The sequence below is a fragment of the Pseudomonas sp. PDM20 genome (assembly GCF_014852575.3).
Classification (GTDB): Bacteria; Pseudomonadota; Gammaproteobacteria; order Pseudomonadales; family Pseudomonadaceae; genus Pseudomonas.
The window spans coordinates 4,796,524-4,852,641 of record NZ_CM181224.1 but is presented as its reverse complement, the minus strand read 5'-3'; the positions used below and the strand labels follow the sequence as shown (position 1 = coordinate 4,852,641).

The window sequence follows — 56,118 nt, the reverse complement described above, 5'->3', positions numbered from 1 at the left end:
CGATGAAGCCATGCGCTGGGAGTGCAGCACGCGCTCGCAACTGGGCTGGGCGATTCATTTCGGCGTGTTCGGCAAGCTGGCGCTGGGGCTTTCGCTGCTGGCCTTCTTCGTGCCGCGCCAGGCGGGCTGGTGGCTGGCGGTGCTGGCCATGCTGGTCACACTGCCGGCGCTGGTGCTCTACAACGCCGGGCTCGCCGTCTTCGCCGTGGTGCTGGCCGGGCTGCGCCTGGTGCGGGTGCGTTCGTGATCGGGCGCCGCGCACTGCTGTTGCTGGCGTTGCCGGCGCTGGCCTTGGCGCGTGATTTCCCCGCGGAGGGTGAGGACTGCATTGCAGCGAACTCTGGTGCGGACTCGGTGCAATGCCTCACGCAACTCTACTATCAGAGCAATCTCGAGCTGCATCACCTGGAAGAGCGTCTCGTCGAGCGTTCGGCCCAGCGCCTGCGGGACGATCAGATTACTCGCACCCACCACGAACAGGCCGTCTCCTCGTTGCGTGATGCCGCCCGGCGTTACGCGAAGTTCAGCGAGCGCCAGTGCGATTTCGCGGTCGGCTATGCCGGCGCCGCCGCTTCCGGTGCGCAACAGGTTTTCTACAGTTGCCTGCTGCGGCTCAATCAGCAGCGGCGCGATTACCTTCTTGCGGCTCTGAAAAGCTGAGGCTCTCCGCCAGGCGCATACCGCGCCACAGCGCGCCCAGCAGGATCAGGCTTACCGCCGCCCAGCCCAGTGCCTGAAGATTGCCCGGGCCTTCCATGGCCAGCTGTGCAGGAATCCCGACGGCGATGATCAGTGCCAGCAGCAGCGCTTCGCGGCGCGGGGCGGCAACCGGCCGGCACAGGTAGACCAGCGCCGGGAACAGCAGGGCCGCGCTGGGGAAGCTGCGGTAGCGCGCGTCGAAGACCATCCCGAGCATCAGCACCGCGCCGGCGAAACCGGCGGTCGCCAGCCACAGTCCGGCGCGGCGCTGCAGGACGTCGAACGCCTGCGAGCGCCAACCCGCGCGGGCCGACAGCGCAAGGCTGATGTGCAGAAGTACCAGCAGGTTGAGGCCGGCCAGCGCCGCCGCCCAGAGCCATTCTCCCCAGAAGCGGCTGGTGATCACCGACAGCTCCAGCCACAGGCCGATGCAGCCGGCAGCCAGCGCGCCGGCCAGCGGCAGCAGGAAAGCACTGCGGGCACAGGCCGGGCGGCCGCCAACCAGCAGGGCGCCGAGCAGGATCACGGCGGAAAGCCCCAGCCATTGCGGCCAGCCCGGTAGGTTGCTGACCGGCCCGGCGAGCACGCCTTTTTCCTCGCGGTCGGCGCTGAACAGCCCCCAGTAGCCTCCCACCGCGCCTTCGCTCTGGCGCTTCCAGGGTTGGTCGAAGGCTTCGATCAGGTTGTAGTGCCAGCCGTTCTCTTCGGCCATGTGCACGAAGCCACGGATGAACCGTGCCTCGTTGACCCGGCTGGGCAGGGCGGTCTCGCGCTGGCGGCCTTCGCTGGGCCAGCCGGTCTCGCCGATGAGGATGTCCTTGGGAGCGAACTCGCGGCCGAAGTCCTCGCGGATCTTCGCCACATGGGCGAGGGCATCGTCGATGCCGCTGGGGTTGTCTTCCCAGTAGGGCAGCAGGTGGATGGTGACGAAGTCCACCGCCGGGGCGATTTCCGGGTGCTGGTGCCAGAATTCCCAGACATCGGCGTAGGTCACCGGCTGGCGCACCTGGGCCTTCACCTTGTGGATAAGTCCGGCCAGGTAGCGCCCGGTGACTTCCTTGCGCAGCAGGGTCTCGTTGCCGACGATCACCGCCTGTACCACGTCCGGGTACTGGTTGGCGGCCTTGATCAGCGCCTCGACTTCACGCTCGGTGTCCACCGGGTTGGCGTTGACCCAGGCGCCGAGCATCAGCTTCAGGCCGTGCTTGCGGGCCAGCGCCGGGATGCCTTCCAGGCCGGTCATGGAATAGGTGCGCACGCAGTCGAAGCGCGTCGCCAGCAGGGCCAGGTCGGCGTCCATCTGCTCCGGGCGCAGCACGAAAGGCTGGTCGAAGGGCGACTGGTCCTTGGCGAACGGACTGTAGGACGCGCACTGCAGCTTGTGCGTGGGCGTGGCCGCGTCGGGCAGGACCACCGGTTTGCCCAGGCCGTACCAGAGCCCGCAGAGGGCGATCAGGGCAAGCAGCAGGGCGAGGCAATAGGGGAGGAGCGGAAAGCGCGAGGACTGTGGCATGGGAGCACGCGAACCGTGGCGAGGCGCGCATCTTAGCAACGCCGTCGGCCGCCGTCAGTGCCTGCGCGGGGCACTCACGCGTGGCGGTGAATCCAGTGGTGCGTCGGTGCCGAATCGCCTGCGGCGCTGCCCTCGATGCGCTTCCAGAACTTCTCGTGGAAGTGGAAGCCCACCGCGTTGCACAGCGGCTCGACCACCGCGACCAGCCCGCCCACGGTGATGCTGCCGGTCAGCGCGTAGGCGACGCTGAAGGCGATCACGAAGTGCATCAGGGTGAAGGTGACGGTCTTGAGCATGGTGGCGATCCTCCAGTCGAGAATGATTCTCCGTTGCTGAAAGACTACTGCGGGGGAACCCCGCCGGGTAATCGAGCCTCTGTATGGAGGCGATAGGCCGGCAGCGGGGTCGTGGTTGGAATGGCGCGGTCGTGGATGGACGGGTTCTGTCGCGGATCGGACCGTTTGGCGTCGCTCTCAGAGCAGTTCGCCATCAGGGTGCGCCGATCATGAAGGGGCGGCCAAGACCGCGAAATGTGCCGGGTTCGCCCAGGCGCGCCGATAAAATCACGGGGAGAAAACCATGCGAATGATGCGACGCCTGTTGGGCCTGGGCGCAGGGCTGGTGCTGTCGGCGGCTGCCGGGCTGGCCGGTGCGGCGGCCAAGCCGGAAATCACCATCGGTTACGTGGACGGCTGGTCGGACAGCGTGGCGACCACGCACGTCGCCGCCGAGATCATGCGCGAGAAGCTCGGCTACCAGGTCAAGCTGATGCCGGTCGCCGCCGGGATCATGTGGCAGGGCGTGGCGCGCGGCAAGCTCGACGCCATGCTCTCGGCCTGGCTGCCGGTCACCCACGGCGCCTACTACGAGAAGATGAAGGACAAGGTGGTCAACCTGGGCGTGAACTACCCGGGCGCGAAGATCGGCCTGATCGTGCCGGAGTACGTGAAAGCCAACAGCATCGAAGACCTCAATGCACAGAAGGAAGATTTCGGCGGCCGCATTGTCGGCATCGACGCCGGCGCCGGGGTGATGCTCAAGACCGACCAGGCGATCAAGGACTACGGCCTGGACTACAAGCTGGTGGCCAGTTCCGGCAGCGGCATGATCTCCGAGCTGACTCGCGCGGAGAACGACAAGAAGGCCGTGGCGGTGACCGGTTGGATTCCGCACTGGATGTTCGCCAAGTGGAAACTGAAGTTCCTCGAAGACCCGAAAAAGGTCTACGGCGACGAGGAGCACGTGGATAGCGTGGCGAACCCGGCGCTGGAGAAAAAGGCACCGGAAGTGTGGGCCTTCCTGAAGAAATTCCAGTGGAAGGACGGCCAGGAAATCGGCGAAGTCATGCTCGCCGTGCAGAACGGCGAGAAGCCGGACGTGGCCGCCAAGAAGTGGGTCGAGGCGCACCCCGATCGCGTGAAGGAATGGCTGTGATCGCCTAGGTCGCATCCTCGCGCTATACAGGACAATCCCCCGCAGCCATTGCGACTGCGGGGGATTTTCTTTGTGCGCGTCCTTCGCGGTGGCCATGCAGGGGCGGGTGACGCCCGGTTTCCACGGCTGTGGTTCCTGGGGGATAATCGACCTCTTTCATTGACTGGCTCGCGTCGAGCCTCGATCGCTGGTGCAAGTGGTCGGCATCCCGTTGGGCTGTCGGTTCGATGTTGCCCTGCGTCGCTTTCCACGGGTATTGCAGTGCGTGTGTTCTGATCGAGTGAAAATCTTCTTCCTGGGCTGGAAGGCCGAGTACGAGCGGGCGATGATCGAGTCGCTGAAGGACAACTTCGACGTCCGTATCGTCCAGGTGCCCGGCTACGTTCGGCGCATCTATCGGTTGTTCCGATCACTGGGCAAGCGCCTGCCGGTGCCGATGCCGCTGGAATGGCTGGGCCGGAGAGTCAATGCTCGGCATGGTGAACGCCCCGGAGACATCCTGGTCTGCAACGAGGGAGAGCTGCTGCACGGTATCAACGCCGGCATCGCAAGCACCTTCAATGGCCACAAGGTGTTGCTGGTTCGCGACCTGGTGGACCGCCAGTTCATCGATTCGGTGCGCGGCCTCTTCGACCGCGTCTACAGCTTCGATCCCGAGCAGTGTTCTCTGCTGGACGTCGAACGGCTTGACCAGTTCTTCCCCTTCAGTGAGGCGGCGGCGAGGCAGCTGGCAAGCAGTTCGAGCAGCACTGGCACCGGCCGTACCTGCACGTTCCTCGGCCGCGACAAGGGGCGTTCGGCCACCGTGCTGGCCATCGCCGAGGCTCTGCGCAAGCAGGGCTGCGAGCTTGATTTCCACATCGTGCGCGACAAGTCCACCCAGGTGGCTTCGCCGTATCACGTCAGCGCCATCTACCCCTACCGCGAAAGCCTGCGGATGACCCTGGGCGCCGACGTGCTGGTGGAGGTCAACCAGACCGGCCAGGCTGGCTACACCCTGCGGGTGCTGGAGACCCTGTTCTTCGGCAAGAAGCTGTTGACCACCAACGCGCGGGTGAAGCAGGAGTCGTTCTACGACCCGGGCCGTTTCTTCATCTGGGGCGTCGATTCGCCGGACGACCTGCCGCGCTTCCTTGAGGCCCGTCCCGCACCGGTGAGCGCCGAAACCCTGTACCGCTACACCCCTGCCGCGATGATGGAGCGCCTGGTGGCCGAGCGCTGACGCCAGCCCCGAATCGCCTGTTCCGATGTAGAAAAATCCCCCGCGAACCTCCGGGTTCGCGGGGGATTTTTTTATTTCACAGCGTCTATTCCGGGCTTGTCCGCGAAGTCTGGCTAAACGCTACGACTAAAGTCGTCTGGAGCCCTTGCAGCGCTCAAATAAATTAGGGATCGACGACATCCGCGTCATCCCCGCTGTGAGGACAAGAACAAAATGAACGACAGCATCTACCAGCGGATTGATACCAATCCGCGCTTCAAAGAGCTGGTGGCCAAGCGCGAGCGCTTCGCCTGGCTGCTCTCCCTGATCATGTTGAGCCTGTACGTGCTCTTCATCCTGCTCATCGCCTTCCAGCCGCAGTTGCTCGGCGCGAAGATCAGTGCCGATTCGTCCGTCACCTGGGGCATCCCCATGGGCGTCGGGCTGATCCTCTCGGCCTTCGTGCTCACCGGCATCTACGTGCGCCGCGCGAACGGCGAATTCGACCGCATGAATCAGGAAATCCTCAAGGAGGCCCAGCAATGAAAGGCCGAATTTCTGCGGCCCTCGCTCTGGCCGCGTTCGCACCTGCACTCTGGGCTGACGCCCTCACCGGCGAGGTACAGCGCCAGCCGCTGAACGTCTCCGCCATCGTCATGTTCGTCGCCTTCGTTGGCCTGACCCTGTGCATCACCTACTGGGCCTCCAAGCGCAGCAAATCCGCCGCCGACTTCTACACCGCCGGCGGCAGCATCACCGGCTTCCAGAACGGTTTGGCAATCGCCGGCGACTACATGTCCGCCGCGTCCTTCCTCGGCATTTCCGCGCTGGTGTTCACCTCCGGCTACGACGGCCTGATCTACTCCATCGGGTTCCTCGTCGGCTGGCCGATCATCCTCTTCCTGATCGCCGAGCGCCTGCGCAACCTGGGCAAGTACACCTTCGCCGACGTTGCGTCCTACCGCCTCAAGCAGAAGGACATCCGCACCCTGTCCGCCTGCGGTTCGCTGGTGGTCGTGGCCTTCTACCTGATCGCGCAGATGGTCGGCGCCGGCAAGCTGATCGAACTGCTGTTCGGCCTGAACTACCACGTCGCGGTGGTGCTGGTCGGCATCCTGATGGTGCTCTACGTGCTGTTCGGCGGCATGCTCGCCACCACCTGGGTACAGATCATCAAGGCCGTGCTGCTGCTTTCGGGCGCCACCTTCATGGCGATCATGGTGCTCAAGCACGTCAACTTCGACATCAGCACCCTGTTCTCCGAAGCCATCAAGGTCCATCCCAAAGGCGAGTCCATCATGAGCCCCGGCGGCCTGGTGAAGGACCCGATCTCCGCGTTCTCCCTGGGCTTCGCGCTGATGTTCGGCACCGCTGGCCTGCCGCACATCCTGATGCGCTTCTTCACCGTCAGTGACGCCAAGGAAGCCCGCAAGTCGGTGTTCTTCGCCACTGGCTTCATCGGCTACTTCTACATCCTGACCTTCATCATCGGCTTCGGCGCGATCCTGCTGGTCAGCACCAACCCGGACTTCAAGGACGCCACCGGTGCCCTGCTGGGTGGCAACAACATGGCGGCCGTGCACCTGGCCGATGCCGTCGGCGGCAGCCTGTTCCTGGGCTTCATCTCCGCCGTGGCCTTCGCCACCATCCTCGCTGTGGTTGCCGGCCTGACCCTGGCCGGCGCTTCGGCCGTGTCCCACGACCTGTACGCCAGCGTGCTGAAGGGCGGCAAGGCCAACGAGAAGGATGAACTGCGCGTCTCGAAGATCACCACCGTGTGCCTGGGTGTCGTCGCGATCGTGCTCGGCATCCTGTTCGAGAAGCAGAACATTGCCTTCATGGTCGGCCTGGCCTTCTCCATCGCCGCCAGCTGCAACTTCCCGGTGCTGCTGCTCTCCATGTACTGGAAGAAGCTGACCACCCGCGGTGCGAAGATCGGCGGCTGGATGGGCCTGATCACCGCGGTGGTACTGATGATCCTCGGCCCGACCATCTGGGTGCAGATCCTCGGCCACGAGAAACCCATCTACCCGTTCGAGTACCCGGCGCTGTTCTCCATGGCCGTGGCCTTCATCGGTATCTGGTTCTTCTCCATCACCGACAAGTCGACCGCTGCCGACGAAGAGCGCGCGCGCTTCTTCCCGCAGTTCATCCGTTCGCAGACCGGTCTGGGTGCCAGTGGCGCAGCCGCCCACTGATAGCCTGAGCTAACCTGCCGGGGCCGGGGGTGGAAACACCCCCGGCCCCGCTTTTTTGACAGGGATGGATGACGGATGTCCGACGATTTCAACTTCGCCTCGCCACCCTTCGACCAGCTTCGCCCGCTGGAGCGCGAGCAACTGCGCGACGCGCTGAGCGTGGGCTACTACACGGTCGACGAAGTGCTGCTCGAAGCCGGTGCGCCGGTGCCTTGCCTGTTCGTGCTGATGAAGGGCGTGATCGAGGAGCGCGGCGAAGACGGCAAGCTGTTCGCCCAGTATGGCGCCGAGGACCTGTTCGACGTGCGCGGGCTGTTCTCCGGCAGCAGCAAGCACCGCTACCAGGCGGTGGAAGAGAGCATCGTCTACGAACTGCCGGCGGCGGTGTTCCACCAGTTGTGCACGGACAACCCGCAATTCGCCCGCTTCTTCCGCGCGGACCTGGCCAGCAAGCGCCAGCTGGAGCGTCGCGACGGGCAGAACCTTGCCGAATTCATCCTGACCCGCATCGCCCCCGAACACCTGCTACCGGCCATCGAAGTCGAGCCCGGCCTGCCGTTGGGCGACGCGGCGCGCCTGCAACTCAGCCGTGGCGCGGACGCGCTGCTGGTGCGCGAGGATGGCGCGCTGGGCATCGTCACCCGCACCGACCTGATGACCGCGCACTTTCGCGACGGTTTCAGCGAGGCGCAACCCATCGGCCCACTGGCGCACCGTCCGCTGAGCCATGTCGAGCTGGGCGATTTCCTCTTCGACGCGATGATCCTCATGACTCGCCAGCGCATCGAACGCGTGGCGGTGTGCGAGGAGGGCAGGGTGGTCGGCCTGCTGCACCTGACCCAGGTGCTCAGCCTGTTCTCCACCCATTCCCACGTGCTGGCGCTGCGCATCGCCCGCGCTGAAAGCGAGGCCGAGCTGCGCGCCGCCGCCGAGACCCTGCACACCCTGATTGCGACCCTGGCGGGCAATGGCATCCGCCTGCGCTTCATCATGCAACTGGTCAGCGCGCTCAACGAACAGCTGCTTGAGCGCCTGTTCGAACTGCAGGTGCCGCCGGTGCTGCGCGGCCGTTGCTGCCTGCTGGTGATGGGCAGCGAAGGACGCGCGGAACAGCTGCTCAAGACCGACCAGGACAACGCGCTGATTCTCGATGACGGCCTGCCGGTGGAGCAGGGCCTGCTGCTGATGCAGCGCTTCTCCGCCGCGTTGCTGGCGTTCGGTTATCCACCGTGCCCCGGTGGTGTGATGGCCAGTCGGCCGGAGTGGTGCAAGCCGCTGTCGGAGTGGCAGCGCGAGTTGCGCGAGCTGCCGTTGCAAGGTCGCCCCGAACAACTGATGCGCCTGTCGATTCTCGCCGATGCCTGGCCGGTGGCAGGCAACCGGAGGCTGTTCGACAGCCTGCGCGACTGCCTGTACGAGCTGGCCGGCGACAGCAGCCGCTGGATGAGCGACCTGGCCCTCCCCGCGCTGCAATTCGATACGCCGCTGACTTTCCTCGGCCAGCTCAAGACCCAGGATGCTCACCTGGACGTCAAGCGTGGCGGCATCTTCCCCATTGTCCACGGCGCACGCGTGCTCGCCGTGCGCGAAGGGCTGGACGAGCGCGGCACCCTCGGCCGCCTCGCCGCGCTGAAGGCGCTCGGCGTGCTGGATGAGTCGCTGGTCGACAACCTGAGCGAAGCCTTCGAGCTGTTCCTCCAGCTGCGCCTGCGCCAGCAACTGGAGGGCCAGCGCGATGGCCGCGAACAAGGGCTCGATGTTTCCCGTCTCAGCCGCCACGAGCGCGACCTGCTGCGTTTCGGGCTGCACACGGTGAAGAAGTTCAAGCAGAGCCTGACCCGCCAATTTCACCTGGAGACCCGATGAACGCCTGCGTCGCTGCCCCCGATCCGCACTGGTCCGCCTGGCGCCGCCGCCTCTACTGGTGGCGGCACGATCCGGCGGAGGCGGAAGAGCTGGTATCGCTGGATCTGGAGACCACCAGTCTCGACCCGCGCAAGGCTGACATCCTCAGCATCGGCGCGGTGGTGATCCGGCGTGGCAAGCTGATCCTCGGCGAGCGCCTGGAGTTGCTGGTGGAGCCGCCGCCGTCGCTGGACGGCGAGTCGATTCGCATCCACAAACTGCGTCGTGCCGATCTCGAAGGCCAGATGCCGCTGGTGGAGGCGTTGCGCCGGGTGCAGGCCTTCATCGGCGAACGGCCGCTGCTGGGCTACTACCTGTCGTTCGACGTCGCGGTGCTGCGCCGGCACCTGCATGAACAGTTCGGCGCGCGGCTGGACAACCCCCGCGTGGAGGTCTCGGAGATCTACCATCGCAAGATGAGCCGGCGCTTTCCCGACCTGCACCTGGACCTGCGCTTCGATACCCTGGCGCGCAATCTGGATATCCCCATCGAAGGCCGCCATACCGCCATCGGCGATGCGCGCACCGCCGCGCTGATGTTCCTGCGCCTGCGCAAGGGCTCGCTGCCCCGCGACTTGAGCTGAGCTGACCTGAGCTGAGCCTGGCGCGCGCAGATTCTTTGAATCTTCCGCGCACCCTCCCGGTCGGACATTACAAGCGCTGGCCAATCGCAAACCCGCGAGCCATCGCCCCTCGTCGACTGAAAGAGGAGAGACGATATGGGACTCGGGACCATCCTGTTGATCATCCTGATCTTGATGCTGATCGGCGGCCTGCCGGTCTTCCCCCACTCGCGCAACTGGGGCTACGGTCCGTCCGGTGTGATCGGCGTGGTGCTGATCGTGCTGCTGGTGTTGTTGTTGCTCGGGCGGATCTGAGCCAGTTGCAACCCCTCACCCTGACCCTCTCCGCAAGGGAGAGGGCTGGGGCGAGGTGGGAAACCCTGGCGCCGAGGCGTGGAGAAAAACTGATTCCCTCGGCTTTCGTCACAGCGCCGATACGCCACAGGGTGATTCGTCGCACAGCCCTCGGGGGGCACCTGTACTAACATACTGGGCCTTTGCCATCAGGGAGTCGTAGGGATGCTGGGCGTTGTACTGGTTGTGCTCGGCGTGGTGTGGTTGCTCGTTCAATGCGGACTGGGCCTGCCGCCGCTGGCCGAAGCCATGACCCTGGACCCGGTGGTCAATCCGGATCGTTATTGGCAGTTCGCCTTCCTCGGCCCGGCCCTTCCCGTGGCGCTGGGTGTCTTCATGTTGCGCTACCGCATCAGCGGCTTCGCCCAGTTCAAGCGCGAGCGCATCAACTGCGCCGCCCACCTTCTTGTCTCCGCCGGCATCGCCCTGGTGCTGGGCAAGCTCTGCGTGCTCCTCCAGGCCTGATCGCGCAACCCGCGAAGCGCTAGTGCGCCGGCGGTTTGCCAGGGGCATTCAGCGCCCTGATTTCGCCGCTGATAGCCGAAAGCCTTGGTTACACTTCGGGCCACAGTCGTCGACAGAGCCTGTCGATCACCCGTCCCGAACAAGACAAGAAAAGGCAGACCTCCCCTATGCAAAATCGCATCATGATCACCGGCGCCGGTTCCGGCCTCGGACGCGAAATCGCCCTGCGCTGGGCCCGCGAGGGCTGGAAGCTGGCGCTGGCCGACGTCAACGAAGCAGGCCTGCAGGAAACCCTGAAGCTGGTGCGCGAGGCCGGCGGTGACGGCTTCACCCAGCGCTGCGACGTGCGTGACTACAGCCAGCTGACCCAGTTGGCGCAGTCCTGCGAAGAGAAATTCGGCGGCATCGACATCATCGTCAACAACGCCGGCGTCGCTTCCGGCGGCTTCTTCAGCGAACTGTCGCTGGAAGACTGGGACTGGCAGATCTCGATCAACCTGATGGGCGTGGTCAAGGGCTGCAAGGCCTTCCTGCCGCTGCTGGAGAAGAGCAAGGGGCGCATCGTCAACATCGCCTCCATGGCCGCCCTGATGCAGGGCCCGGCGATGAGCAACTACAACGTGGCCAAGGCCGGCGTGGTGGCGCTTTCGGAAAGCCTGCTGGCCGACCTCAGCCTGGTGGACGTGAAGGTCCACGTGGTCTGCCCGTCGTTCTTCCAGACCAACCTGCTGGACTCCTTCCGCGGCCCGAGCCCGGAGATGAAGACCCAGGTCGGCAAGCTGCTGGAAAGCTCGCCCATCAGCGCCGCCGACATCGCCGACTACATCCACCAGGAAGTGGCCCGCGACGTCTTCATGATCCTGCCCCACGAGCAGGGCCGCATGGCCTGGCAGATCAAGCAGCAGAACCCCCAGGCGATCTACGACGAGATGGCGAAAATGGCCGAGAAGATGCAGGCCAAGCGTCGCAGCCTGTCCTGATTTTCATCCCCGAATTGCCCCCTTTCGGTGCAATGAAAGAGAGGGCTTGCCCAGGCCGGTGCAAAGGGTTAGTTTTAGTCACCGGCCTGCCTGGCTGATGTACGTTGGACCCCGGTGAAAGCCCCGCTCATTTCGCGGGGCTTTTGCTTTTTCGGGCTACTGCGCAGCTGCGGGGATTCGCGCTTTGCGCGATGCCAGGCCTGTGTTAGAAGGCTTGCGTGTCATTGAAGGAAGAACCCGCTTGCACTGTGAATCCATCGTCTATGGCTGCATTCGCGACTGGCCCGGCGACTCGATGGAGCGCCGCCTGCGCCGCGCCGCCAACCGCAAGGTGCTCGACAGCCTGCCCATGGGCGAGGCCTGGCCGTTCCTTGGCCGCGAGATGTTCAGCCGCTGCGAGACCGAAGGCGCGGGCCTGTACCAGTCCCAGGTGATCCATTTCGGCGCCAGCTACCAGACCATCGAGTACGAGTGGAAACTCTGGGTCGAACAGTTCGAAGCCCTGCTGCGCCGCCTCTACTGGGCCAGCGCGGTGGTGCACCTGGAAACCGAAGTCAACGGCAGCCACACCTTCCGCTGGGAATCCGAGAACGGCTTCCACAGCCCGCGCGAAGGCGAGTTGAAAGTGCGCTGCGCCTGGGAACGCGAGGGCGGCCTGCGCGGCTGACCGGCGCACTTCCCGTCACGGAAAGAACCCCATGATCAACTACCTCTGGTTCGTCCTCGCCGCGTTCTGCGAGATCGCCGGCTGCTACGCCTTCTACCTCTGGCTGCGCCTGGACAAGAGCGCCCTGTGGATAATTCCCGGCCTGCTCAGCCTGACGGTCTTCGCCCTGCTGCTCACCCGCGTCGAGGCGAACTACGCCGGGCGCGCCTATGCCGCGTACGGTGGCATCTATGTCGCCGCGTCGCTGTTCTGGCTGGCCTTCGTCGAGAAGAGTCGCCCGCTGTGGAGCGACTGGGTGGGCGTGGCGCTGTGCGTGATCGGCGCCAGCGTGGTGCTGCTCGGGCCGCGTCTGGCCCCCTGAGCCGTTAAGCATCCGGCGGATAACGCCCTTGGCGTCATGCGCCCTACGTCGTGCTCCCATCTTGCCGCTGAGCTTCTTCGTAGGATGGGTGGACGTGAGGTGTTCCTGGGCGCGTGCTTCAGTCCTCCAGCCACTCCTTTGGCACTTCGCTTTTCAGCATCAGCTGGCACTGCTGGCTTTCCGGATCGAAGACGATCACCGCCTCGCCGCGTTTGAGCGCATGCCGCGCACGCTCCACGCGTACGTCCAGCGGCGTGTCGTCGCCGTTGTCGGTGCCTTCGCGGGTAACGAAGTCTTCCAGCAGGTTGTTCAGGGTGTCGGCTTCGATCAGCTCGAAGGGAATCAGCATGGCGGGCTACTCGGGAATCGTGCTCGTGAATCGCAGCGCGGGATTGTAGTCCCGCGCTGCGCTCAGCGCAGCTTCACTTCCTGCTCTTGTCCGACTCCTTGCCCTTGTCGGACGACCCATCGCCGCTGTCGATCAGGTCATCCACCGGCGGCACGTGGGTGGTGCTTTCCATGTGCACCGGATGCTCCAGCTGCTTGCTGAAGCGCTCCAGCGTGCCTTCGCTGGGTTCCGCATCGCTGTCGAACACCGGTGGGCTGAGCATGTACGCCGTCAGCAGTTTCGCCAGGGCGGCAAGGCTGTCGATGTGGGTGCGCTCGTAGCCGTGGGTGGCGTCGCAACCGAAGGCCAGCAGGGCGGTGCGGATGTCATGGCCGGCGGTGATCGCCGACTGCGCATCGCTGTGGTAGTAGCGGAACAGGTCCCGCCGTACGGCGACCTCATGGCGTTCGCCGAGGCGCAGCAGGTGGCGGGAAAGATGGAAGTCGTAGGGCCCGCCGGAGTCCTGCAGGGCCACGCTCACCGCGTGCTCGCTGGAGTTCTGTCCCTCGGCCACCGGGGCGATGTCGATGCCGACGAACTCGCTCACGTCCCAGGGCAGCGCGCCGGCCGCGCCGGAGCCGATTTCCTCGGTGATGGTGAACAGCGGGTGGCAGTCGATGGGCGGCACCTGGCCGCTTTCCACGATGGCCTTGAGCGAAGCCAGCAGCGCGGCGACGCCGGCCTTGTCGTCGAGGTGGCGGGCGCTGATGTGGCCGCTTTCGGTGAATTCCGGCAACGGGTCGAAGGCGACGAAATCACCGATGGCCACGCCCAGCGATTCGCTGTCGGCACGGCTGGCGGTGTAGGTATCCAGGCGCAGCTCGACGTGGTCCCAGCTGATCGGCAGGGTGTCCACGGCGGTATTGAAGGCGTGCCCGGAGGCCATCAGCGGCAGCACGCTGCCACGGAATACGCCGTTCTCGCAGAACACCGTGACGCGGCTGCCCTCGGCGAAGCGGCTCGACCAGCAACCCACTGGCGCCAGTGCCAGGCGGCCGTTGGGCTTGATCTCGCGGACGATCGCGCCAATGGTGTCCAGGTGCGCCGAAACCGCGCGGTCCGGGCTCTTGCGCCGGCCCAGCAGGGTGGCGCGGATGGTCCCGCGGCGGGTCATCTCGAAGGGTACGCCGATCTCCTCCAGCCGCTCGGCGACGTAGCGCACGATGGTGTCGGTGAAACCGGTAGGGCTGGGGATGGCGAGCATTTCCAGCAGCACGCGCTGCAGGTAGTTCAGGTCCGGTTGTGGCAGTTGGGTCATGCCGGGGCCTCCACGTTGGGGTGTGGCTGGTCACGGTTGTCGCGGTGCAGCAGTTCGCGGCTCAGCGGGAAGAGCAGGTCGACGAAGCGCTCGGCGACGGGTTGTGGCTCATGGTTGGCCAGGCCGGGGCGTTCGTTGGCTTCGATGATCACGTACTCCGCCTGGTCGGCCTCGGTGACCAGCAGGTCGAGGCCGGTGACCGGAATCTCCAGCGCCCGCGCCGCGCGGATGGCGGCGTCGGCGAGCGCCGGGTGCAGGCGCTCGGTGACGTCTTCCAGGGTGCCGCCGGTGTGCAGGTTGGCGGTGCGCCGCACAGCCAGGCGCTGGCCGCTGGGCAGCACGTCGTCGTAGGTGAAGCCGGCCGCGCCCAGCGTGCGCTCGGTTTCGCCGTCCAGCGGGATGCGGCTTTCACCGCCCGTGGCGGCCTGGCGACGGCGGCTCTGCGCCTCGATCAGCTTGCGGATGCTGTGCCGGCCATCGCCGATCACCTCGGCGGGACGTCGGATGGCGGCGGCCACCACTTCGTAGCCGATCACCACGATGCGCAGGTCCTGGCCGGGGTGGTAGCTCTCGAGGATGACGCGGGTGTCGAACTGCTTGGCGTGGGCGATGGCTTCCTCGACCTCTTCCGGCGTGCGCAGGTCCACGGCGACGCCCTGGCCCTGTTCGCCGTCCACCGGCTTGACCACCAGCGCGCCGTGCTCCTCGAGGAACGCGGCATTCTCCTGCACGCTGCCCGCCAGCCGCTGCTGCGGCTGGCGCAGGCCGGCGCGGTCGAGGACGCGGTGGGTGAGGGTCTTGTCCTGGCACAGGCTCATGCTCACGGCGCTGGTGAGGTCGCACAGCGACTCGCGGCAGCGAATGCGCCGGCCGCCCTGGGTGAGGGTGAAGAGGCCGGCGTCGGCGTCCTGCACCTGTACTTCGATGCCGCGCCGATGGGATTCGTCGACGATGATCCTGGCGTAGGGGTTGAGCCCTTCCTCAGGGCCGGGGCCAAGGAAAAGCGACTGGTTGATGCCGTTCTTGCACTTCACCGCGAAGGTCGGCAGCTCGCGGAAGCGCAGCTTGCGGTACAGCGACTTGGCCTGCTGGTTGCCGTGCAGCACCGACAGGTCCAGGTATGCAAGCCCCCGGCTCATGAAGTGCTCGATCAGGTGGCGCACCAGCGCTTCGCCGACGCCAGGCCGGCTGGACTGCGGGTCCACCGCCAGGCACCAGAGGCTGGAGCCGCCTTCGGGATCGCGGAAGGCCTTGGCGTGGTTGATGCCCATGACCGTGCCGATCACCGTGCCGGTCTCGGCGTCCTCCGCCAGCCAGTAGGCCGGGCCACCCTGGTGGCGCGGGGTGACGTTGGACGGATCGACCGGCAGCATGCCGCGCGACAGGTACAGGCGGTTGATCGCCGCCCAGTCGTCATCGCTGTGTACGCGGCGGATGCGGAAGCCGCGGAAGGGGCGGCGCGCCGGGCGGTAGTCGGTGAACCACAGGCGCAGCGCATCGGAAGGGTCGAGGAAGAGTTGCTGCGGGGCATGGGCCAGCACCTGCTGCGGCGCGGCCACGTAAAGGGCGATATCGCGTTCGCCGGGTTGTTCGTTGAGCAGCTCGGCGGCGAGCTTGTCGGGGCTGGAGAAGGTGTGGCCGATCAGCAGGCGACCCCAGCCGCACTGCAGGATCAGCGGGCCGTGGCTTTCCGCGTGATCACCGGCGAAACGCGCCTGCAGCCGCTCGTAGGTCGGTGTCTGGCCGCGCAGCAACCTCTGGTTGTGAGGATGGGGCAGGTTGGAATGGGGTTTCATCTTGCGCTCCCTGATAAGGCTTCTGTCCTGGGCTGAAAGAAAAGGCAACGCCGCAGGAGGCGGCGTTGCCGAGCCGAGGGACTGTTGTCGCTTTGCTGCGAGCCGCGTTGCTGCGCCAAATTGCGCCAGGCTAGACGCGGGACGCCGGCAATGGTCATTCCCTTGCCTAGTCCCGCAACGACGCATGGCGCGATTTGCCGCGCAACCCGAAGGGCCAGCCCGTCTATTGCGCAGCAAGACGTGATGCGTTGGCTGCTGGAACCACCGCACTTCCGCTTCGTGCCGGGCGCTGCGTAATGGGCGGCGCTGGCGTGGCCGCAGCGAAGCATCAACAGTCCCTCATAGGCCTTGTTCCGTCAGCCAGAGGTTGAGGGCCGCCAACTGCCACAACTTGGAACCACGCAGCGGGGTGAGGTCGCTTGCCGGGTCGCTGAGCAGGCGGTCGAACATCGCCGTCTCGAACAGCCCACGGTCCTGGCTCGGGTCCAGCAGCAACTCGCTGACCCAGGCGCGGGTATTGCCTTGCAGGTGCTTGAGGCCCGGCACCGGGAAGTACCCCTTGGGCCGGTCGATCACTTCGCTGGGGATGACCTTGCGCGCGGCCGCCTTGAGCACCTGCTTGCCGCCGTCGCCGAGCTTGAAGCGGGACGGAATGCGCGCCGACAGCTCGGCCACGCGGTAGTCGAGGAACGGCACGCGCGCCTCCAGGCCCCAGGCCATGGTCATGTTGTCCACGCGCTTGACCGGGTCGTCGACCAGCATGATGGTGCTGTCCAGGCGCAGGGCCTTGTCCACCGGATCATCCGCGCCGGCCTGGGCGAAGTGCTCGCGGACGAACTCGCTGGCCACGTCCTCCACCCGCAGGGCTTCGCGCACGGTGTCCAGGTACTCGCCGTGAGTGCGGTCGAAGAAGGCGGCGCGGTAGGCCTGCAGCGGGTCCTTGGCGCCGGCCACCTTCGGGTACCAGTGGTAGCCGGCGAACAGCTCGTCGGCGCCCTGGCCGCTCTGAACTACCTTGCAGTGCCTGGAAACTTCCCGCGAGAGCAGATAGAAGGCGATGCAGTCGTGGCTGACCATCGGCTCGCTCATGGCGCGGAAGGCTGCCGGCAATTGCGAAATCACTTCGTTCTCGTCGATGCGCAACTGGTGGTGGCGCGTGCCGTAGCGCCTGGCGATCAGGTCGGAGTACTGGAATTCGTCGCCGCGCTCGCCGCCGGCATCCTCGAAACCGATGGAGAAGGTCAGCAGGTCCTCGACGCCGGCCTCGTGCAGCAGGCCGACCAGCAGGCTGGAATCCACCCCGCCGGAGAGCAGCACGCCGACTTCGCGGGCGGCACGCTGACGCACGCTCACGGCATCGCGCAGGCTGCTCAGCAGGCGGTCTTCCCAGTCGTCCAGAGTCAGCTCGCGCTCGTCCGGCAGCGGGCCGTAGTCCAGGGTCCACCAGCGCTGGCGCTCGGTGTGGCCTTCGGCGTCGATGGTCATCCAGGTGGCCGGCGGCAGTTTCTGCACCTCGGCCAGCAGGGTACGCGGCGCGGGGACCACGGCGTGGAAGTTGAGGTAGTGGTTGAGCGCCACCGGGTCCAGCGCCGGGTCGATGTCGCCGCCCTTGAGCAGCGCCGGCAGGCTGGAGGCGAAGCGCAGGCGCTTGCCGGTCTGCGACAGGTACAGCGGCTTGATGCCGAGGCGGTCGCGGGCGATGAACAGGCGCCGTTTGTCGCGTTCCCAGATGGCGAAGGCGAACATGCCATTGAGGCGTGGCAATAGTTGTTCACCCCAGGCGTGGTATCCCTTGAGGAGTACTTCGGTGTCGCCTCCGGAAAAGAAGCGGTACCCAAGGGCTTCCAGCTCGCCGCGCAGTTCGGGGTAGTTGTAGATTGCCCCGTTGAACACCAGCGACAGGCCCAGCGAGGTGTCGATCATCGGCTGACCGGATGCTTCGGCCAGGTCCATGATCTTCAGCCGCCGGTGCCCCAGGGCCACCGGCCCTTCGCTGTGGAAGCCCCAGGCATCGGGGCCTCGCGGGGCGAGGTGATGGGTGATGCGTTCGACCGCGGCAAGGTCCGCAGCCTGTTTGTCGAAACGTAACTCTCCTGCTAGTCCGCACATTTCCTTACCGGTTCTCCGTTGGGGATCAAGTGGGTGGCGCCTCATGGACGCCTTAGGGGATGACCCGTCGATCTGGCGAGAGTTCTATCTGATTTCATTGAGAAAAAATGACGGAGCAGCAGGTGGACTGAGATGGCCGAGAGCAAGACTGCGATGCGTAACGCCCACGCACTCTCCATGTTGCAGGCTCTGAGACGGCTGCAGCAGGCGGCGGAAGTGCACTCCAAGAACCTGGGCCGCGACGGCGAACTGACGCCGCTGCAGCTGCTGATCCTGCAGGTGGTCGAACTGGAGGGGGAGATAACCGCTGGTCAGTTGGCGCGGCAGGTGGCGCTGTCGCAGTCGTCCATTTCCAGCGCGCTGACCCGCCTGGAAAGCAAGGGCCTGCTGACCCGCCGGCGCGACGACGATGACCGCCGCAAGCAGTGGCTGAGCCTGGAAGCGGTCGGGCGCCGAGCGCTCAGGAATGGGCCGACGCTGTTGCCCGAGCACGCACTGGAGCGTTTCGCCGGGCTACCGGAATGGGAGCAGCACGCGATCCTCGCCGGGCTGCTGCGCGCTGCCGAGCTGTTCGAGACGCCGGGAGCCGGCGCCGAGGAAGAAGAGTTCTAATCGCTCTTGAAGGCTGTCAGCTCATCAGTTTCTGCGCGGCCAGCGACAGGCTGACGGCCACCAGCATCAGCGCGAACAGGCGCTGCAGCGTCGCGCCACCCAGGCGCACCGCCAGGCGGTTGCCGAACAGCACGCCGAGCGCACCGCCGGCCGCCAGGCACGCCAGCAAGGGCAGCGGCGGCTGGGCGTGGGTGAGGTAGAGCAGGAAACCGCCACCGGATACCAGCGCGATCACAGCCATGGAGGTGGCTGTCGCCGCCATCATCGACAGCGGTGTGAACCACAGCAGCCCCGGCACGATCAGGAAGCCGCCGCCCACGCCCATCAGGCCGGACAACAAGCCCACCGCCAGGCCGACGCCCAGCAGCGGCCCGTTGCGCATGGGTTTGTCGCAGTTGCGTGGCTGGCTGGAGCCCTGCCACATGCGCCAGGCCGACCACAGCACCAGCAGGCAGAAGCCGACGATCAGCCAGGCGTCGGGCACGTACTTGCCCAGCCACTGGCCGACGGCGTTGCCCGGCCAGCCGGTGATCACCAGCCAGAACAGCGGCTTCCATGCCACCTGGCCCTGCCGTGCGCGCGGCACCGCACCGATGGCGGCAGACAGTGCGACAGCACCGAGGCTGACGCCGATGGCATCGTGCAGTGGCAGGTGCAGGCTGAGCAGCAGGGGCAGCGCCACCAGCGAACCGCCGGCGCCGGTCAGGCCCAGCAGCAGCCCGAGGATCAGGCCGATGGCGGAAGATTCAAGCAGCAGTGCATCCATGTCGGTGGTCCGCTCTGGAAGCTGGTCGCGGCCCTGTCGATGGACCGCGAGGTGTTCAGGAGTTCTTCTGGCCGCGCACGACGTCGCGCAGGAAGAATCGGTTCGGGTGGCAGGCCTCGGCCACGGCGCGCGGCAGGGGCAGCGGTTCGCCGTCGATCCAGGCCGCGAGCAGTTCGCCGGCCAGCGGCGCGGTAACCAGCCCGCGCGAGCCGTGGGCGCTGTTCAGGTACAGGCCGTCGAGCCAGGGGCACGGCGTTTCCGGTACCTGGCGTGCGTCCTTGCCGAGCACCGCGTAAGACTGGGCGAAGGCTTCGCGATCCGCCAGCGGGCCCACCAGCGGCAGGTAGTCCGGGGTGGTGCAGCGGAAGGCGGCGCGGCCCTGCAGCGTGGCCGGGTCGAGCTGGGTTATGTGCATCCGTTCGCTCAGGTCTGTGGATATCTCCGCCAGCAGGTCGAGGTTGCCCAGGTGTTCTTCCAATGATGGCTCAGTGTCGTCTCGCTTGAATTCGAAACTGGCGCCCAGGGTGTGCTCGCCGTGACGCGGCGGGGCAACGTAGCCTTCGGCGCAGACCACGGTACTCAGCGCGGCGCTCTCGGCGGTGGCCGGCACGCGGGTGATCTGCCCGCGAATGCGCTTCATCGGCAGCGACTCGGCGCCCGCGAAACGGCGCACTTCGGCGGCGGTGGCGAGGATGGCGATGGGCGCGCTGGCGAGTTCTTCCTCGCCGCTCCAGGCACTCCAGCCTTCGGCTTCGCGTTGCAGGCGGACTTCCTCACCGGTCAGCACGCGGATGTTCGGATGCTGCGCAAGGTGCCGGCACAGCGCGGGTGGGTGCACCCAGCCGCCTTCGGGGTAGAACAGCCCGCCGGCCGGTAGGCCGATGCCGGCGATGGATTCCGCGTCGGCCTTGTCCAGCTGGTGCAGCAGGGTCGCCGGGAAGGCCTCGGCCAGCTTGGCCTGGCGCTGTGTCTCGGCGTCATCGAAGCCCAGTTGCAGCACACCGCAATCGGACCATTCCTCGCCTTTCTGCAGACGCTGGATCAGCCGTCGCGTGTGGCCGAAGCCGCTGACGATCAACCGCGACAGCGCAGTCCCGTGGGCGGACAGCTTGAGGTAGAGCACGCCTTGCGGGTTGCCCGAGGCTTCTTCGGCGAGGCCCGCGTGACGCTCGATCAGCGTCACTTGCCAGCCCCGCGCGGCCAGGCTGGCGGCGCTGGCGCAACCGGCCATGCCGCCGCCGATCACCAGTGCTTCCCGAGGGCCTTTGGGGTGAACGGGTCGGCTGTACCAGGGCTTGCCGGCCGGCTGTTCGACACCGAGGAATTCGCCCTGGGACATCTCCCATTTCTTGCCGAAGCCCAGGGTGCGGCGGATCTTGAAGCCGGCCGCGCCCAGCCCGCGGCGGACGAAGCCGGCGCTGGTGAAGGTGGCGATGGTGGTGCCCGGCCCCGAGAGGCGGGCGAGCTGGGCGTAGAGCGCGTCGTTCCACATCTCCGGGTTCTTCGCCGGGGAGAAGCCGTCGAGGAACCAGGCGTCGATGCGTGCGTCCAGTTCGGGCAGGGTGTCCAGCACATCGCCCACCAGCAGGGTCAGCACCACGCGGCCCCCGGCGAAGACCAGGCGCTGGAAACCGGGGTTGATCGCCACGTACTGTTCCAGCAACTGCCCCGACAGGTGCGCCAGCTCCGGCCAGAGGGCGAAGGCGCGGCGCAGGTCGTCCAGCGCCACCGGGTACTTCTCGGTGCTGACGAAGTGCAGCCGCGCATCGCTCGGCGCCTGCTCTTCGAACAGCTGCCAGGCGCAGAGGAAGTTCAGCCCGGTGCCGAAGCCGGTTTCGCCGATGCACAGGCGCCCGCCAGCAGGCAGTGCGGCGAAGCGCTCGGGCAGGCGGTTGCCGTCGATGAACACGTGGTGCGTTTCGGCGATCCCGGAGACGGGAGAGAAATACACGTCGCCGTAGACGCGGGAGGTCGGCTGGCCGTTCTCGTCCCAGTCGATCTGGGCGCTGCTGATGTCTGGCATGTGGGGGCAGGGTTGTGAAACGAAGCCGGCAGTTTAGCCGATCCGCCGCGCAGACAGCCTGCGTCACTTCCGCTACCTTTTACTCACTTCGAGACAAGGAGAGGTGCATGTTCGAATCCGCCGAGATCGGTCATTCCATCGACAAGGAAACCTACGAGAAGGAAGTCGCGGTGCTGCGCGAAGCCCTGCTCGAGGCGCAGTACGAGCTCAAGCAGCAGGCGCGCTTCCCGGTGATCATCCTGATCAACGGCATCGAGGGCGCCGGCAAGGGCGAGACGGTGAAGCTGCTCAACGAGTGGATGGACCCGCGCCTGATCCGGGTGGAAAGCTTCCTCCTGCCCACCGACGAGGAACTCTCGCGGCCGCCGCAGTGGCGCTTCTGGCGCCGCCTGCCGCCCAAGGGCACGACCGGCATCTTCTTCGGCAACTGGTACAGCCAGATGCTTTATGCGCGGGTCACCGGCGAGATCAAGGACAGCCAGCTCGATGGCCTGATCAGCGATGCCGAACGCTTCGAGCGGATGTATTCCGACGAAGGCGCGCTGATCTTCAAGTTCTGGTTCCACCTTTCCAAGAAGCAGCTCAAGGAGCGCCTCAAGGCGCTGGAGAACGACCCGACCCGCAGCTGGCAATTGAGCGAGATCGACTGGAAGCAGAACGAGGTCTACGACAAGTTCGTGCGCTACGGCGAGCGCGTGCTGCGCCGCACCAGCCGCGACTATGCGCCCTGGTACGTGGTGGAGGGCTCCGATGAGCGCTACCGCAGCCTGACGGTCGGCCGCACCATCCTCGAAAGCCTGCAGGCCGCGCTCAAGCGCAAGGACCGCCCGACCCCGCAGCCCCACGCGGCGCCGCTGGTTTCCAGCCTGGACAACAAGGGGCTGCTGGATGCACTGGACCTGAGCCTTTCGCTGAACAAGGACCAGTACAAGGAACAACTGGCCAAGGAACAGGCGCGCCTGGCCACGCTGATGCGCGACAAGCGTTTCCGCAGCCACTCGCTGATCGCCGTGTTCGAAGGCAACGACGCCGCCGGCAAGGGCGGCGCGATCCGCCGCGTGACCGATGCGCTGGACCCACGCCAGTACCGCATCGTGCCCATCGCCGCGCCGACCGAGGAGGAGCGTGCGCAGCCGTATCTGTGGCGCTTCTGGCGGCATATCCCGGCACGCCGGCAGTTCACCATCTTCGATCGTTCCTGGTATGGCCGCGTGCTGGTGGAGCGGGTCGAGGGCTTCGCCTCCGATGCTGACTGGCTGCGTGCCTATGCGGAGATCAACGACTTCGAGGAGCAACTGGCGAACTACAACATCGTGCTGGTGAAGTTCTGGCTGTCCATCGACCAGGAAACCCAGCTGGAGCGCTTCAAGGAGCGGGAGTCGATCCCCTTCAAGCGTTTCAAGATCACCGAGGAAGACTGGCGCAACCGCGACAAGTGGGACCTCTACGTGGATGCGGTGGGCGACATGGTCGACCGCACCAGCACCGAGATCGCGCCCTGGACGCTGGTGGAGGCCAATGACAAGCGCTATGCGCGGGTGAAGGTGCTCAAGACCATCAACGATGCGCTGGAGGCGGCTTACGCCAGTTCGAAGAAGGGCAAGAAGGACTGAGACGTTCGGTTTTTCGCAGGAGCGAGCTTGCTCGCGAACCAGGCCTGGCGCCGGCCTTGCCGGCGGATCGCGGGCATGGCCCGCTCCTACAGGGGCGTTGTGATTCGGCTTTGGCTCTTGAGGATTTCCAGTGAGATATCCGCACGCGCCGAAGTGCCCCTTTCAGGAGGCCGAAGGTGATCGGAGTTTCAGGGGTTGAGCGACATGGATGTCGCGAGAGCCGCGATGGGCCAGGGATGGCCCTTCGCGGCGGGCCCCTGAAACTCCGAAGAACCGAGGGTACTTTTCGCGAAGCGAAAAGCCGGATGCCAGGGGCAAGACTTTTGCCTACTTTGCGTCGTTTGGCAAAGTAGGTCGCCCGAGGGGGCGAAACAAGAAGTCCGCGCGCATGCCGAAGCGGCGCTTAAACACAGAACCCCAAGCAGAAGTATCGCGGACAAAGTCCGCTCCTGCGTTAAGTGGAAACGCCGGAGCTGATCTTGTAGGAGCGGGCCATGCCCGCGATCCGCCGGCTGGGCCGGCGGTCTACCCGCCGTTCTTCTGCGAAGGCTTCGGCGCCCCGACCAGCCGCCCCATCGCGCCGGCAATCCCCATCTCCCGCAGCACCTGCAGCTCGCCCTCGGTCTCGACCATCTCCGCGATCAGCGGCAGGTCGATGCTGTTGGAGGCGCGGTACATGGCTTCGATGAACAGGCGCTTGTCGTTGTCCTGGTCGATGGCGCGGATGTAGCTGCCGTCGATCTTCAGGTACGCAAGGCCCAGGCGGGTCAGGTTGCCGATCAGGCTGAAGCGTCCGCCGAAGTGCTGCAGGCCCAGCTTGGCGCCGACGTCCTGCACCGACTGGGCGAGCTTCTCCAGCTCGGCCGGCGGCGGCAGGTAGCGTTCGTCTACTTCCAGGGTCATCAGCTGCGCTTCCTGCGGGTGGGCGCGGAGGATTTCGAACAGCTGGCGCAGGGGCTCGGCGCTGCGCACGGTTTCTGCCGACAGTGACAAGGCCAGTGGCGCCGGTTGCTGGGCGAGGTGGGCGAGGGCGTGTTCGAGCATGGCCAGGTCGAACCGCGCGGACCAGCCGAAGCGTTCGATCCACGGCAGGAACTGCCCGGCGGCGATGGCCTCGCCCTTGGGATCGAGCAGCCGCGCGAGGACTTTCTGGTGCAGCAGTTCGCCTTTCTCGGCGCAGGCGCGCACAGGCTGGAACCACAGCTGCAACTTGCCTTTCTGCAGGGCGTCGTCGAGCCACTCGCGCCAGGCGCGGGAGTCCTGCGCGGGCTGGCCGCCGGAGCTGTCCAGGCGCTGCCAGGGATGGTCCGGGGTGGCCTGTGACTGCGCCAGGGCCTGGTCCGCGCGGGACATTACGCTGGCCGCGGATTCGCCGGGGCGGAAGGCCGCGAGCCCAAGGTGCGCCACCGGCTTGCAGTCGCTGGCGCCGGTGCCGCGCAGGTTCTCCAGGGCGGCGCTGAGCTGGTCGGCCAGCAGTTCGGCGCTGGCGCTGTCGACGCCGGGGGCGAGCAGGGTGAACTCGCCGCCACGGCTGCGCGCGGCGAGCCAGTCCGGGGTGCCGTGGGTCTCGCGCTCACGCTCCAGCAACTCGGCGACGTCGCGGATCAGCGCGTCGGTGCGTTGCCCGCCCAGGCGCTGGTTGAGCCCGGCCAGGTCATTCAGGCGCAGCAGCAGCAGATAGCCGGCGGCGTTCTGTTCGCTGGGGGACAATTGCGCATCCAGCCGCGCGTCGAACAGGCGGCGGTTGGCCAGGCCAGAGAGGCTGTCCTGGTAGGCCTCTTCGCGCAGTTTCTCGCTGCGGGTGGCTTCCTCGGCGAACAGCGCCTTGAGCTTGTCGACCATCTGGTTCATCGCCTGCACCACACGCTTGAGCTCGGGAGTGCGCGGCTCCTTGGGCAGGGTGAGGAATTCGCGGCGGGTGATGGCGTGGGCCTGCTGCACCATCTGGTCCAGCGGCTTGAGCTGGGTGCGCAGCAGCCAGCCGCCAAGGATGGCGCTGACCAGCCCGCAGGCCAGCAGCCAGGCGAGGCTGCCCAGCGCGCCGTCCCACAGCTTGGCCAGGGCGAACTGCGGATGGCTGACTACCTCGACCCGCGCGGCCTGTTCCCAGCCGCGCATGATCAGCGCATCGCCGCCCTGGGCCTTGAGGTTGACCAGCGTGGCGAACCAGCCCGGCACCTGCTGGTTCTGCGTGTCGCTGTCGCGCTCGACTATCACCTTGCCCTCGGGAATGCTCACCACGCGGATGGTGGCGAAGTAGCCGGAATCGAAGATCGAGCTGACCATCAGCTCGATCATCGCCGGGTCGTCCACATGTGGGGTGAGCGACAGCCCCAGTGCGGTGGCGGCATCCTGGGCGTGGGAGCGCAACTGGCTGATCATCTGCTCGCGAGAGCTTTCCAGGCTGGCGGCGAAGCTGCCGGCGAAGGCCACTACGAGGAACAGGCAGATCGCCAGGAACAGTTGCTTGAGCAATGACATGCCGGGTTTCTCCTATCGCGTCTCGTCGAGGTCCAGGCCCTCGGCGCGCATCTTGGTCAACAGGTCCTGCCAGCGCGACAGCTTCTTGCTGTCGCCGGTGCGCTTGCCGCCGCCGGGGCCGGGCAGCCACAGCCCCTCGGCGTTGAAGGCGTAGACGGGCAGGAGGTCCTTGCGCTGGGAGGCGGGCTTGATCTGCGGGATCAGGTTGTCCAGCACGAGCGGTTCGGCAGTGGGGGAGGCGTAGTAGGTGAGCACCATGTGCGCCTGGTTCTGCTGCAGCGCCTTGACGTAGGTGATGCGCAGTTTGTCGCTGGCGACCCCGAGGCGGCGCAGGGTGACGAACTTGGCGATGGAGTAGTCCTCGCAGTCGCCGGCGCCCTTGTAGAGGGATTCCACCGGCGTCGCCCAGTAGTCCTCCTGGCGCCAGACGGTGCGGTCGTCGGTGAATACCAGGGCGCCGTTGAAGAAGGCGTTGACGGCCTTGAGCTTGGCGCTCTCGTCGAGGTTCTCGCTGTCCTGGATCAGCCGTCCCCAGGATTCGATGCGGGTCTTGGCGGTGCCGAGGTTGCCGTAGCGCTGCTCGGCGTTCTTCAGGATGGTGTCGAAGTTCCAGGCGGCGCCGGCGGTCAGCGCGAGGAGCGCGAGCAGCAGCACGCCGGCCCGCAGACGCAGCGGGCTGGCGAACAGCCAGAGGGCTCCTCGGGGTGGCTGCATCGCCAGCGCTCCATGTGGGATGTGTGGAGTCTAGGCGCTCTTCGAAAACTTGCGCTGGCGCATCGCCATTGGGCGAAAAGCCCCGTCGTACGGGCCTTGCCGGCGAATCTGACAGGATTGTCATTTAAGGGTCAGCGTGCGGTCCCGCGCTCTGGCTTATAACCCCAGGATGCGGCCGCTGTGGCCGAACCAGACGCAGGAGAGCGGGATGCAGGGGCAACGGCGGGTTTGGCTGGCGGCGGGGTTGCTGGGGGTGACGGCGCTGGGAGCGGGCATCTGGGGCTTTGCCGGCCGGCACGAGGCGCCGCAGGCAGCGGCCCAGCCTGCCGGCGTGCCGGTGACCCTGGCGCGCGTGGCCCGCGAGGACCTGACGCAGAACCTCGATGGCGTCGGTACAGTCACCTCGCTGCACAGCGTGCTGGTGCGCCCGCAGGTCGAAGGCCAGCTCACCGCGTTGCTGGTGGAAGAGGGGCAGATGGTCAAGGAAGGCGAACTGCTGGCGACCATCGACGACCGCGCCATCAACGCCGCGCTGGAGCAGGCCGAGGCGACCAGGCAAAGCAATCAGGCGCAGTTGCGCATCGTCGAGCAGGACCTGGCGCGCTACCAGACGCTGAGCCAGCGCGGCTCGATTTCCCGCCAGACCCTGGAGCAGACCGAAGCCGAGGCAGCGCGCCTGCGTGCGACCCTGCGCGGCAACCAGGCCACCATCGACGCCGAGCGCGTGCGCCTGTCCTACACCCGCATCACCTCGCCGGTCGCCGGCCGCGTCGGCATCCGCAACGTCGACGTCGGCAACCTGCTGCGTACCAATGACAGCAGCGGCCTGTTCACCGTCACCCAGATGTCGCCGATCTCGGTGGTCTTCGCCCTGCCGCAGGAAAGCCTGCCGCAGCTGCAACCGCTGATGAAGGGTGACTCCCCGGTGGTCGCGCGCAGCCGCGACGGCGGCCAGCTGCTCGGCGAGGGCCACCTGCGCAGCATCGACAACCAGGTCGCCAGCAGCACCGGGACCATCCGCGTGCGCGCGGTCTTCGACAACAAGGACGGCCAGCTCTGGCCGGGGCAGTTCGTCGCCATCGACCTGCAGTCCGGCGTGCTGCGCAACGGCCTGGTGCTGGACAGCCGTGCCGTGCGCCGTGGTCTGGACGGTGCCTTCGTGTTCCGCATCGAGGACGGCAAGGCGCAGAAGGTGCCGGTGCGCATCGTCCAGGAAGTGGATGGCCGCACCCTGGTCGAAGGCCTCGCGGCGGACGATGAAGTGGTGCTCGACGGCCACTCGCGCCTGACTCCCGGCGCCCGCGTGGACGTGCAGGGCGACGTGCAGACCCTGGCCCGCCGGAGCGAGCCGTGAGCGTGCGCGCCGGCATGTCCGGCTGGTGCGTGCGCCACCCCATTGCCACCTGCCTGCTGACCATCGCCTCGCTGCTGCTCGGCCTGCTGGCGTTCTTCCGCCTCGGCGTGGCGCCCCTGCCGCAGGTGGATTTCCCCACCATCCAGGTGCAGGCGCTGCTCCCCGGCGGCAGTCCGGAGACCATGGCGTCCTCGGTGGCGACCCCGCTGGAGGTGCAGTTCAGCGCCATCCCCGGCATCACCCAGATGCTCTCCACCAGCGCCCTGGGCTCGACCACCCTGACGCTGCAGTTCGACCTGGAAAAGAACATCGACGTCGCCGCCCAGGAGGTCACCGCCGCGATCAACGCCGCCGCCGGGCGCCTGCCGGCAGACATGCCGAACCTGCCGACCTGGCGCAAGATCAACCCGGCGGACAGCCCGATCATGATCGTCCGGGTGAATTCCGAGCTGATGCCGCTGATCGAGCTCAGTGACCTTGCCGAAGTGCTGCTGTCACGCCAGCTCAGCCAGATCAGCGGGGTCGGGCAGATCTTCGTGGTCGGTCAGCAGCGCCCGGCGATCCGCATCCAGGCGCAGCCGGAGAAGCTCGCCGCCTACCGCCTGACCCTGGCCGACCTGCGCCAATCGCTGCAGTCGGCGAGCATCAACCAGGCCAAGGGTGCGCTGTTCGGCGACGGCCGCGTGTCCACCCTGGCGGCCAATGACCAGCTGTTCAGCCCCAGCGAATACGGCGACCTCGTGGTTGCCTACCGCGCCGGCGCACCGGTGTTCCTGCGCGATCTGGCGAAGGTGGTGAAGGCGCCGGAAGACGACTACGTGCAGGCCTGGCCGGATGGCCGCCCCGGCGTGGCGCTGGTGATCCTGCGCCAGCCCGGCGCGAACATCGTCGAGACCTCCGATGCCATCCAGGCCGAGCTGCCGCGTCTGCGCGAAATGCTGCCGGCGGGCGTCGAAGTGGAAGTACTCAACGACCGCACTCGCACCATCCGCGCCTCGCTGCATGAAGTGGAGCTGACCCTGCTGCTGACCATGGGGTTAGTGGTGCTGGTGATGGGGCTGTTCCTGCGCCAGCTGTCGGCCACCCTGATCGTCGCCACCGTGCTGGCGGTGTCGCTCAGCGCCAGCTTCGCGGCCATGTACCTGCTGGGCTTCACCCTGAACAACCTGACATTGGTGGCGCTGATCATCGCCGTGGGCTTCATCGTCGACGACGCCATCGTGGTGGTGGAGAACATCCACCGCCACCTGGAGCAGGGCAAGGACCGGGTGCAGGCGGCACTGGCCGGCGCCTCGGAGATCAGCTTCACGGTGGTCTCCATCAGCTTCTCGCTGATCGCCGCGTTCATCCCGCTGCTGTTCATGGGCGGCATCGTCGGGCGGCTGTTCCGCGAGTTCGCCGTCAGCGTCACGGCGGCCATCCTGATTTCGGTGGTCGCTTCGCTGACCATCGCGCCGATGCTGGCCTCGCGTTTCATGGGCGCGCCGAAGCATGGACATGATGACGCAGGCATCGCCGGCTGGCTGCTGGCACGCTACGCCAAGGGGCTGGACTGGTCGCTGCATCACCAGCGCACGGTGCTGGCCGGCTTCGTGGTCTGCGTGGCCATCGCGGTGGGCGGCTACGTCGGCATTCCCAAGGGCTTCTTCCCGTCCCAGGACACCGCCTTCGTCTTCGGCACCACCCAGGCCGCCGAAGACATCTCCTATGCCGACATGGCCGAGAAGCACAAGCAGCTCGCCGACATCGTTGCCGCCGACCCGGCGGTACAGAGCTACAACCACGCCATCGGCATCACCGGCGGCAGCCAGAGCCTGGCCAACGGGCGTTTCTGGATCGTGCTCAAGGACCGTGGCGACCGCGACGTCTCGGTGGACGAGTTCATCAACCGCATCCGGCCCAAGCTGGCCAAGGTGCCGGGTATCGTCCTCTACCTGCGTTCGGCGCAGGACATCAACCTCGCCACCGGGCCGGTGCGCACCCAGTACCAGTACGCCCTGCGCAGCAATGACAGCGCGGCGCTGGCGCAGTGGGCGGATCGCCTGACCCAGCGGTTGAAGGAGGAGGGCGGCCTGCAGGATGTGTCCAACGACCTGCAGATGGGCGCCAGCGTCACCTCGCTTGCAATCGACCGGGTGGCGGCGGCGCGCTTCGGGCTGTCCGCCGAGGACGTCAGCCAGACCCTCTACGACGCTTTCGGCCAGCGCCAGGTCGGCGAATTCCAGACCGAGGTCAACCAGTACAAGGTGATCCTCGAACTGGATTCGCGCCAGCGCGGCCGCGCGGAAAGCCTGGCGTGGTTCCACCTGCGCTCGCCGCTGACTGGCGAGATGGTGCCGCTGGCGGCGGTGGCGCGGGTCACGCCGGCCAAGTCGGGGCCGCTGCAGATCAACCACAACGGCATGTTCCCGGCTGTCACGCTGTCCTTCAACCTGTCGCCGGGCGTGGCCCTGGGCGATGCGGTCAGCCTGGTGCAGCGGGCGCAGGCGGAGATCGGCATGCCATCCAGCATCAGCGGCGAATTCCAGGGCGCCGCGGCGGCCTTCCAGAGTTCACTGGCGAGCCAGCCGCTGCTGATCCTTGCGGCGCTGTTCGCGGTCTACGTGATCCTCGGCGTGCTCTACGAGAGCTTCGTGCACCCGCTGACCATCCTCTCCACCTTGCCTTCGGCCGGCATCGGCGCGGTGTTCCTGCTCTGGGGCTGGGGCCTGGAGTTCTCGGTGATGGCGCTGATCGGCCTGGTGCTGCTGATCGGCATCGTCAAGAAGAACGGCATCCTGATGGTCGATTTCGCCCTGGCCGCGCAACGCCAGCGTGGGCTGTCGCCTTACGACGCGATCCGCGAGGCGTGCCTGGCGCGCTTCCGGCCGATCATGATGACCACGCTGGCCGCGCTGCTGGGGGCGATCCCCCTGATGATCGGCTTCGGCACCGGCTCGGAACTGCGCCAGCCGCTGGGCGTGGCGGTGGTCGGCGGGCTGGTCTTCAGCCAGGCGCTGACCCTGTTCAGCACACCGGTGGTGTACCTGGCGCTGGACCGGCTGTTCCATCGCCAGCAACCGGCACCGGCCGCGCTGGGAGGTGCGGTATGAGGAGCGGCTGGGTAGCATGCCGGACTGCGGGCGTCACGAACGGAGGACTGGCATGCGCGTACTGATTGTCGAAGACGAGAGCAAGACCGCCGACTACCTGCAACGCGGGCTGAGCGAGCAGGGCTTCACCGTGGACGTCGCCAGCAACGGCATCGACGGCCGGTACCTGGCGCTCAATGGCGAATACGACGTCATCGTCCTCGACGTGATGCTCCCCGGCATCGACGGCTACGGCGTGCTGCGCGCCCTGCGCGAGCAGCGGCAGACGCCGGTGATCATGCTCACCGCCCGCGAGCGGGTGGAAGACCGCGTGCGCGGCCTGCGCGAGGGCGCCGACGATTACCTGATCAAGCCGTTCTCCTTCCTTGAACTGGTGGCGCGCCTGCAGGCCCTGACCCGCCGTGGCGCACACCTGGAAAGCGCGACGCAGATGCGCATTGCCGACCTCGCCATCGACCTGGTCAGCCGCCGTGTGCAGCGCGGCGGCACGCGCCTGGAGCTGACCGCCAAGGAGTATTCGCTGCTCTGCGTGCTGGCCCAGCGCAGTGGTGAAATCCTTTCCAAGACGGCCATCGCCGAGCTGGTCTGGGACATCAATTTCGACACCGACACCAACGTCGTCGAGGTCGCCATCAAGCGTCTGCGCGCCAAGCTCGACGGCCCCTTCGACACCAAGCTGCTGCATACCATCCGGGGCATGGGCTACGTGCTGGAAAGCCGCACCACCCAGGAGCGCGAGGCATGAGGGGGTTGTCGCTGTCCACGCGCCTGGCCGGCATGTTCGCCGGCGCCGCGCTGGGCATCTTCCTGCTGATCGGCTCGGCCCTCTACTGCGTGCTGGACGGGCAGATCGAGCGCCTGCAGCGCTCGGAACTGGACACCCGCTTCAACATGGTCGCGCGCATGCTCGACAAGCCCGACCTGGCCGAGCGCTGGCCGCACATGCAGCTCAAGCTCAACACCCTGAGCCAGGAGTACCAGCTGATCCGCTTCTGGATCGACAGCGACGACTCGCGCTTCCGCTACGGCCAGCCCAACGACGCGGTACGGCGGATGCTCGGGAGCGGCAACGGCTACGCCGAACTGGAACTGCCCGGCCACGATTCGCCGCTCAGCGCCCGCGTCGGCGTGCTGCCGGCCAGCGGCTCGCGCCCGGCGCTGGTGCTGCTCGCGGCGATCGACAGCGTGGCCTTCCAGCACGCCCGCCACGCCACGCTGATCACCCTGTTCGTGCTGTCCGCCCTGGGCATCGCCCTGGCGACGCTGTGCGGGCACTGGATTGCCCGGGTCGGCCTGCGGCCGGTGCGCGAACTCTCCGCCGAGGCGCGGCAGATCAGCCCGAAGCAATTGTCCCAGCGCCTGCGCCTGGAGGGTTTGCCGACGGAATTGTCTGCGCTGGCGGGCGCCTTCAACGAGGCGCTGGATCGGCTGGAGCAGGCCTACCTGCGTCTGGAGTCGTTCAACGCCGACGTTGCCCACGAACTGCGCACGCCGCTGGCCAACCTGATCGGCCAGAGCCAGGTGGCGTTGTCTCGCGAGCGCAGTGCGCAGGATTACGAAGAGGTGCTGCAGTCCAACCTGGAGGAACTGGAGCGCCTGCGCGCCATCGTCAACGACATGCTGTTCCTCGCTCGCGTCGATCAGGGCGGGCTGGCGGCCGAGCGGGTGGAAACCTCGCTGGCGGCCGAAGTGGCGACGACCGTGGATTTCCTCGAGGTGATCTTCGACGAGCAGGGCGTGCAGGTGAACCTTCGTGGCGATGCCCGTGCCTGTGTCGAGCGGGCGCTGTTCCAGCGTGCGGTGACCAACCTGCTGTATAACGCCGCGCAGCACACCGCGCCGGGCGGTCGTGTCGAGGTGCGCCTGAGTGGCGAGCGCGGCGCCGCGCTGGTGGAAGTCAGCAACCCCGGCGAGCCGATCAACGCCGAACAGCGCGCGCGCCTGTTCGAGCGCTTCTACCGCGCCGACCTGGCCCGCGCCAACAGCCAGAGCAGCCACGGGCTGGGGCTGTCCATCGTCAAGGCGGTGGCGAGCATGCATGGTGGCTCGGTGTTCGTGCGCAGCGAGGGTGGCATCAACACCTTTGGCTTTACCGTGGATGCGGTGGGGCCGGTGGTGGCGCCCGTGCAGGAAGAGGGCGGCCAGGTGCCGCAGCTGACTCCGCGATCAGTCTAGGCGCCGGGTCTTGGTGCGGATCAGGTAGATGCTCACCAGCGTCGCACTGGTCAGCATGAACGCCCAGGCCCAGGGGCGTTGCACCACGAAGCCGGAAACCAGGATGCTGCACCACATCAGGCCGATGGCGTAGACCTTGCCCTTGAGCGGGATGCCTTCACCGTCCAGGTAGTCGCGAATCCACGGGCCGAGCTTGGGGTGGTTCACCAGCCAGTCGTAGAAGCGCTGGGAGCTGCGCATGAAGCAGGCGGCGGCGAGCAGGAGGAAGGGTGTGGTGGGCAGGACCGGCAGGAAGATGCCGATCACGCCCAGGGCCACGCTGAGCCAGCCGACGCCGAGCAGGCAGTAGCGAACCCAGGCGTGGCGGCTCTGGCGGATTTCTCGAGGCATCGACTGGCGCGAAGCGAGTCCGGAGCCGCGCGGCGCAGCTCCGGTGGCGGATCAGTGAGTGCGCGGCTTCAGCAGCGCCGGCTTCTCTTCCGGCGCCTGGCACAGCAGGAACAGGTTGGTCAGCAGCTCGGGGATCTGCGCGACCATGTCGTCCACCAGCCCGCGGTCGCTGGCGATCTCGTCGAACTCGGGCTGTTCGTCGAACAGGCCGGAACCGACCATGATCGGCAGCAGCAGCTCGCTGACTTCTTCCTCGGCCTGCTCGAACCAGATGGCCTCGCGCAGGAACACGCCTTCCATGAAGCCGATGCACCAGCCGCGGATGTCGGAGTCGTCCGGCTCGTCGCCCAGGTAGGGCTCGCAGGGCAGCTCCAGTTCCTCGTCACCGGCCATCTGGCGAATGATGTGCGCCTTCAGCTGGACCAGGGTGGATTCGATCTCGCTGCGCTCTTCCTCGCTGCGGTAGTGCGGCGGCTCGGCGAACAGGGCGTCGATCCACTCGCGCTCCGGCACTTCCTCCGGGCAGATCGCCAGGGCGGTCAGGTAGCCGTGTGCCGCCACGTAGTCCAAGGCTTCCTCGTGCAGGTCATCGGCATCGAGAAAGGCTTGCAGGCGGGACAATTGGTCGGCGAAGGACATCGGGTACTACCTCGGAGGTGATCGGTCCCGAATTGTAGTCTTTCCGCAGGCCCGCGGCAAAAGCCAAATGCCCGTGCAGCCCGCGCCGACGCAGGGCTCGGACGCATGTGACGGATTTTTCCGCAGTTTCCCGGACAAGGTGCCGGCCGCAGCGGGATCGCTTGCGTATAATGCGCGGCTTCATTCGGAGTCCCCCATGCTCGATCAGGCCCTGCGCATCCTCAAAGACGTTTTCGGTTACGACGCCTTCCGCGGCAATCAGGCGCGGATCATCGAGCGCGTGGCCGGCGGCGGCGATGCCCTGGTGCTGATGCCCACCGGCGGCGGCAAGTCGCTGTGCTTCCAGGTTCCGGCGCTGCTGCGCGAGGGCCTGACGGTGGTGGTTTCGCCGCTGATCGCGCTGATGGAAGACCAGGTCGCCACGCTGGACGAGCTGGGTGTGCCGGTGGCGGCGCTGAACTCCTCGCTGAGCCCCGAGGCCCAGCGCGAGATCGCCGACCGCCTGCAGCGCGGCGAGATCAAGCTGCTCTACCTCGCCCCGGAACGCCTGGTGCAGCCGCGCATGCTGGCCTTCCTGCAGCGCCTGGAAATCGGCCTGTTCGCCATCGACGAGGCGCACTGCGTATCGCAGTGGGGCCACGACTTCCGTCCCGAATACCTGCAGCTGGGCCAGCTCGCCGAGCTGTTCCCGCATGTACCGCGCATCGCCCTGACCGCCACGGCGGACATGCGTACCCGCGAGGAGATGATCCAGCGCCTGCACCTGCAGGACGCCGAGCAGTTCCTCTCCAGCTTCGACCGGCCGAACATCTTCTACCGCATCGTGCCCAAGGAGCAGCCGCGCAAGCAGCTGCTGGGCTTCCTGAGCGAGCGGCGCGGCGACGCGGGCATCGTCTACTGCATGTCGCGCAAGAAGGTCGAGGAGGTCGCCGAGTTCCTCTCCAACCAGGGCTTCCCGGCGCTGCCTTACCACGCTGGGCTGTCCAACGACCTGCGCGCCTATCACCAGAAGCGCTTCCTCAACGAGGAAGGGCTGATCATGGTCGCCACCGTCGCCTTCGGCATGGGCATCGACAAACCCAACGTGCGCTTCGTCGCGCACCTGGACCTGCCCAAGAGCCTGGAGGCGTACTACCAGGAAACCGGCCGCGCCGGCCGCGACAGCCTGCCCGCCGACGCCTGGATGGCCTACGGCCTGCAGGACGTGTTGCTGCTGCGGCAGATGATGCAGAACTCCGAGGGCGACGAGCGCCACAAGCGCGTCGAACGGCACAAGCTCGAAGCCATGCTGGCGCTGTGCGAAGAAACCCGCTGCCGCCGCCAGGCGCTGCTGGCCTACTTCGACGAAGTGATGCCCAACCCCTGCGGCCACTGCGACATCTGCGTCGATGGCGTGGAAACCTGGGACGCCACCGAGCCCGCGCGCCAGGCCCTGTCGGCCATCTACCGCAGCGGCCAGCGCTACGGCGTCGGCCACCTGGTGGACGTGCTGCTGGGCAAGGACACCGAAAAAGTGCGCAGCGTCGGGCACCAGCACCTGGCGGTGTTCGGTATCGGTAAATCCCGTGGCGAGGACGAGTGGCGCACGCTGTTCCGCCAACTGGTCGCCCGTGGTTTCGCCGACGTGGATGTCGACGGCTTCAACGGCCTGCGCCTGACCGAGGCCTGCCGTCCGCTGCTGCGCGGCGAGGAGACGCTGGCCCTGCGCCGCGATCCGAAGCCGCAGCGCAGCAAGTCCTCCTCCTCCGGTGGCGCCAGCCCGGCCAGCCAGCTGGTGCGCCAGGAAGAACGCGAGATGTGGGAAGCCTTGCGCACCCTGCGGCGCAAGCTGGCGGAGGAGCACTCGGTGCCGCCCTACGTTATCTTCCCCGATGCGACCCTGCTGGAAATGCTCCGCAGCCAGCCCACCACGCTGTCCGCCATGGCCCAGGTCAGCGGCGTCGGCGCGCGCAAGCTGGAGCGCTACGGCCAGGCCTTCCTCGATGTCCTCACCGAGTCGGACAAGGCGCCGGATACCCCCGCACCGGTCACCGACCTGCGCCACGAACTGGTGACCCTGGCCCGCGCCGGCATGACCCCCGCGCAGATCGCCCGCCAGCTCGATTGCAGCGAGAAGAACGTCTACAGCCTGCTGGCCGAGGCCATCGGCCGCCAGCAGTTGACCCTGGAACAGGCACTGGACCTGCCCGAGGAACTGCTCGGCGAAGTCCAGGATGCCTTCCTCGACGAGGACGGCGAACTGCCGCCGGTGAGCGCCATCGCCGAGCTGTTCGAAGGCCGCGTGCCTCTAGGTGTCCTGCACTGCGTGCGTGCCGCCCTGCAGGCCGAGCTGGAAGTCTGATCGCGCCGACACACGGCGTTACAGATGAAATATCAATGTGCCAGCAACGGCGCCTTTTTCCACCAGTCCAACCTGTCAGTACGGATCACTGTCGGAGTGACAGATGGCGAGCTGGGTGCGGGTAGCGGCGGGGCTGCTGGTCGTTGGGCAACTCAGTGGATGCGCCAGTGGCGGCGGGCTGACCGAGGGCGGGAAGAACGCCTTGATCGGCGTTGCGGCAGTCGCCCTGGTGGCGGGGCTGGTCATCCTGTCCAAGGACGATGACGACGACGACCGTGATTGCCGCAAGCGCCAGGGGCATTCGGATCGCCGTTACTGCAACGACTCCTACTACGGCCACGACCGTTACCGGAACTCCCGGGACGATCGCTGGTGAGTGGGCTGCCCCGTCAGTTTCGTGACGGGGCAAAACGACAAACTTGTGACGCACGTCCCGAACGGCTATGGTGGCACTTAGACCTCCACCAGAAGAGGTGAGCGTGCCACAACAACAAAGCTGGCTGGACGACGTCCGCTCCAATGCCTATGCCGAACAGCTCTCCCGGGGCTTTCGCCGCCTGCGTTTCGAACCCGACCTCGAGACCCAGTACCGCCATTACCTGCTCGAAGACAGCTTCGATCTCAAGCGCACCGCGCTGACCATCGGTGTGCTGATCTGGCTGGCGCTGGCGGCCATCGACTTTCTCCTGATCCGGACTGCAGAACACTGGGACATGCTCGCCGTGCGCATCGGCGTGCTGGTGCTGCTGAGCGCCTGCGGCGGGCTGATCCTGCAGCGCCGGCACACCCAGCTGCTGGTGCCGCTGAGCCTGGCCTGCATCCTCAGTGTCGGCATCGGCGCGGCGGCCGTGGCCGGCATCGCTCACACCGTGGACCAGAGCTATCCCTACGAGGGCCTGTTGCTGGTCAGCATGGCGGCCTACTTCCTGATCGGCCTGCGCTTCGCCGAGGCGGTGGGCAGCGCTTCGGTGATCCTGCTGGCCTACGTGGGCTTCGAGCTCTATGCGGGGTTGCCGCTGCCCAAGCTGATCAGCAACGTGGTGTTCCTGCTGCTGGCCAACCTGGTCGGCGCAGTGGGCTGCTACCTGCTGGACTACAAGTCCCGCCAGCACTTCCTCATCAGCCGCCTGCTGAAGGTCATGGCCGAGCACGACGCCCTGACCGGCCTGCACAACCGCCGCAGTTTCAATCGCCAGCTGGAGCGCCTGTGGCGCCAGGCTCAGCGCGAGAGCGTGGGGCTGGCGCTGCTGCTCTGCGATGTCGATCATTTCAAGGCCTACAACGACCGCTATGGTCACCAGGCCGGCGACGGCGTGCTGCAGCGCATCGGCGAGGTGCTGACGGCCAGCGCACGGCGGCCGCTGGACATGGCTGTGCGCCTGGGGGGCGAGGAATTTGCCGTGCTGCTCTATGGCGCCAGCGAGCGCGAAGCCAGGGAGCGCGCCGAAGTCGTGCGCGAGTCGGTGCAGGCGCTGGGCATCGCTCACGAAGGGTCGCTGACGGCGGACGAGGTGACGCTGTCCATCGGCGTGTCCTGCCTGTGGCCGGAGACCGGCCACCCGCTGCGCAGCATCTACGAGCATGCCGACCGTGCCCTGTACGAAGCCAAGGCGTTCGGACGCAACCAGGTCGTCGCCTGATGGCCCATTCGGTCCCCCGAGCTGGCGCCGTGCGTGACTGCGGCGCGCGCAGGCGCGGTGCTAGCATGCGCCGCACCCCGTCACCGAGCCCGCGCCCATGCAGCAGCTGATCCAGCCCAACGGCCAACCGCACTACGGCATCTTTCCCGGCACCCCGGCGACCATCAATTACCGCGATTTCGACTTCCGCTCGCCGATGGGCCGGCGCCTTGGCGCATTGAGCAAGTGGCGCAGCTTCCACCAGTTCCAGTACTTCGGCCTGATCAGCCCGACGCTGATCGGCGGTTGCGCACTGGCGGATGTCAGCCTGCTCACCATCGGTTTCGTCTACCTCTACCACCCCGAGAGCGGGCGGATGATCGAGCGCCAGTTCAAGTGCCCGCTGGGCATGGGGACGAACTTCTCGCAGGCGCCCAACGACGGCGTTTGTGAACTGCGCCAGGGGCGCAACCTGCTGCGCCTGGAAAACAGCTCCGCGCCTTTCGAGAAGCGCCTGCTGGTCGAGTTGGACGACGGCACCCGCATCGACGCGCGCTTCAGCGAGGAGCAGCCGGCGTTCCAGCCCATGAGCCTCTGTACGCCAACGGCGGTGAACGGCTGGGTCTACGCGCGCAAGGTGGCCGGCGTGCAGTGCCACGGCGAGGTACGCAGCGCGCTGGGCGACTACGACCTGCGCGAGCTGGATGCCTACGCGCACCACGACTGGTCCGCCGGCTACATGCGCCGCGAGACGTTCTGGAACTGGGCCTGTCTGTCCGGCGAGACGCAAGGGCGGCGCGTCGGGCTGAACCTGTCGTGCGGGGTCAACGAGACCAGCTTCACCGAGAACTGCTACTGGCTCGACGGCCAACTGGTGAAGGTCGACACTGTGCGCTTCGAGTTCGACCGCGACCATCCGCTGCAACCCTGGACCATCCGTTCCTACGATGGCCAGGTCGAACTGCGTTTCGAGGCCCATGGGCTGCACCAGGAGCGCCTCAATCTCGGCGTGCTGGCCAGCAACTTCAAGCAGATCTTCGGGCGCTTCAGCGGCGTACTGCGACCGGCGGGACAGGCCGAGGTGCGCATCGACAACCTGTGGGGGTTCGTCGAAGACCAGTACGCGAAATGGTGAGAGAGCGATTTACACCCTGCGACAATCTGTCATTGTACGGGCTTGATTAGCTGGCTAATAATTAGTCAAATCAATTAGCCGTCCAACCTCCTACCGTACGCAGCACAATGTCAGACAACGATAAGCACTATTTCGGTACCCAACTGGCCCAGGCTTCGCGTGCATGGCGAGCCGAACTCGACCGCCGTCTCAGCCACCTCGGCCTGTCCCAGGCTCGCTGGCTGGTGTTGCTGCACCTGGCCCGTCACGCCGCCGCCCCCACCCAGCGCGAGCTGGCCCAGTCGGTCGGTGTCGAAGGTCCGACCCTGGCGCGCCTGCTCGATGGTCTCGAAGCCCAGGGGCTGGTCCGTCGCCAGGCCGTCGCCGAAGACCGCCGCGCCAAACGCATCGCCCTCACCCCCAAGGCAGACGTTCTGATCACCGATATCGAGAACATCGCCGCCGCCGTTCGCAACGAAGTGCTGGCGGGGATTTCGGAAGAAGAAATCGCGCTGTGTCAGAAAACGCTCAGTCGAATTCTCGGCAACCTCGAGCGAAACTGAGCAATTCATCACGTTATTCGGGTAAAGTAGCCATTTTTCTGGCGGTCCTTTGCAGGGCCGCTGGCCATTCGCTATCCACCCCTTAACCATTCGCCGGTTTTTCGACGATTTATCTTGACCAAACCCTGAGCACCACCTAATCCGTGATATCAGACGGCCTGTACCCTGCAAGGTACAGAGGAGTGGTGCGTTGCGGTCTGCAGTCCGGCATGGTTCCAGTGTGTGGACAGGTTCAACCTGCCGCTTTAGAGCGGTCAGGGAATGGCGTGCAGACCCGGACAATGGGATGGGGTTATGGCTCGAATAAATAGAATTCCGCTGACGCTTGCCGCACTTTCGGTTTTTGTCTCCGCTCACGCGAATGCCCTCGGGCTCGGCGATATCACGCTGCACTCCGGGCTGAACCAGCCGCTGGATGCCGAGATCGCCCTGCTCGAAACCGGCGACATGACCTCCGACGAACTCATAGCGAAGCTCGCGAGTCCCGCTGACTACGAGAACGCTGGCGTCGACCGCTTCGTGTTCCTGCAGAACCTGCGCTTCACCCCGGTGATCCGCAATGGTCGTGGCTACATCAAGGTGGTGTCCACGCAGCCGGTGCACGAGCCTTACCTGAATTTCCTGATTGCCGTGGAGCGCCCCAACGGTCGCATGCTGCGCGAGTACACCGTGCTGATCGATCCGCCGGAGTACAGCGCCAACCGCAGCGTGGCCGCCAATGTCGCGGCGCGCGACGTCGCGCCTTCGCGCTCTTCCGGTTACCGCCCGGACGCCTACCGCCCGGAGCCCGTGCGCCGCGCGCCGGCACAACCGCCGCTGCCGGCGGGTGATGGCCGCTACACCACGGTGCGCAATGACACCCTGTGGAAGATCAGTTCGCGCCTGACGGGCAGCGGCGCTTCCCGCGCGCAACTGATGGACAGCATCGTCGCGCTGAACCCGCAGGCCTTCGTCAATGGTGACCCGCACCGCCTGAAGGTGGGCCAGACGCTGATCCTGCCGCAGGGCCAGGAGCACGCCGGCAGCGCCAGCACGGCCTCGGCGCCGCAGCCTGCTTCCGCCGCCCCAGCGCCGGCTGCCGAGCAGCCCGGCGGCGCAGCCACTGCTGTGGCCAGCGCTCCGGCTCAGGCCCAGGGCAATGCTGCCGCCCCGGCAGTGCCGGCCGCTGATACCAGCGTCGCCAAGGTGGAAGCTGACCTGCTGCTGGCCAACGCCCAGCGCGACCAGATGAACCAGCGCATGGACGACCTGCAGAAGCAGCTGGTATCCCTCCAGCAGGCCCTGCAGAGCCGCGACCAGCAGGTGCAGTCGCTGCAGGCCGAACTGGATCGCCGCCAAGGCGCGGAAGCCTCCGGCAATGCCCCGGCAGCCAATGCTCCTGCAGCTGATGCACCGACCAGCAACGCCCCGACCAATGCCGTGCCCGCCGCTCCCAATGCCGTGGCGCCGGCGCAGCAGAACACCCCCGCTCCGGGCGGCGCACAGCCGGCAACCCCGGCGCAGGATGCCCAGGGCTCCGGCTTCAACTACTGGCCCTGGCTGGGTGCTGGCGCCCTTGGCGCGCTGCTGGTCGGCCTGCTGTTCGCCCGTCGCAAGCGCGAGGAAAAGCCGGTCGAGATGCCGCCCCTGCGCTCGGCTGCGCCCGAGCCGGTGAAGCCACTTCCGCAGGCCAAGCCACTGGCAGCTGCCGCGGTGGCGGCGGCTCCTGTGCCGGTGTCGCATCCGGTGGTGGTCGCCACGCCGGAACCGGGCGTCGCCCGTCTGCCTGCCGCCAGCTCGGACAGCCTGGAAGGTGCGGATATCTACATCGCCTACGGCCGCTTCACCCAGGCCCGCGACATGCTGCGCAAGGCCGTCAACGCCGAGCCGAACCGCCGCGAACTGCGCATGAAGCTGCTGCTGGTACTGGCCGAGCTGGGTGACGTGGCCGGCTTCCATGAGGAAGAGCACGCCCTGGTGGCTGCCGGTGGTGACCAGAAGCAGATCGACCAGCTCAAGTCGCGCTACCCGGCAATGCTGATTCGCCCGGAAGACACCCTGCAACCGCCCACCGGCGAGACGCTCACTGACTGGGACGACCTCGAACTGGGCGAGCCCGTAGCCACTCCCGTGGAGCAATCCAGGGCTGCGCAGGACCAACCGGACTTCGCGATGAACCTCAGCGATCTGTCGCTGGACCTGGACTGGGACAAGCTCGACAACCCCTTCGACTCCACCAAACAAGGCAAGGCTGCTGCACCCAAGGCCGCACAGGAAGTGCCGTCGGACTTCCGCAGCAATCTGCACGAGCTGCCGGAAATCACCGAGCTGGACCTGGGCGAGCACGGCGAGATGTTCGGCCATGGCAGCAAGACCATGGGCGTGGAGGAGGAACTGACCTTCGACCTGCCGGACGATATCGGCCACGAGCACGACGAGCTGCTGGCCAGCCTCGATCGCGCCCGCCAGTGCATCGACCAGGGCAACCTGGAAGAGGCCTACGGCATCCTCAAGCAGGTGATCGCCAGTGGTGACTCCAAGGCCAAGGCCGAAGCGCGCGAGCTGCTGGCGCTGATTGCCTGAGCTTAATCGCGGATGAAAAAGCCCGGCACTTGCCGGGCTTTTTCATACCTGCAGGATATCGCTCCCGCCATGCCCTGTAGGAGCGCGTCAGCATCAGGGCATAACACTGCAAACGGTTTTGCGCCGTTCCCGGCGCGGCGCCGCCTCAGAAATTACGCCCCAGGTTGATGTACACCGCGTGCTCGCTCGCATCGTTCAGGCCGTAGCTGAAGGACAGCGGCCCCAGCGGCGTCTCGAAGCCCATCAGGATGCTGCCGGCGTTGACGTAGCCGGTGTCGTAGCTGTTGTCGTTGTTCCATACCCGTCCGCGCTCCAGGCTGCCGCCCAGGTAGAAGGGGAAGTCCAGCGGCAGGAAGGAGCGCTCGGTCATGCGCCGGTAGTAGATGACCCGGCCGAGGCTGTAGTTCTGCCCGGTCAGCGCGTCCTGGCGATAGCCGGAGAGCTGCCGCGCGCCGCCGAGCAGGAAGCTCGACACCACCACGTCAGCGTCGTCGATGGTGCGCCCGTAGCCGCCGCCCAGCACCCAGGTGTTCGGGCCGCTGCTCAGCGCCTTGTCCAGGTGGAATTCCCACTGCCGGTAGCGGTCGTCGTCACCCAGGGACGGCGTGTGCTCGCGGAAGGAGGTCTGGATGTTCTCGCCCTCGCGGGGGAAGTCCACGTTGTCCATGGTGTCGAAGGAGTATTGCAGCTGGGCGTAACCCTCGGTGAAGTGGAAGTCCGGCAGGTCCTGCTCGCCCACCCGCACATCGGCCTTGCCGAAGGCCTGGGCCACGCCGAGGCGGAATTCACCGTTGTTGGCGATCTGCCGGCCCAGGTTGAGGCCGTAGCCGTAGCGCTCGAGCCGGTACTCGGCAATCGGGTCGTCGTTGTCCGTGGCCTCGACGTTCTGGGCCTCATTGAACACGTACGGAGCCACGAAGTAGCGCGAGCCCACGTCCAGCGGCTGGTAGAACTCGCTGTAGAGCTCCTGGCGGTCGCCGATCTGCAGGCGCGTCAGCCATTCCGCGCCGAGGCGGTTGATGCCGTTCATGCGGTAGCTGCCGCCGACGTTGAAGGTGCTGTCGCCGCGCAGGTCGTCGGAGAGGTTCAGGCCCAGGCGCAGGTAGTCGGTGCCGCCGCGCTTTCCGTACGCGTGGATCACCAGCACGTTGTCGGACTTGCCGTCCGCGCCCGGCTTGTTGTGCACCACGCGGTACTGCACCTGGTCGAAGTAGTCCAGGCCGTAGAGGGTGCTCATGTCACGCTGCAGGCGCTCCAGGTCCAGGTGCTCGCCCAGCGGCTGGCGGATGTAATGGAGGATGACGTCGTCGCTGACCTTGGAGTTGTTCTCCACCTCGATCCGGTCGATCACCGGTTGCCGCTCGCCCGGCGCGCGCGCTTCGGTGAGCGCAACCGCCTCGGCATCGGCGGGCTTGCGCAGTGTTGCCAGGCGCGGGGCGAGGATGCTGGTGGCGCGGTAGCCGGCGTCGATCAGTTGCGGCACGCGCCCGAAGTCGGTGGAGCTGTAGCCGCTCAGGGGCGGCTGCACGAGGATGTCGCTGGACTTCAGGGTGGCCAGCTGCGCCTCGGAGTTCTTGCGGGTCATCAGGGTGACGGACTGGTTGAGCATGTCCACCACGGTGGTCAGCTGCTTGCGGTCCAGCAGCGGGTTGCCGATGTCGACCACGATGACCACGTCGACGCCCATCTGCCGCGCCACGTCCACCGGGATGTTGTCGACCATGCCGCCGTCCACCAGCAGCTTGCCGTTGACGTCCACCGGGGCGAACACCGCCGGGATCGACATGCTGGCGCGGATCGCCTGGGGCAGGTGACCCTTGCTGAACACCACCTTCTCGCCGGTGGAGATATCGGTGGCCACCGCGCGGAAGGGGATCGCCAGCTGGTCGAAGTTGCGCGTATCGCTGGTGTGGACCAGCAGGCTCTCCAGCAGCATCGACAGGTTCTGCCCCTGGATCGCGCCCAGCGGCAGGCCGAGGGTGCCGTCGTCGCGGAAGCTGAGCTTCTGCTTCACCAGGAAGTCGCGGTCGTCCTGCTTGCGGCGGAAGGGCACGTCGACCCGTGGCGGCGAGTCGGACAGCGCCTGCTTCCAGTCCAGCCCCAGAGCCAGCTGTTCCAGCTCCCTGGGTGTATAGCCCGCGGCGTACAGGCCGCCGATGACCGCGCCCATGCTGGTGCCGGCGATGGCGTCGACGTGGATGCCCTGTTCATCCAGCGCCTTGAGCACGCCGATGTGCGCCAGACCGCGCGCGGCGCCGCCGGAGAGAACCAGGCCGATCTTCGGTGGGGTATTCGCCGCCAGGGCGCCGAGGGGAAGGAGCAGGAGGAGGGCGAACAGCAGTCGGCGCATGAAGAGAAGAGTCCGGTAGGGCGTTTCAGACCGGTATTATAGGTTCGCGTCCTACAGCAGAGTCTGATTCATGTCCGAAGCCAAAGCCGAAATCGTCATCACCTATTGCACCCAGTGCCAGTGGCTGCTGCGCGCCGCCTGGCTGGCCCAGGAACTGCTGAGCACCTTCGGCGACGACCTGGGCAAGGTCAGCCTGGCACCGGGCACCGGCGGGGTTTTCCAGATTGCCTGCGACGGCGAGCAGATCTGGGAGCGCAAGGCCGACGGCGGCTTCCCCGAGGCCAAGGTGCTCAAGCAGCGGGTGCGCGACCGCATCGATCCGCAGCGCGATCTGGGCCACAACGACCGCTCCTGAATCCGAGCTGTACCGCCCGGCAGATTAATTCGATAGCTGGCTAACTTCTTTGCTTCACATCAAAATGAGACTTGCGTCTCGCTTTTAGGCTGGTGGCATCCATTCTCCGCAAAGGATGCCCGCCATGAGCATCATCGTCACAGGCGCTGCCGGGTTCATCGGCAGCAACCTCGTCAAGGCGCTGAACCAGCGCGGCGAGACCGACATCATCGCGGTCGACGACCTGACCGAAGGCGACAAGTTCGCCAACCTCGCCGATTGCGACATCAGCGATTACCTCGACAAGCGCGACTTCATCGAGCGCTACGCGCGCGGTGACTTCGGCGTGGTGCGCGCGCTGCTGCACCAGGGCGCCTGCTCCAGCACCATGGAGCGCGACGGGCGCTACATGATGGACAACAACTACCGCTACAGCTGCGAGTTGCTGGACGCCAGCCTGTCGCTGGGCGTGCCGTTCCTCTACGCCTCGTCGGCAGCGGTATACGGCGGTGGCCATGAGTTCCGCGAGATGCGCTCCTGCGAGAAGCCGCTGAACGTCTACGGCTATTCGAAGTTCCTCTTCGACCAGCGCGTACGCAAGGTACTGCCCACTGCTCGCACCCAGGTTGCCGGCTTCCGTTACTTCAACGTCTATGGCCCGCGCGAGCAGCACAAGGGCCGCATGGCCTCGGTGGCCTTCCACTGCTTCAACCAGTTCCGCGAGACCGGCAAGGTCAGGCTGTTCGGCGAATACGGTGACTATCCGGCCGGCGGCCACCTGCGCGACTTCGTTTCGGTGGAGGACGTGGCGAAGGTCAACCTGCACTTCCTCGACAACCCCGAGCGCAGCGGCATCTTCAACCTCGGCAGCGGCCGTGCCCAGCCGTTCAACGACGTGGCCCTGGCGGTGATCAACACCCTGCGCGAACAGCAGGACCTGCAGCCGCTGACCCTGGACGCGGCTATCCGCGCCGGATTGCTGGAGTACACCGAGTTCCCGGATGAGCTGCGTGGCAAGTACCAGTGCTACACCTGCGCCGATATCGCCTTCCTCCGCGAGGCGGGCTACCGCGCGCCGATGATGGGCGTGGAAGAGGGCGTGCAGCGCTATTGCCGGTGGTTGCTGCAACAGGACTGATACCGCTTGTATCGGGCTTTTTACCCAGTCTTTACCGACTGCTGACACTGCGCGGGGGGCAGGCGCGAGACAATTCTCACCACGAACGGCGGGCGGTGGATCGCCCGTGACTGGAGGTGAAATGAAGCTGTCCTCGCGCATCGCGCTCAAATCCGTCGCCACGTTGCTGGCCCTGAGCCTCTCGGCTGCGGCCGTGGCAGGGCCCCATGGCGGCCCCGGTGGGCCGGGCGGCCCGGGACCGGGTCCGTACCATGGCTGGGGCCCGGGGCATGGCTATGGCCTGCCGGATTACGCGCGGGAAGTCTGGATCGGCAGCATGCTCTACTTCGTCGCCGCCGGGACCTACTACCTGTGGAACGCCGACCGCCGCCAGTACGTCGCGGTGGAGACGCCGCCAGCCGTGCAGGCTGCCCCGACCACCAGCTACGAAGTGATCGCCTATCCCGCCAGTGGCCAGTCGCCGGAGCAGCAGAGCCGTGACCGCTACGAGTGCCATACCTGGGCCGTCGGCCAGAGCGGTTTCGACCCGGCCGCCGCCACCCAGGCGCCGCCGGCGGGCCAATCCGACACCTACCGCCGCGCGCTGGGCGCCTGCCTGAGCGGGCGCGGCTACAGCATCAACTGATTTCCCGGCGCCTGATCCGCAGGCGCCACACCGAACAGGCCGCCACGCAGGCTGTCGTGCGATGAATCCTTGGCATTCCCTCCCCGGGGCAAGGTTCGAGTTTCGCATGCTGCGCGGCGGCCTTCTTTTTGCCCGGGACTTCCTGGGAACCATGCATCAACCTGCAGGAGCGCGCCATGCGCGCGAATCGCGGGCATGGCGCGCTCCTACAAGTGAAACCTAGTGCGATCCACGCGCGCTGAGGAAGGTCGCGAAGATGATCAGCACGCCGCCCGCCAGCATGCGCAGGCTCGGTTCTTCGCCGAACAGTACGGTGGCGAAGGCGATGCCGTAGACCGGCTCCAGGGCGAAGATCACCGCCGCCGTACGCGCCTTGATCAGCCGCAGGCTGGCGACGAAAAGGCTGTGGGCGACGCCGGTGCAGAGTACGCCCAGGGCGACCAGCCAGAGCCAGTCCATGCCGCGCACCGAGGGCAGGTCGAGCAGTACCAGCGGCAGCAGGCAGGCGATGATCGTCAGGTTCTGGCACAGCGCCGCCTGGATCGGGTCGATGCCGCGCACGCTCACCCGGTTGGCCAGCGACAGCAGGGCGAACAGCAGGCCGGAGAGGGTGCCCCAGAGCAGGCCGGCGGTGGCGCCGTCGTGCAGGTCCAGGGTCGGCGTGACCATCACCAGGCCAATGCACACCAATGCCACTACCAGGTACTCGCCCCTGCGGATGCGCTCGCGGAACAGCAGGCCCTCCAGCAGCACGGTGAAGGCCGGGAAGCTGGCGAAGCCGAGGGTGGCCACCGCCACGTTGCCCACCTTCACCGCGAGGAAGAAGGTCAGCCAGTGCGTACACAGCAACACGCCGCCGCCCAGCAGCATGGCGGCCTGTTTCAGCGTGGGGCGCTTCTGTTCACGCAGATGTCCGGCGAATACCGCCGCCAGTGACAGCGAGCCGAACAGCGCGCGGCCGAAGACGATGACCAGGGGGCCGGCGAGGATGAGTTTGCCGAAGATGCCGGACAGCCCGAACATCAGGGCGCCGATGTGCAGGCCGATCAGGGCGCCGCGGGGAGTGAGTTCAGTAACGCGCTTCATGCCTGAGCTCCCGCCGACTGTCGTGGTGGGGCCTTGTCTGGAAAGAGGAAGGCGCGCCAGGCCAGCCGGCGCGCGGTGAAACGAGGCTCAGGCGAGCCGCGCACCATTGGGCAGCGGCTTGTCGAAACCGGCCAGTACCACTTTCTCGTCGCTGTCGTAGGCGCCGGTGACCAGCACTTCCGAGCGCACGCCGGCGATGGATTTTGGCTCGAAATTGCACACGCACAGCACCTGGCGGCCAATCAGCTCGTTGGCGTCATAGTGTGCGGTGATCTGCGCGCTGGACGTCTTGATCCCCAACGGGCCGAGGTCGACCTGGAGGATGTAGGCGGGCTTGCGCGCCTTTACGTTGGGTTCGGCCTGAATGATGGTGCCCACGCGCAGTTCGACGCGCTCGAAATCCTGCCACTCGATGGTGTCTGCCGACATCGCAGCTCCTGCTGGTTTGCTTGATTGCCGGCAGTCTAGGTTGCTGGCGCGCGGTTGTCTGTCGCGCGGCTAGCGGGAATTGTCGCGCGACTGCTGACGCAGTTGGCGCGGGGTGGTGCCGAACTGGCGGACGAGGGCGGCGGTGAAGGCGCTCTGCGAGGCGTAGCCGACCTGCGCGGCGATCTCGCCGACCGACTGGTGCGAGCCGCGCAGCAGGTCGCGGCCCAGGTGCAGGCGGCGCTGGCGCACGTAGTCCATGGGCGTCTGCCCGGTTTCGGCGAGGAAGCGCGCATGGAAGCGCGCCGCGGACAATCCGGCGAGCCGCGCCAGGTCCGCCACCTGCAGCGGGTGCGCGGCATGCCGGTCGATGTAGCTGTCGAGGCTGGCCAGCGGCAGTTGCGCCGATTCGTCGAGGCGCTGCTGGCCGGCGGCGAGGCTGGCGAGCAGCAGGATGGCGCCCTGGCGCGCCAGCACCGGATCATGCAGCGAGCTGCCGGCGAGCCAGTGCACCAGCTGCGCCTGGTCGTTGCTGAGCAGGCGCTGGCCGGGGGTTTCCAGAAGGCGGCGGCCGGCATCGCTGTGCAGGCCGAGGCCGCCGAGCAGGTCTTCCTCGTCTTCCAGGTCCACCACCAGGCAGCGGCTGCCATCGGGGCTGGCGCAGGCGTGGTGCTCGTCACGCGGCACCACGGCGAAGGTCTGCCGGGTCACCAGGCTGCCGCGACCGCCCACTTCGAAATCCAGGCTGCCGGACAGCCCCAGCACCAGCTGCGCATGGCTGTGGCTGTGGGCGAGGTGGTCATGGCTGTACTGGCGCAGGGAGAGAATCTGGCTCATGCAAGGCTGCTTTCATGCTGGCGGGCAGGCTGACAGTCTAGCGCGCCGAGGGCTGTAACGGGACTGTCGCGAGTCGGTCACCTTCGCTTCACCGCGCGGGTCGACACTCGGAGAAACCCCACCGGAGGTCGCCGACGATGAGCAGCGCGCAACGCATGACGCCGACGAAGAAACAACGGGTACGCACCCTGTGGATATCCGATGTCCACCTGGGCACCCGCGATTGCCAGGCCGAGCACCTGGCCGGCTTCCTCAAGCGCTACCACGCCGACCGCATCTACCTGGTGGGCGACATCATCGATGGCTGGAAGCTGCGCGGCGGCATCTACTGGCCGCAGGCGCACACCAACGTGATCCGCCGCCTGCTGACCATGAGCAAGCGCGGCACCGAGGTGATCTACGTCACCGGCAACCACGACGAATTCCTGCGCCGCTATTCCTCGCTGCTGCTGGGCAACATCCGCCTGGTCGACGAGATCGTCCACACCACCGCTGACGGTCGTCAGTTGCTGGTGATCCACGGCGACCAGTTCGACGTGATCACCCGCTACCACAAGTGGCTGGCCTTCCTCGGCGACTCCGCCTATGAGTTCACCCTGACCCTCAACCGCTGGCTCAACCATTGGCGCAGCCGCTATGGCTACGGCTACTGGTCGCTGTCGGCGTACCTCAAGCACAAGGTGAAGACGGCGGTGAACTTCATCAGCGACTTCGAGGAAGCCATCGCCCACGAGGTGCACAAGCGCGGCCTCAACGGCGTGGTCTGCGGGCACATCCACCATGCGGAAATCCGCCAGATCGGCGAGGTGGAATACCTCAACTGCGGCGACTGGGTAGAGTCCTGCTCGGCGCTGATCGAGCACTGGGATGGCAGCATCCAGCTCTACCGACTGGCCGAGGAGCAGGCGCGCGCCGAGGAGCCCGTGGTGGTCGAGTCGGCAGCATGAGGCTGCTGATCGTCACCGATGCCTGGCTGCCGCAGGTCAACGGCGTGGTCACCAGCCTGAAGGCGCTGGTGGCCGAGCTGGAAGGGCAGGGCCACGTGGTCGGCCTGCTCTCCCCGCAGGACTTTCGCCACCGTCCGTGCCCGAGCTACCCGGAGATCCCGCTGGCGTGGGACCTGTGGAAGATCGGCGAGAAGATCGCCGGCTTCGCTCCTGACTGCGTCCACCTCGCTACCGAGGGCCCGTTGGGGTGGGCCGCGCGGCGATGGCTGGTACGCCGGGGCCTGAAATTCAGCAGCGCCATCCACACGCGCTTTCCCGAATACGTGAACACCCGTTGGCCCTGGCTGCCGCTGGGCTGGGGCTATGCCTTCCTGCGCCGCTTCCATGCACCCAGCGCAGCCGTGCTGGTCAGCAGCGAGCGCATGCGTAGCACGTTCGCCGATCACGCCTTCGACAACCTCGCGCTCTGGCGCAAGGGTGTGGATATCCAGCGTTTCCAGCCGGGGGCGGGCGCACCGCTGGACGAGCCGGTGTTCCTCTATGTCGGCCGGCTGGCGCAGGAAAAGAACCTCGAAGCCTTTCTCGCCCTCGACCTGCCGGGGCGCAAGCGCGCGGTAGGCGACGGCCCGCAGCGGGCCGCGCTGGAAGCGATTTATCCACAGGTGGAATTCCTTGGCTATCGCCACGGCGACGAACTCGCCGAGGCCTACCGCAAAGCCAGCGTGCTGGTCTTCCCCTCGCTGACTGACACCCTCGGCCTGGTGATGTATGAGGCGCTGGCGTGCGGCACGCCAGTGGCGGCGTTCCCGGTGGCGGGGCCGCTGGATGTGCTGGAACAGGGCGTCACCGGAGTGATGGACGCCGACCTGCGCAGCGCCTGCCTGCGGGCACTGGAACTGGATCGCCAGGTCTGCGCGCAGTGGGCACGGGGGCAGACCTGGCAGGCATCGGCGCAGGAGTTCCTGGCGCTTCAGGTACGCCTGTCGGAGATGCCGGTCAGTGATGAACCGGGCTATGCAGGCAACTGATCAGAACAGCTGGCGGTCGTGGTCCAGGCTCTGGTCCACCAGCCACTTACCGTGGGCGATGGACGCGTGCTGGGCCTTTTCCAGGTCCGACATGAAGGCGTATTCAACCGGCAGCGTCTTGCGCCTGGTGGTCTGCCCGTCCGGGGCGGTGATGTGGCAGCCGGCGGCCCAGGGAGTTGGCAGGCCGGGGTGTTCGACGACATCGGCGGTGATGGTGTACTTGCGGTACTCGCATTGCATCAGGCTCATGGGGCGTCCTCCTGGCTATTCACCAACGGCCCACGCAGGGCGGCTGGCGAGCGGAACGGTGCCGGCGTCATGCGCGGGCAAGCCTCGTTAACCCCCAACATAGACCACCAGGACAAGCCTTTCGCCGGATACCGACGAACGCGAATGTCATCTTCGCCGGAGATTTTCCGCCCGAATCTTCCCAATGCCGATGCACCGCGCCAGACTGTCGGCCATGCCAATCCAGACCCTTTCCCGTCTCGCCGAAGTCGATGCCCGCCAGTGGGACGCCCTGTTGCCGGACGACCAGCCGTTCCTGCGCCACGCCTTTCTCTCCGCGCTGGAGGAAAGCGGCAGCGTCGGCGGCCGTACCGGTTGGAAGCCGTCCCATCGCGTGCTGCTGGGTGACGATGGCCGCTTGCTGGCCGCTGCGCCGGCCTATCTGAAAAGCCATTCCTACGGCGAGTACGTGTTCGACTGGAGCTGGGCGGATGCCTGCCTGCGCGCCGGCATCCCCTACTACCCCAAGCTGCTGGTGGGCATTCCCTTCACGCCGGTCGGCGGCGCCCGCCTGCTGGGCGCGCCCGAGGCGGCGCTGAGCCTTGTTGGCGCGCTGGCGGGCGAAGTGGACGAGGGGCATTGCTCCGGCGTGCACGTGAACTTCACCGATACCGCCGCCGATGCATTGCTGCGCGATGCCGATGGCTGGCTGGAGCGCCTGGGCTGCCAGTACCACTGGAGCAACCGCGGCTACCGCGATTTCCAGGACTTCCTCGACGCGCTCAGCTCGCGCAAGCGCAAGCAGTTGCGCAAGGAGCGCGAGCAGGTCGCCGGGCTCGGGCTGGACTTCGTCTGGATGGAGGGGCGCGAGCTGTCCGAGGCGCACTGGGACTTCGTCTACGCCTGCTACAGCAGTACCTATGAGGTACGCGGGCAGGCGCCTTACCTGAGCCGCGCGTTCTTCAGCCTGATCGGCGAGCGCATGCCCGAGGCGATCCGCGTGGTCTTCGCCCACCAGAATGGCCGGCCCGTGGCCATGGCCTTCAGCCTGCTGGGCGGCGACACGCTGTACGGCCGCTACTGGGGCTGCCTGGCGGAGTTCGACCGGCTGCACTTCGAAACCTGCTTCTACCAGGGGCTGGACTTCGCCATCGGCCATGGCCTCAAGCGCTTCGACGCCGGAGCGCAGGGCGAGCACAAGCTGATCCGTGGCTTCGAGCCGGTGATCACGCGCTCCTGGCATCGACTGGGGCATCCGGGGCTGCGTGACGCGGTGGAGGAGTTCCTGGTGGGGGAGAGGGCGGGCATCCTGGCTTACGCCGAAGAGGCCCGCGCAGCGCTGCCGTATCGGCAGGATTGACGCCTGTAATTCCCTGTAGGAGCGGGCCATGCCCGCGACCGCGCGCATGGCGCGCTCCTACAGGTCAGTTGCGTAGCTTGCCGGCAACTGTGGATAAGGTTCGCGGTTATTCCGGCTTCGCCTCACCCTTGCCCGGCAGCATGCGCACCAGGGTGTTGTCGCGGCTGATGTAGTGGTGGAACAGCGCGGCCAGCGCGTGAATGCCGATCAGCCAGTAGCCGAGCACGGCGATGGTCTCGTGCCAGTACTTCACCTGCTTGGCCAGGTCCGGGTTCTTGGCCACCAGGTGCGGCAGCTCCAGGCCCCAGAACGGTACCGGCTTGTCGGCGGCGCTGAGGATGATCCAGCCGGCCAGCGGCAGGCCGATCATCAGGCCGTAGAGCGCCAGGTGCGCGAGCTTCGCCAGCACCATCTGCCAGGCCGGCGGCGCCGGGACGATCGGCGGGGTGGGGTAGATGAAGCGGCCGATGATACGCAGCCAGACCAGCACGAAGACGCTCAGGCCGAACATGAAGTGAAACTGGGAAAACAGCGCACGGGTGTCGCTGCCTTTGGGGAAGTTGGTGCGGTACTCCATGCAGAAGTACGTAGCGGCAATCAGCACCAGCATGATCCAGTGCAGGGCAATGGACAGGCTGCCGTAGCGTGACGGGGACTTGGAAAGGCTCATGACGGTTCCTTGTGTGGCTCTTTTTCGTGCGCCGCGTTCTGACGACGGGGCTGTCAATCTGAGCATAGAGCCTTAAGCGTGCCTGAAAAACCGTGAAGCCAAAGTGAAAGGGCCGCAATGTGCGGCCCTTTTGATGTCGGTCAGCCTTCGTCGTCGGCTGACTGGCGGGAGCGGATGGCGTTCACCAGCCGCTTGGCCAGGGCTGGATAGTCTTCGTCGAAGTGGTGGCCGCCGGGCAGTTGCAGGTTCTCACCCACCGACTGCGGCTGAGTACAGCCGCTTTCGTCCTTCTCTTCGATGCCGTACACGCAGAGCACTTTCGGCCCCGGCAGACGAGCCATTTCCGGGCCGGTGGAGGCTTCCTGGCCGGCCTTGCCGAGCCAGCCCTGCACCTCGATCTCGAAGCTGCCGCTGCGGGCGAAGGCCAGCAGGATCACCGAGCTGACGTCCTTCTTGGCGTCCGCCGGCAGGCGGTTGTAGATCGCCGGCAGCACGTCGGCGCCGAACGAGTAACCGGCCAGCACGAAGTGCTTGGCGCCCCATTTCTCGCGGTAGTGCTGCATCAGCAGGGCGAGGTCGGCGGCGCTCTGTTCCGGGGTCTTGTGCTCCCAGAAGTAGCGCAGGGCATCGACGCCCACCACCGGATAGCCCAGCTCGGCCATCTGCGCCGCGACGTCGCGGTCCAGGTCGCGCCAGCCGCCGTCGCCCGAGTAGAACAGGGTGACGGTTTCCGAGGGCTTGGCGGCCGGGACTTCCACCACCGGCACGTTGTCGCCACCGCCTTGTAGCTGCTGTCGCAGCTGGTCGGCGAGGACCTTGGGCAGCGGGGTGTCGTAGTCGGTGATCACCGTCTCGGCGTTCTTCAGGCCGCGGGCGAAGCGCGCGCTGGCGTCGTCCGGGTTGTCGTTCCAGGCGGCCAGCCAGTGGCCGTGGGCGGCAGTCGTCGGCAGCGGGGTGGCGGCGCAGTCGGGCTTCTCCAGGGAGAAACCGACCGACAGGGCCTTGGCCTTGTCGTCAGTCTGCCCGGCGAGCCAGCGGAAGGCCCAGGCGCTGCCCGGACCGATGCCGGCGACCAGGGTCGGCTGGCCGTCGAGCAGCTCGCCGGCAGCCTTGATGCGGGCCTGCTGGGTGGCGCAGTCCTTTTCCGGGAAGACGAACTGCACCACGCGGGCGCCGCTGTCGTGGGCCAGGGCCAGCAATTGGCCGTCGTCGAGTTTCTGGTCGGCCTGCACGGCCAGCAGTACACGGGCGTTCGGTTGCTTGCCGGGGATGGCCAGGGCGACGGCACTGCCGTCGGCGAGCTGGCGGTGTTCGAGGGAAGCCTGGGAAGCCGGCCGGCTCCACAGCAGCAGACCCACGGCGATGATGACCAGCAGGAGGAGGGCGAGCAGGTGTCGCCAGCGTCGTTTCAACATATCAGCGTTTTACCAATCCACTCAGGCCGCCTGCGATGAGGGCGGCCGTATCGGCCAGGGCCACCAGCGGATCCAGTCCGGCGGGCACGGCCAGGTAACGGGGTTCCCAGTCGGGCTGGAACTTGTCCTTGAAGCGCCGCAGCCCCTGGAAATTGTAGAACTGCTCACCCCGGCGGAAAACCAGCGCGCCGAGACGTTGGGTCAGCGGGGCGCCACGGCGCGGCTGCAAGCCGGCCAGGGGCACCATGCCGAGGCTGAAGCGGGTGTGCCCGCTCTCCTTGTAATGCAGGATCAGGCCGAGCATGAGGAATTCCATGGTCAGCTTGGGTGCGTCGGGGGCCACGCGCATCAGGTCGATGCTCGCCAGCTCCTTGCCGGAGGTTTCCAGCAGGTTGGCGAAGGCCACGGCGCGGCCCTGGAAGCGGACCACGACGACGCGGAAATAACGCAGGTATTCAGGGGTGAAGCGGCCGAGGGAGAAGCCCTTCTCGCGGACGTTCTTGCCACCCAGCCAGGCATCGGAGATGGCGCGCAGCTCGTTCATCGGCGCGTTGCCGGCGTCATGGAATTCCAGGCTCAGGCCGTCGCGCTGACCACGGTTCCAGGTGTAGCGCAGGTCCTTCATCTCCTTGCCCTTGCTCTCCAGGTCGAAGCGGCGCAGATCGACCCGCGCCTCCTCGCCGAGCTTGAGCGCGGTGAGACCGATGTCCATGTACAGCGGCAGGTTCTCCGCGCGCACCTGGTAGAACACCGGGCGCGCGTGGTGCAGGTCGCAGAGGTCGCGGAACTGCCAGATCAGTTCGGCGCGGGCCTGGGCCGGGCCGACCGGATCGAACAGCGCCACCAGGCTGCGGCCACGGCGGGCGTACATCAGGAAGGCGTCGTTGCCCTCGTGGAACAGCAGCGCCTTGTCGCCGGACAGGGCCAGGCCGCCGTCGGGCTGCGCGGAGCTGGCCAGGATGCCGGCGGCGGTGTCCAGGTCCTCGCGGGTCGGTGCATGGATGGCCGGCGGCGCGGTGCGCAGCAGCCAGTACAGCGCCAGCGCGGCCAGCAGCAGGCAGCTGCCCAGCGCGGCACGCAGGCCACGCGGGGCGTCGGCATCCAGGGCGAACTGCCACCAGAGTTCGTGGCTGTAGGGCACATCCTGGTAGGCGAACAGCAGCAGCCAGATAGACGCGGCGATAACGCAGGCAGCGGCGCCCAGATACAGCGGCGAGAAGGGCAGGTCCATCAGGCGGCTGCGGCGGTAGAAGGCGCTGCGGAAGATCACCAGCAGGGCGGCGGTGAAGCTGAGGATCAGCGCTTCTTCCCAGTCGAAGCCCTTGAGCAGCGACAGCGCGGCGCCGGCGATCAGCAGGCCGATGGTCAGTGCCCAGGCGGCGGAGAGGCGGCGGCGCAGGCCGTAGGCGAGCAGCAGGCAAAGTACGCCGATCAGGCTGGCGGCCAGGTGCGAGGCATCGATCAGGCGGTGCGGCACGAGGAAGCCGACTTCGTCCAGGCGGGTGTCGATGGATGGCGTGGCGCCGGAGAACAGCAGCACGATGCCGGAGATGAACACCAGCAGGGAGAGAATCTGCGCGGCGAAGCCGGAGGTGATGCGCACCGCCTGTTTGGCCACCAGCACGCGGCGGGCCTCGAGGAACAGCAGCAGCAGACAGGCGACGATCAGCGGCAGGACCACGTAGATCAGGCGATACAGCAGCAGTGCGGCAGCCAGCGGCGCGG

General features: G+C 66.7%; 52 protein-coding genes (2 of these 52 cut by a window edge). 31 read left to right on the top strand and 21 right to left on the bottom strand.

Annotation, left to right across the window (positions count from 1 at the left end; genetic code table 11):
- A protein-coding gene (locus tag IB261_RS22170; protein WP_192381134.1) for a hypothetical protein crosses the window boundary here: on the top strand, positions 1-247 show its 3' portion. It extends 116 nt beyond the left edge of the window; only the last 247 of its 363 coding nucleotides appear in the window; its start codon lies beyond the left edge, outside the window; its stop codon occupies positions 245-247.
- Positions 244-660, top strand: coding sequence for a lysozyme inhibitor LprI family protein (locus IB261_RS22165; protein ID WP_192381135.1), 417 nt, complete (start codon positions 244-246; stop codon positions 658-660). The genes IB261_RS22170 and IB261_RS22165 overlap by 4 nt, the downstream gene beginning before the upstream one ends.
- On the opposite strand, the gene IB261_RS22160 is transcribed toward IB261_RS22165, so the two are convergent.
- A complete protein-coding gene (locus tag IB261_RS22160) occupies positions 614-2,212 on the bottom strand; it encodes a glycoside hydrolase family 17 protein (RefSeq protein WP_192381136.1) in 1,599 nt (532 codons plus the stop codon). The genes IB261_RS22165 and IB261_RS22160 overlap by 47 nt on opposite strands.
- Before the next feature lie 74 nt (positions 2,213-2,286).
- On the bottom strand, positions 2,287-2,508 hold the full coding sequence (locus IB261_RS22155) for a DUF2061 domain-containing protein (RefSeq protein ID WP_192381137.1): 222 nt from the start codon (positions 2,506-2,508) through the stop codon (positions 2,287-2,289).
- Between the two features lie 283 nt (positions 2,509-2,791).
- Between IB261_RS22155 and IB261_RS22150 the strand changes: the two genes are divergently transcribed.
- The 11 genes from IB261_RS22150 to IB261_RS22100 all read left to right on the top strand — a co-directional run bounded on the left by IB261_RS22150 (position 2,792) and on the right by IB261_RS22100 (position 12,340).
- On the top strand, positions 2,792-3,646 hold the full coding sequence (locus tag IB261_RS22150) for a glycine betaine ABC transporter substrate-binding protein (protein WP_081520242.1): 855 nt from the start codon (positions 2,792-2,794) through the stop codon (positions 3,644-3,646).
- Positions 3,647-3,926: 280 nt separating this feature from the next.
- Entirely contained in the window at positions 3,927-4,868 is a 942-nt protein-coding gene (locus IB261_RS22145) for a WaaS/CpsH family glycosyltransferase (RefSeq protein WP_151187951.1), read from the top strand.
- A gap of 213 nt (positions 4,869-5,081) precedes the next feature.
- Entirely contained in the window at positions 5,082-5,393 is a 312-nt protein-coding gene (locus IB261_RS22140) for a DUF485 domain-containing protein (RefSeq protein WP_081520244.1), read from the top strand.
- Positions 5,390-7,045, top strand: a complete 1,656-nt coding sequence (locus tag IB261_RS22135; RefSeq protein ID WP_081520245.1) for a cation acetate symporter — start codon at positions 5,390-5,392, stop codon at positions 7,043-7,045. Before IB261_RS22140 ends, IB261_RS22135 begins: the two co-directional genes overlap by 4 nt.
- Positions 7,046-7,120: 75 nt before the next feature.
- The gene (locus IB261_RS22130) at positions 7,121-8,911 is read left to right on the top strand and encodes a DUF294 nucleotidyltransferase-like domain-containing protein (RefSeq protein ID WP_192381138.1); all 1,791 of its coding nucleotides are present in this window, start codon (positions 7,121-7,123) and stop codon (positions 8,909-8,911) included.
- Positions 8,908-9,534: a 3'-5' exonuclease gene (locus IB261_RS22125; RefSeq protein ID WP_081520247.1), complete on the top strand. Its 627-nt coding sequence runs from the start codon at positions 8,908-8,910 to the stop codon at positions 9,532-9,534. The genes IB261_RS22130 and IB261_RS22125 overlap by 4 nt, the downstream gene beginning before the upstream one ends.
- A gap of 135 nt (positions 9,535-9,669) precedes the next feature.
- On the top strand, positions 9,670-9,828 hold the full coding sequence (locus tag IB261_RS22120; protein ID WP_081520248.1) for a DUF3309 family protein: 159 nt from the start codon (positions 9,670-9,672) through the stop codon (positions 9,826-9,828).
- A 204-nt stretch (positions 9,829-10,032) separates the two neighbouring features.
- Positions 10,033-10,332, top strand: coding sequence for a hypothetical protein (locus tag IB261_RS22115; RefSeq protein WP_081520249.1), 300 nt, complete (start codon positions 10,033-10,035; stop codon positions 10,330-10,332).
- Between the two features lie 167 nt (positions 10,333-10,499).
- A complete protein-coding gene (locus IB261_RS22110; RefSeq protein ID WP_045210280.1) occupies positions 10,500-11,312 on the top strand; it encodes an SDR family oxidoreductase in 813 nt (270 codons plus the stop codon).
- A 241-nt stretch (positions 11,313-11,553) separates the two neighbouring features.
- The gene (locus tag IB261_RS22105; RefSeq protein ID WP_024766159.1) at positions 11,554-11,979 is read left to right on the top strand and encodes a hypothetical protein; all 426 of its coding nucleotides are present in this window, start codon (positions 11,554-11,556) and stop codon (positions 11,977-11,979) included.
- A gap of 31 nt (positions 11,980-12,010) precedes the next feature.
- Complete coding sequence (locus tag IB261_RS22100) at positions 12,011-12,340, top strand: YnfA family protein (RefSeq protein WP_138215220.1); 330 nt, start codon at positions 12,011-12,013, stop codon at positions 12,338-12,340.
- Positions 12,341-12,458: 118 nt separating this feature from the next.
- Here IB261_RS22100 and IB261_RS22095 read toward each other — a convergent pair whose 3' ends face one another.
- From IB261_RS22095 to IB261_RS22080, 4 genes are all read right to left on the bottom strand, one after another.
- Complete coding sequence (locus tag IB261_RS22095) at positions 12,459-12,689, bottom strand: YheU family protein (RefSeq protein WP_081520251.1); 231 nt, start codon at positions 12,687-12,689, stop codon at positions 12,459-12,461.
- A gap of 73 nt (positions 12,690-12,762) precedes the next feature.
- Positions 12,763-13,986 (bottom strand): osmoprotectant NAGGN system M42 family peptidase, encoded by a 1,224-nt coding sequence (locus tag IB261_RS22090; protein WP_192381139.1) that lies wholly within the window; start codon positions 13,984-13,986, stop codon positions 12,763-12,765.
- On the bottom strand, positions 13,983-15,782 hold the full coding sequence (gene ngg / locus IB261_RS22085; RefSeq protein WP_192381140.1) for an N-acetylglutaminylglutamine synthetase: 1,800 nt from the start codon (positions 15,780-15,782) through the stop codon (positions 13,983-13,985). The genes IB261_RS22090 and ngg overlap by 4 nt, the downstream gene beginning before the upstream one ends.
- 339 nt (positions 15,783-16,121) lie before the next feature.
- On the bottom strand, positions 16,122-17,891 hold the full coding sequence (locus tag IB261_RS22080) for an N-acetylglutaminylglutamine amidotransferase (protein ID WP_192224116.1): 1,770 nt from the start codon (positions 17,889-17,891) through the stop codon (positions 16,122-16,124).
- Between the two features lie 132 nt (positions 17,892-18,023).
- Here IB261_RS22080 and IB261_RS22075 point away from each other — a divergent pair, with 132 nt between their 5' ends.
- Positions 18,024-18,503 (top strand): MarR family winged helix-turn-helix transcriptional regulator, encoded by a 480-nt coding sequence (locus IB261_RS22075; protein ID WP_192381141.1) that lies wholly within the window; start codon positions 18,024-18,026, stop codon positions 18,501-18,503.
- 16 nt (positions 18,504-18,519) lie between these two features.
- On the opposite strand, the gene IB261_RS22070 is transcribed toward IB261_RS22075, so the two are convergent.
- Both IB261_RS22070 and mnmC read right to left on the bottom strand, forming a co-directional pair.
- Positions 18,520-19,269: a sulfite exporter TauE/SafE family protein gene (locus IB261_RS22070; RefSeq protein ID WP_081520256.1), complete on the bottom strand. Its 750-nt coding sequence runs from the start codon at positions 19,267-19,269 to the stop codon at positions 18,520-18,522.
- 55 nt (positions 19,270-19,324) lie between these two features.
- The gene (mnmC, locus tag IB261_RS22065; protein WP_192381142.1) at positions 19,325-21,292 is read right to left on the bottom strand and encodes a bifunctional tRNA (5-methylaminomethyl-2-thiouridine)(34)-methyltransferase MnmC2/FAD-dependent 5-carboxymethylaminomethyl-2-thiouridine(34) oxidoreductase MnmC1; all 1,968 of its coding nucleotides are present in this window, start codon (positions 21,290-21,292) and stop codon (positions 19,325-19,327) included.
- A gap of 107 nt (positions 21,293-21,399) precedes the next feature.
- Here mnmC and pap point away from each other — a divergent pair, with 107 nt between their 5' ends.
- Positions 21,400-22,905, top strand: a complete 1,506-nt coding sequence (gene pap, locus IB261_RS22060; RefSeq protein WP_192381143.1) for a polyphosphate:AMP phosphotransferase — start codon at positions 21,400-21,402, stop codon at positions 22,903-22,905.
- Between the two features lie 525 nt (positions 22,906-23,430).
- On the opposite strand, the gene lapD is transcribed toward pap, so the two are convergent.
- Together lapD and lapG are read right to left on the bottom strand one after the other, a co-directional pair.
- A complete protein-coding gene (lapD, locus tag IB261_RS22055) occupies positions 23,431-25,386 on the bottom strand; it encodes a cyclic di-GMP receptor LapD (protein ID WP_192381144.1) in 1,956 nt (651 codons plus the stop codon).
- Positions 25,387-25,398: 12 nt separating this feature from the next.
- A complete protein-coding gene (gene lapG / locus IB261_RS22050; protein WP_081520260.1) occupies positions 25,399-26,100 on the bottom strand; it encodes a cysteine protease LapG in 702 nt (233 codons plus the stop codon).
- 208 nt (positions 26,101-26,308) lie between these two features.
- Between lapG and IB261_RS22045 the strand changes: the two genes are divergently transcribed.
- The 4 genes from IB261_RS22045 to IB261_RS22030 are packed head-to-tail and all read left to right on the top strand — an operon-like array spanning position 26,309 to position 32,721.
- The gene (locus IB261_RS22045; protein ID WP_218189956.1) at positions 26,309-27,454 is read left to right on the top strand and encodes an efflux RND transporter periplasmic adaptor subunit; all 1,146 of its coding nucleotides are present in this window, start codon (positions 26,309-26,311) and stop codon (positions 27,452-27,454) included.
- Positions 27,451-30,546, top strand: coding sequence for a multidrug efflux RND transporter permease subunit (locus IB261_RS22040; RefSeq protein ID WP_192381145.1), 3,096 nt, complete (start codon positions 27,451-27,453; stop codon positions 30,544-30,546). The genes IB261_RS22045 and IB261_RS22040 overlap by 4 nt, the downstream gene beginning before the upstream one ends.
- 52 nt (positions 30,547-30,598) lie before the next feature.
- Positions 30,599-31,291: a heavy metal response regulator transcription factor gene (locus tag IB261_RS22035; protein ID WP_081520262.1), complete on the top strand. Its 693-nt coding sequence runs from the start codon at positions 30,599-30,601 to the stop codon at positions 31,289-31,291.
- Entirely contained in the window at positions 31,288-32,721 is a 1,434-nt protein-coding gene (locus tag IB261_RS22030) for a heavy metal sensor histidine kinase (protein WP_192381146.1), read from the top strand. Before IB261_RS22035 ends, IB261_RS22030 begins: the two co-directional genes overlap by 4 nt.
- Here the strand turns inward: IB261_RS22030 and IB261_RS22025 are convergent.
- Together IB261_RS22025 and IB261_RS22020 are read right to left on the bottom strand one after the other, a co-directional pair.
- On the bottom strand, positions 32,713-33,111 hold the full coding sequence (locus IB261_RS22025) for a YbaN family protein (protein WP_192381147.1): 399 nt from the start codon (positions 33,109-33,111) through the stop codon (positions 32,713-32,715). The genes IB261_RS22030 and IB261_RS22025 overlap by 9 nt on opposite strands.
- A 51-nt stretch (positions 33,112-33,162) precedes the next feature.
- Positions 33,163-33,750, bottom strand: a complete 588-nt coding sequence (locus tag IB261_RS22020; protein WP_045212487.1) for a UPF0149 family protein — start codon at positions 33,748-33,750, stop codon at positions 33,163-33,165.
- Between the two features lie 196 nt (positions 33,751-33,946).
- Here IB261_RS22020 and recQ point away from each other — a divergent pair, with 196 nt between their 5' ends.
- The 6 genes from recQ to IB261_RS21990 all read left to right on the top strand — a co-directional run bounded on the left by recQ (position 33,947) and on the right by IB261_RS21990 (position 41,949).
- On the top strand, positions 33,947-36,091 hold the full coding sequence (recQ, locus tag IB261_RS22015; RefSeq protein WP_081520265.1) for a DNA helicase RecQ: 2,145 nt from the start codon (positions 33,947-33,949) through the stop codon (positions 36,089-36,091).
- A 103-nt stretch (positions 36,092-36,194) separates the two neighbouring features.
- On the top strand, positions 36,195-36,467 hold the full coding sequence (locus tag IB261_RS22010; RefSeq protein WP_192381148.1) for a hypothetical protein: 273 nt from the start codon (positions 36,195-36,197) through the stop codon (positions 36,465-36,467).
- 67 nt (positions 36,468-36,534) lie between these two features.
- Complete coding sequence (locus tag IB261_RS22005) at positions 36,535-37,731, top strand: GGDEF domain-containing protein (RefSeq protein WP_192381149.1); 1,197 nt, start codon at positions 36,535-36,537, stop codon at positions 37,729-37,731.
- A 97-nt stretch (positions 37,732-37,828) separates the two neighbouring features.
- Entirely contained in the window at positions 37,829-38,845 is a 1,017-nt protein-coding gene (locus IB261_RS22000; protein WP_192381150.1) for a DUF2804 domain-containing protein, read from the top strand.
- A gap of 107 nt (positions 38,846-38,952) precedes the next feature.
- Positions 38,953-39,387, top strand: coding sequence for a transcriptional regulator SlyA (slyA, locus tag IB261_RS21995; RefSeq protein ID WP_081520269.1), 435 nt, complete (start codon positions 38,953-38,955; stop codon positions 39,385-39,387).
- A 294-nt stretch (positions 39,388-39,681) separates the two neighbouring features.
- Positions 39,682-41,949, top strand: a complete 2,268-nt coding sequence (locus tag IB261_RS21990) for a FimV/HubP family polar landmark protein (protein WP_192381151.1) — start codon at positions 39,682-39,684, stop codon at positions 41,947-41,949.
- A 145-nt stretch (positions 41,950-42,094) separates the two neighbouring features.
- Here the strand turns inward: IB261_RS21990 and IB261_RS21985 are convergent, their stop codons facing one another.
- A complete protein-coding gene (locus IB261_RS21985; protein WP_192381152.1) occupies positions 42,095-44,299 on the bottom strand; it encodes a patatin-like phospholipase family protein in 2,205 nt (734 codons plus the stop codon).
- Positions 44,300-44,369: 70 nt separating this feature from the next.
- Here IB261_RS21985 and IB261_RS21980 point away from each other — a divergent pair, with 70 nt between their 5' ends.
- The 3 genes from IB261_RS21980 to IB261_RS21970 all read left to right on the top strand — a co-directional run bounded on the left by IB261_RS21980 (position 44,370) and on the right by IB261_RS21970 (position 46,396).
- Positions 44,370-44,654 (top strand): Rdx family protein, encoded by a 285-nt coding sequence (locus tag IB261_RS21980; RefSeq protein ID WP_192381153.1) that lies wholly within the window; start codon positions 44,370-44,372, stop codon positions 44,652-44,654.
- A 124-nt stretch (positions 44,655-44,778) separates the two neighbouring features.
- On the top strand, positions 44,779-45,771 hold the full coding sequence (gene rfaD, locus IB261_RS21975; protein WP_192209748.1) for an ADP-glyceromanno-heptose 6-epimerase: 993 nt from the start codon (positions 44,779-44,781) through the stop codon (positions 45,769-45,771).
- Between the two features lie 121 nt (positions 45,772-45,892).
- A complete protein-coding gene (locus IB261_RS21970; RefSeq protein WP_081520274.1) occupies positions 45,893-46,396 on the top strand; it encodes a hypothetical protein in 504 nt (167 codons plus the stop codon).
- On the opposite strand, the gene IB261_RS21965 is transcribed toward IB261_RS21970, so the two are convergent.
- The 4 genes from IB261_RS21965 to IB261_RS21950 all read right to left on the bottom strand — a co-directional run bounded on the left by IB261_RS21965 (position 46,381) and on the right by IB261_RS21950 (position 48,745).
- Complete coding sequence (locus IB261_RS21965) at positions 46,381-46,593, bottom strand: hypothetical protein (protein WP_151187929.1); 213 nt, start codon at positions 46,591-46,593, stop codon at positions 46,381-46,383. The genes IB261_RS21970 and IB261_RS21965 overlap by 16 nt on opposite strands.
- A 22-nt stretch (positions 46,594-46,615) precedes the next feature.
- Entirely contained in the window at positions 46,616-47,482 is an 867-nt protein-coding gene (locus IB261_RS21960) for a DMT family transporter (RefSeq protein WP_192381154.1), read from the bottom strand.
- Between the two features lie 87 nt (positions 47,483-47,569).
- Entirely contained in the window at positions 47,570-47,911 is a 342-nt protein-coding gene (locus tag IB261_RS21955) for a tRNA-binding protein (RefSeq protein WP_192381155.1), read from the bottom strand.
- A 69-nt stretch (positions 47,912-47,980) separates the two neighbouring features.
- Entirely contained in the window at positions 47,981-48,745 is a 765-nt protein-coding gene (locus tag IB261_RS21950; RefSeq protein WP_192224128.1) for a helix-turn-helix transcriptional regulator, read from the bottom strand.
- Between the two features lie 137 nt (positions 48,746-48,882).
- Between IB261_RS21950 and IB261_RS21945 the strand changes: the two genes are divergently transcribed.
- The gene (locus IB261_RS21945) at positions 48,883-49,692 is read left to right on the top strand and encodes a UDP-2,3-diacylglucosamine diphosphatase (protein ID WP_192224129.1); all 810 of its coding nucleotides are present in this window, start codon (positions 48,883-48,885) and stop codon (positions 49,690-49,692) included.
- Positions 49,689-50,720: a glycosyltransferase family 4 protein gene (locus IB261_RS21940; protein ID WP_192381156.1), complete on the top strand. Its 1,032-nt coding sequence runs from the start codon at positions 49,689-49,691 to the stop codon at positions 50,718-50,720. Before IB261_RS21945 ends, IB261_RS21940 begins: the two co-directional genes overlap by 4 nt.
- On the opposite strand, the gene IB261_RS21935 is transcribed toward IB261_RS21940, so the two are convergent.
- Positions 50,721-50,969: a hypothetical protein gene (locus tag IB261_RS21935; protein ID WP_081520280.1), complete on the bottom strand. Its 249-nt coding sequence runs from the start codon at positions 50,967-50,969 to the stop codon at positions 50,721-50,723.
- Positions 50,970-51,183: 214 nt separating this feature from the next.
- Here IB261_RS21935 and IB261_RS21930 point away from each other — a divergent pair, with 214 nt between their 5' ends.
- Entirely contained in the window at positions 51,184-52,308 is a 1,125-nt protein-coding gene (locus tag IB261_RS21930; protein ID WP_192224131.1) for a GNAT family N-acetyltransferase, read from the top strand.
- A 106-nt stretch (positions 52,309-52,414) separates the two neighbouring features.
- On the opposite strand, the gene IB261_RS21925 is transcribed toward IB261_RS21930, so the two are convergent.
- From IB261_RS21925 to mprF, 3 genes are all read right to left on the bottom strand, one after another.
- Entirely contained in the window at positions 52,415-52,978 is a 564-nt protein-coding gene (locus IB261_RS21925) for a cytochrome b (protein ID WP_081520281.1), read from the bottom strand.
- Between the two features lie 140 nt (positions 52,979-53,118).
- Entirely contained in the window at positions 53,119-54,393 is a 1,275-nt protein-coding gene (locus tag IB261_RS21920) for a virulence factor family protein (protein WP_192209745.1), read from the bottom strand.
- A 1-nt stretch (position 54,394) separates the two neighbouring features.
- On the bottom strand, positions 54,395-56,118 hold the 3' portion of the coding sequence (mprF, locus tag IB261_RS21915) for a bifunctional lysylphosphatidylglycerol flippase/synthetase MprF (RefSeq protein WP_192381157.1). It continues 910 nt past the right edge of the window; the window shows 1,724 of its 2,634 coding nt (coding positions 911-2,634); its start codon lies beyond the right edge, outside the window; it ends in the stop codon at positions 54,395-54,397.

Coding starts and splice junctions, on each gene's coding strand:
- rfaD (WP_192209748.1), top strand. CDS start 44,779: ATGAGCATCATCGTCACAGGCGCTGCCGGGTTCATCGGCAGCAACCTC.
- IB261_RS22095 (WP_081520251.1), bottom strand. CDS start 12,689: ATGCTGATTCCCTTCGAGCTGATCGAAGCCGACACCCTGAACAACCTG.
- IB261_RS22090 (WP_192381139.1), bottom strand. CDS start 13,986: ATGACCCAACTGCCACAACCGGACCTGAACTACCTGCAGCGCGTGCTG.
- IB261_RS22140 (WP_081520244.1), top strand. CDS start 5,082: ATGAACGACAGCATCTACCAGCGGATTGATACCAATCCGCGCTTCAAA.
- IB261_RS21950 (WP_192224128.1), bottom strand. CDS start 48,745: ATGAGCCAGATTCTCTCCCTGCGCCAGTACAGCCATGACCACCTCGCC.
- IB261_RS22030 (WP_192381146.1), top strand. CDS start 31,288: ATGAGGGGGTTGTCGCTGTCCACGCGCCTGGCCGGCATGTTCGCCGGC.
- IB261_RS22155 (WP_192381137.1), bottom strand. CDS start 2,508: ATGCTCAAGACCGTCACCTTCACCCTGATGCACTTCGTGATCGCCTTC.
- IB261_RS21955 (WP_192381155.1), bottom strand. CDS start 47,911: ATGTCGGCAGACACCATCGAGTGGCAGGATTTCGAGCGCGTCGAACTG.
- IB261_RS22125 (WP_081520247.1), top strand. CDS start 8,908: ATGAACGCCTGCGTCGCTGCCCCCGATCCGCACTGGTCCGCCTGGCGC.
- IB261_RS21925 (WP_081520281.1), bottom strand. CDS start 52,978: ATGAGCCTTTCCAAGTCCCCGTCACGCTACGGCAGCCTGTCCATTGCC.
- IB261_RS22120 (WP_081520248.1), top strand. CDS start 9,670: ATGGGACTCGGGACCATCCTGTTGATCATCCTGATCTTGATGCTGATC.
- IB261_RS21980 (WP_192381153.1), top strand. CDS start 44,370: ATGTCCGAAGCCAAAGCCGAAATCGTCATCACCTATTGCACCCAGTGC.
- IB261_RS21945 (WP_192224129.1), top strand. CDS start 48,883: ATGAGCAGCGCGCAACGCATGACGCCGACGAAGAAACAACGGGTACGC.
- IB261_RS21935 (WP_081520280.1), bottom strand. CDS start 50,969: ATGAGCCTGATGCAATGCGAGTACCGCAAGTACACCATCACCGCCGAT.
- IB261_RS22010 (WP_192381148.1), top strand. CDS start 36,195: ATGGCGAGCTGGGTGCGGGTAGCGGCGGGGCTGCTGGTCGTTGGGCAA.
- lapD (WP_192381144.1), bottom strand. CDS start 25,386: ATGTCATTGCTCAAGCAACTGTTCCTGGCGATCTGCCTGTTCCTCGTA.
- recQ (WP_081520265.1), top strand. CDS start 33,947: ATGCTCGATCAGGCCCTGCGCATCCTCAAAGACGTTTTCGGTTACGAC.
- IB261_RS21970 (WP_081520274.1), top strand. CDS start 45,893: ATGAAGCTGTCCTCGCGCATCGCGCTCAAATCCGTCGCCACGTTGCTG.
- ngg (WP_192381140.1), bottom strand. CDS start 15,782: ATGAAACCCCATTCCAACCTGCCCCATCCTCACAACCAGAGGTTGCTG.
- slyA (WP_081520269.1), top strand. CDS start 38,953: ATGTCAGACAACGATAAGCACTATTTCGGTACCCAACTGGCCCAGGCT.
- IB261_RS21940 (WP_192381156.1), top strand. CDS start 49,689: ATGAGGCTGCTGATCGTCACCGATGCCTGGCTGCCGCAGGTCAACGGC.
- IB261_RS22135 (WP_081520245.1), top strand. CDS start 5,390: ATGAAAGGCCGAATTTCTGCGGCCCTCGCTCTGGCCGCGTTCGCACCT.
- pap (WP_192381143.1), top strand. CDS start 21,400: ATGTTCGAATCCGCCGAGATCGGTCATTCCATCGACAAGGAAACCTAC.
- IB261_RS21990 (WP_192381151.1), top strand. CDS start 39,682: ATGGCTCGAATAAATAGAATTCCGCTGACGCTTGCCGCACTTTCGGTT.
- IB261_RS22005 (WP_192381149.1), top strand. CDS start 36,535: ATGGTGGCACTTAGACCTCCACCAGAAGAGGTGAGCGTGCCACAACAA.
- IB261_RS22025 (WP_192381147.1), bottom strand. CDS start 33,111: ATGCCTCGAGAAATCCGCCAGAGCCGCCACGCCTGGGTTCGCTACTGC.
- IB261_RS22110 (WP_045210280.1), top strand. CDS start 10,500: ATGCAAAATCGCATCATGATCACCGGCGCCGGTTCCGGCCTCGGACGC.
- IB261_RS22035 (WP_081520262.1), top strand. CDS start 30,599: ATGCGCGTACTGATTGTCGAAGACGAGAGCAAGACCGCCGACTACCTG.
- IB261_RS22150 (WP_081520242.1), top strand. CDS start 2,792: ATGCGAATGATGCGACGCCTGTTGGGCCTGGGCGCAGGGCTGGTGCTG.
- IB261_RS22000 (WP_192381150.1), top strand. CDS start 37,829: ATGCAGCAGCTGATCCAGCCCAACGGCCAACCGCACTACGGCATCTTT.
- IB261_RS22080 (WP_192224116.1), bottom strand. CDS start 17,891: ATGTGCGGACTAGCAGGAGAGTTACGTTTCGACAAACAGGCTGCGGAC.
- IB261_RS21985 (WP_192381152.1), bottom strand. CDS start 44,299: ATGCGCCGACTGCTGTTCGCCCTCCTCCTGCTCCTTCCCCTCGGCGCC.
- IB261_RS21965 (WP_151187929.1), bottom strand. CDS start 46,593: ATGCCCGCGATTCGCGCGCATGGCGCGCTCCTGCAGGTTGATGCATGG.
- IB261_RS22130 (WP_192381138.1), top strand. CDS start 7,121: ATGTCCGACGATTTCAACTTCGCCTCGCCACCCTTCGACCAGCTTCGC.
- IB261_RS21960 (WP_192381154.1), bottom strand. CDS start 47,482: ATGAAGCGCGTTACTGAACTCACTCCCCGCGGCGCCCTGATCGGCCTG.
- IB261_RS22100 (WP_138215220.1), top strand. CDS start 12,011: ATGATCAACTACCTCTGGTTCGTCCTCGCCGCGTTCTGCGAGATCGCC.
- IB261_RS22070 (WP_081520256.1), bottom strand. CDS start 19,269: ATGGATGCACTGCTGCTTGAATCTTCCGCCATCGGCCTGATCCTCGGG.
- lapG (WP_081520260.1), bottom strand. CDS start 26,100: ATGCAGCCACCCCGAGGAGCCCTCTGGCTGTTCGCCAGCCCGCTGCGT.
- IB261_RS22020 (WP_045212487.1), bottom strand. CDS start 33,750: ATGTCCTTCGCCGACCAATTGTCCCGCCTGCAAGCCTTTCTCGATGCC.
- mnmC (WP_192381142.1), bottom strand. CDS start 21,292: ATGCCAGACATCAGCAGCGCCCAGATCGACTGGGACGAGAACGGCCAG.
- IB261_RS22115 (WP_081520249.1), top strand. CDS start 10,033: ATGCTGGGCGTTGTACTGGTTGTGCTCGGCGTGGTGTGGTTGCTCGTT.
- IB261_RS22160 (WP_192381136.1), bottom strand. CDS start 2,212: ATGCCACAGTCCTCGCGCTTTCCGCTCCTCCCCTATTGCCTCGCCCTG.
- IB261_RS21930 (WP_192224131.1), top strand. CDS start 51,184: ATGCCAATCCAGACCCTTTCCCGTCTCGCCGAAGTCGATGCCCGCCAG.
- IB261_RS22075 (WP_192381141.1), top strand. CDS start 18,024: ATGGCCGAGAGCAAGACTGCGATGCGTAACGCCCACGCACTCTCCATG.
- IB261_RS21920 (WP_192209745.1), bottom strand. CDS start 54,393: ATGTTGAAACGACGCTGGCGACACCTGCTCGCCCTCCTCCTGCTGGTC.
- IB261_RS22045 (WP_218189956.1), top strand. CDS start 26,309: ATGCAGGGGCAACGGCGGGTTTGGCTGGCGGCGGGGTTGCTGGGGGTG.